Here is a 54,715-nt window from a genome sequence, read left to right as displayed (position 1 = left end):
GGCTCGGTGATCGTCGGCAAGATCCTGGAGAACAAGGCCTACAATTACGGCTTCGACTCCCAGACCGGCGAATATGCCGACCTCGTCAAGAAGGGCATCATCGACCCGACCAAGGTGGTCCGTACCGCGATCCAGAACGCAGCCTCGGTGGCCGCGCTCCTGATCACCACGGAAGCCATGGTCGCCGAGCTGCCCAAGAAGGGCGGCGCCGGCCCCGCGATGCCCCCGGGCGGCGGCATGGGCGGCATGGACTTCTGAGTCTGGCCGTTCAGGCAAAGTCGAGACATGCGAAACCCCGGCAGCGATGCCGGGGTTTTTGTTTGGGGCAAACTCTTCCACTCGTCATTCCGGGGCGCGCCCTCTTGGGCGCGAGCCCGGAATCCATAACCACGAAAGTCAATTGGTTATCCCCGGATAGAGATCATCCCAGTTCGGATTCTGCTCCTCGATGAGTCGCGTCTTCCAGTCGCGTCGCCATTTCTTGAGCTCCTTCTCGCGTGCGATGGCCGTTGCAGGATCGTCGTAGATCTCGAACAAGACGAGCTTGTCGACGCCGTACTTGCTCGTGAAACCGGGAACGGCTTTCGTTCTGTGCTGATACACACGGCGCACGAGGTCGTTGGTCACGCCGATGTAGAGCGTGCCGTGCTTCTTATTGGCGAGGATGTAGACATAGTAGGCCATTCCCGTCCGCCTGTGGTTATGGATTCCGGGCTCGCGCCCAAGAGGGCGCGCCCCGGAATGACGGCTGGATAGAGAGGGGCGCACCAAGCGCTTCGCGCGCCCCGCAATGACGGCCCCCTCACTCCACCTTGCCCAACCGCTCGAAGCGCGGCTCGCCGTCCTCGTCGAGCGACCAGAAAATCCGCGTCACCTTGCCGATGAGATTGTCCATCGGCACGAAGCCGAATGTCGAGAGCATGCGGCTGTCGGTGGAATTGTCGCGGTTGTCGCCGAGCACGAAGAAGTGGCCCGGCGGCACCGTGAAGACGTTGGTGTTGTCGAGGGTGCCGTCGTCGGCGCAGTCGTAGGTCACATAGGACGCGCCGCTCGGCAGCGTCTCGCGGTAGCGCTTGACGGTCGCGCCGTCGTCCACGCCGCAGGCGGCGCCGGCAGGCGTCGCCTCCAGGGCGACGCGCGTCACCGGGCGGCCGTTGAGGACGAGGTGGCCCTGCCGCATCTGGATGCGGTCTCCGGGCAGGCCGACGACGCGCTTGACGTAGTCGACAGAACTATCCTTAGCAGTCCGGAACACGACGATGTCGCCATATTCGGGATCGGCGGCGAGGATGCGGCCCGAGATCCAGGACGGCGCGAACGGGAGGGAATAGCGGCCATAGCCGTAGGCATATTTCGCGGCAAAGACGTAGTCGCCGACCATCAGCGTCGGTGTCATCGAGCCGGAGGGGATGTTGAACGGCTGATACAGGACGAAGCGAAACAGGATCACCGGCGACCACAGCACCGGGATCATCAGGATCAGGACGACGATCGCCTTCCAGTCGCTGGATCGCGCCGCGGGGCGGATCGATTCCTGAAAAACGGTCATGTGCCTTCCCTGATCACAACGTTGCGGCCCCAAGATGACGCAACCTGCGAGCGCGCTCAATCCCCGGCGAACTCAAATTGGTCGCGCCGCGCGCCGATCGCGTTCATCGCAGACGGCGGCAACGCAGATGTGAAGGGCCGCCCGTGGGCGGCCCTTCGGTTCATGCGCTCTCGGGCGCCTTCAGGCGCACGAGCCGGGTCAAGAGCGCATCGAGGCCCTGGCCGTCACCGGCATGGAGGTCGATGCGGCCGACCTTCTCGACCAGCCGCTCCAGCGACTCCAGCTCCTTGAGCCGCAGCAGCAAGGGGTTCTCCTCCATCAGGCGGGCGGTGTTCAGGAGCGAACGCGTCGCCGCGGTCTCCTCCTGCCGGCGGATCAGGTTCGCCTTTGCGACCCGCTCCGCCTCCACCACCTTGTTCACCAGCTCCCGGATCTCGCCGGGCAGGATCACGTCCTTGACGCCGAGCTCGGTGACCTCCACGCCGGACTGTGCGACGCGTGCGCGCACATAGTCGCGCAGCTCCGCATCAAGCGCCGCCTTCGCCGACAGCACTTCGTCCAGCGTCCGGCTAGCTACCGCCTCGCGGATCGCGAACTGCACCAGGCGGTACAGCCACGCATCCACGTCGGGCACGGTCGCAACCGTGCGCTCGGGATCGACCACCTTACGGAACGCCGTCAGCGTCACCCGCAGCGCGATGCGATCCTTGGTCAGCATCTCCTGCGCGGTGATCTCGACCGCCTGGGGCCGCAGGTCGAGGCGCTTCACCTCGATCTTGCGGCCGACGGTCCAGAAGGCGTGCCGGCCGGGCGCGAGCCGCTCGGTGAGCCGGCCCTCGACGTAGAGCAGGCCCGCCTCGTGGTTCTCGACCACCGTCTCCGACGTCACGGCCGAACGGTTGCGCTCGATCATGGCCAGATGCCGCGCGCTGACCTTGGGATCAGCAGACACATCGATGCGCTCGACATCGATGCGGGTTGCGACCTTCCAGTAGACGCGCACCTGCCAGGGCGTCATCAGATGCACGGGCCGGCCGTCGAGGCTGACGATGGCGATCTCGTCCGCCTTGGTCTCGACCGCCTCGAACAGCTCGGCGGCAAGATCAGGCCGCGCGGCCTTCAGCACCGCGTAGGGCTCCGCAGAAAATTCGCTGCGGACCACGTCGAGCACCTCGGCCTTCAGCTCGTGCAGGGGATCGAACAGGCGATGCTTGCCGGGCGCGAGCACGCGCACGAGCTGCCCGTTGCGCGTCAGCAACGCACGCTCGCCATCCTTCACCGTCACGTTCAGCGTCAGCAAGTGCCAGCCCTTGTTCAAAGTCATGGCACGCCTCCTTCATTTGCGCCCGGCCGAATGCCGGACGACAGGTTTCGTTTGCAAAGGACTTGAGGACGCGGACGACGCTTCCCATGAAATCGGCGGGCCGGGGCTTGAGCTTGCACGATGACGGGCGCACGCGCGCGATCACGCGACTGATGTCGCGTGGCCATGCGGAGCCACCCGGCATCGGCGCAAGCGGTATCTACCCGCGGCGCAAAGCCGGTCTCACAGTGTCTAGGTTCGGACGAAAGCCTTTTGGGCAATGCGGCCGGACGGCGACTGAAGCGCGCGTCCGGTCCCCTTCAGAGGAATCAGCTTTTCAGGCTGAAACGGAGCGCTGGAGCGGGATTCGAACCCGCGACAGGATGAGTCACAATCATCTGCTCTACCAAACTGAGCTATCCTTTGTGCAAGAGACCGGAATCGAACCGATGCCTTCGGGTGTTCAACCCGACGCTCTCCATGAGCCACGTCCTGCGTTTCTCCTTCATTCGGCGGAACACGAAACCGGAAGCCGGCCCGCGCCAGTCGGGATCTCAGAGAGCCCGAACCCATGGCCTAGCGAAGGAGCGCGCTAATAAACGAAGCCTGTTCGGGTTGCAAGGGGCGGGCTCAAGATTTTTCGTCGCACCTTGCGCGCTGTGACGCGATCGTCACACCGAGACATCACCTCACCTGCGCGACATCCCCTGGAAACACGCCCTCACCCAATCGATCGTCACGCGCGTTGCGGCGTCGCGCTTGAGGTGGTTCTGCACCAAGAGCCAGACGTCGCGCCGCTTCGGCAGCAGCGTGGCGCGCAGGCGGCGATCGCCGAGCAGATCCGCGCAAACATATTCCGGCAACACGCCGGCGGCATGATGCGCGCGGATCAAATTGCGGATGACGCGAACGTTGTCGGTGACGCAGCGCGCGCGGGCTTTCTTCGTGCGCAGGAATTGCATCTCGGGAATGGCACCGAGCTCGTCCGGATAGACGCAGAGCATCGGCTCGCCTTCGATCCTTGCAGGCTCGAAATAGTAGAGCTTGATGTCGCCGACCCTGGAGATCGCGAAATCGCCCTTGTCGGGCTTGCGCAGCCGGATGGCGAGATCGGCCTCCCAGCGCGAGAATTTGACGTTGTCGCTCGAGGTGAGGAACTGCAACGTCAGGCCGGGATGAGCGCGCAGGAAGTCGCTCGCGCGCGGCGACAGCACCGCCTCAGCGACGGTGTTGGTGGAGGCGATGCGCAGACGTCCGACCGGACCTTCCAGGCTCTCGCTGAGGCGACCGATCTCGGCGGCATGTGCGGCCATCGCTTCGACATGCGCCAGCACCGCCTCGCAACTCCGCGTCGGCCGGCGGACGCCGTCGGCGGCCTCGAACAGACGCAAACCGAGCGCACGCTCGATGCGCGACAACCTGCGTCCGACCGTCGTCTCGTCGATGCGCAGCCGCGCGCTGGCGCCGGCGTAGGTGCCCTCGTCCCTGACGGCAGCGATGATGCGCAGATCGTCCCAGTTCATGGCGCGAGGCTATACCGGCCCCGAGCGGCCTGCAATATCGCAGCCACCCGCTGCAATATCCCTGCATATCGGCAGGCCTCCGCGGCGCTATGTTTCGTTCAGCTTTGCCCCGGAGATTTCCAAGACCATGACGACCGCGAAGACCCTGCTGCAGCTCGCCGGCGCCGATCTCACCCCGCCGCGCCTTGCCGACGCCGCGCTGGTGCTGATCGATATCCAGAACGAGTATCTCGAAGGTCCTCTCGCTTTGCCCGAGGCGAGACCTGCGATCGCGCGGGCGGCTGCGCTCCTGGCACGGGCTCGCGACAGCGGCGCCGCGATCTTCCATATTGCCCATCGCGGCAAGGCCGGCAGCCTATTCGATCGTGGCGCGGACCGCGGCGCCATCGTCGCCGAACTCAGCCCCCGGGCCGGCGAGCTGGTGATCGAGAAGGAGTTGCCGAATGCGTTCGCCGGCACTGATTTGCGGGCGCGCCTTGCCGAAACCGACAGGAAGAACATCGTGCTGGCCGGCTTCATGACGCATATGTGCGTCAGCTCCACCGCGCGCGCCGCGCTCGACCTCGGTTTTCGCACGACGATCGATGCCGATTCCTGCGCCACGCGCGACCTGCCGGACGGCCGCGGCGGCACGCTGGACGCTCGGACCATCCATGAAGTTGCGCTCGCCGAGCTATCCGACCGCTTCGCCATCATCGCGCGCGGCGATGCACTGAAATAATGGAGCAACGCGATGCTGCAACTCTATTTCTCGCCGATGGCCTGCTCGCTCGCGAGCCGCATCGCGCTGATGGAAGCAGGCCTCGATGCGCACTATCGTCTGGTGCATCTCAGGACCAAGCAGGTCGTGGACGACGACAGCGACTTCCGCGACGTAGCGCCGAAGGGGGCGGTGCCGGTCCTCGTGCTGGAGAACGGCGAACGACTGACGGAGAGCGCGGCGGTGCTGCAATATATCGCCGATCTGAAACCGGAGACGGGTCTTGCGCCGCGGTTCGGCGATCCCGATCGCTATCGCCTGCAGGAATGGCTGAGCTTCGTCGGAACCGAGATCCACAAGGCGTTCCTGTTTCCGACCTTCTGGTACAAGGACGACGGCTCGCTCGCCAAGCCGCGCGCAAGGATCGGACAGACCTTGTCGGTGCCGTCGGCGCATCTGGCGGGCCGCGAATTCCTCGTCGGCAACGGCTTCACCGTGGCAGATGCCCATCTCACCTGGGCTTTGCTGCTGCTCCGTCCGGCAGGGGTAGACATCACGCAATGGCCGCCGCTGGCGGCCTATCTCGAACGCATGCAGGCGCGGCCAGCCATCAAGGAAGCGATCGCGACCGAGATGGCCCTGCGCAAGACGCTTGCGGCGAGCCCGGCGTGACACGTCACTGGCACAGCGGTTGGCGATTGGGCTAGATCTTGCGACCGACGGCACGGCACGGGAACAAGATCATGCTATCGCACGACACGACGAGGATATTGACCGGCAAGGTCGCGCTGGTGACCGGTGCGGGACGCGGGCTCGGCCGCGCCTTCGCAGAGAAGCTTGCAGCGCTCGGCGCGGACGTTGCCGTCCATGGCATGCGCGAGAACGGGCCGGCGGAATATGGCGAGGGCACCACCCTCACGGCGGTGGCCGCAGAAATCGGTCAACAATTCGGCGTCCGCAGCCAGCGCGTGCTGGGCGATCTCACCAAGGGCGAGAATATCGCGCGCGTGATCGCCGAGACGGAAGCCGCGCTCGGGCCGATCGACATTCTCGTGCACAATGCCGGCGGCGACATCGCGGCCGCCGGAGGCAAACCCGATCCGAACGACGCGGTGAACATCAGCGAAGCCGACGTACGCGCGGTGCTGGAGCGCAATCTGCTGTCGACCATCCTGACCTGCCAGGCTGTCGCGAAGGGTATGATGGAGCGGCGGCGCGGGCGCATCGTCACGCTCGGCTCGGTCGCTGCTTTCAAGGGGCGCACCCAGGGCTCGATCTATGCGGTGTCGAAGGCCGGCGTCACCCATTACACGCGATGTCTGGCCGATCAGCTCCGTCCCTACGATATCGCCGTCAATTGCATCGCGCCTGGCGATACCCGCACCGGCCGTTTCCTCGGCACGCGCGCGGTGGACCCAGGCAGGATGGTCGAGACCGGCACGCTCGACCGGATCGCAACTGTCGACGAGGTCGCCCGGGTCGTCGAATTCTTCGCAGGTCCCATGGGCGCGTTCGTCTCCGGCCAAGTACTGAGGATCGATGGCGGTGGACAGTGCTGGCCGGGCTGACAGGTCGCGCAAAAAGAAAGGGCCGCTGCGAGCGGCCCTTTCGATCAACCGGGATCGGCGAAGATCACTCCACCCGCGCCAGCACGGCGAGCTTGCGGATGCCCTTGTTGCGGTAGGCGTCGAGGAACGCGTAATAGTCCTTGAACGACACGCAGCCGTTGGAATCGCCGTTCGGCCCGAGCATGAAGGTGTGAGCGAGCAGGCCGTCGCGGCCGTGGATCGCACTCTCGCCGCCGATCGGGGTCAGGCGCAGCGCCGGCACGCCGTGGAACAGCGCCTCGCGCGGCTTCAGGGTGTAGATGTGCGGCGGCGTCACGCCGCGCATGCGGATTTTCGAGGAGCGCGGATCGTCGAGATTGGAGCCGAGGCCGGAATGCGCCTCGAGCCTGGTGCCGTCGGGCAGATACACCGTCTTGGCGGTGATGTCGTAGACCGCGGTGTCGCGCTCATAAGGCGGCGCGCCGCCGAGCATGGGGTTCTGCTCCTTCGGCGCGATGGATGCCGTCACGCTGGCATCGGCCGAGGCGTAGGCGAGCAGTCCACCGGACGGCTCGCGCTTGCCCCAGAGCTTTTCGACCATCGACTGGCGCGGCGCGGTGATCGACAACACCGCGGCCTTGGCGCGATCGGCAAAGGATTTCGGTTTCGCTTCGGGCGTCGGCACGATCTCGGCCGGGTCGGCCGAAGCCAGCTGCATCTGGCCCTCCACCGCACGCTTGGCCTTGTCGGTGGTCTTGTCAGCGTTCTTGGCCGCCGGCTTCAGCGCGTCCGCGACCTTCGCGATCACGCTCTGCTTCGGGGCGTCCTTCGAAGTCTCCTTGGCGGCGGCAACCTGGGTTGCGGGTGCGCTTGCGGCATTCGACGGCACGCCTTGCGTCGCGGCCGCGGCAAAGCGCTCGTTGAACATCTCGCGGGAGATCGGAGCTGCGACCTGGAGCCGGTCGGGCAGCAGCGCGAAAGTTTCCTTGATGGCTTCGCCCGCCTCACGCAGTGCCACCCTGGGCGCGCGCTTGATCACCGGCTCGTCGTAGCCGATGCTGCCCACCGTCGGGTAGACGCTCGCGCCGAGGATGTTGCTGTGGATGGTCCAGCCGGCGCCCATCACGACGCAGCCGATCGCCGCGGCGCCAAGCCAATTGGTCGTGGTCATTTTCCGGGAAGATTTCCGCGAATTGTTCTTGGAGAAATTCTTGGACTTCCGTGCCGCGTTACTCTGCGCAGCGATACTCGTACTCATTCGCCTTGCGTCCAGGACGGTGTCACTCAGTCCCCCTTCGAAGCGCCGCTGGTCACGATCCGGGAACAGCATCTCGCAGAGGGTCGGAGCGTCATTAAGGCGACTTTTAGTTAAATGCGGATTAAGTTCGGGCGGATCTGGGGCAACTCGTTAACGTTGTCCCGTTTTGAGAAATAAGCCCGCAGAACTACGGACTTAGTCGGGTCTGTTAACCATAATTCTCGGCCGATTCAGCACGCTCTGCGGACGTCTTCGGCCACATCCATGACGCACTCAACAACGTCATTTTCGTGATCCTCAACTGCCCCCAAACCGTAATGCGCAAACGTTGCGTGAGGCTGGTGGAGCACGCGTCCGATAGGCCTCTTCCGCCGGCCATGCGGCACCGGCGCAGGCGCATGACGCGCCGCGCGATCTCAAGCGGCACGGCGCCGTGACTGAAAGTTGATCGCGTCGGTTCTGGACATCGCCACCGCGAGAAAATAGCTGCCACGTCGGCACTTTTCAGCAGCCTCTGCGTGTGATACGGTACCGTATCATCCCGCCCTGACCTGTGCCGAGCACGCAAACGGAGGCTGGCATGAGAGGAATCGCGCGCGCAGGGCTTTTCGCCCTGGCGGGGTCGTTTCTGTTGATTGGATCTGCGATGGCGCAGCCTGCGGCCGATGCGGGCTGCACGGCATCGCCCTCGGCTGCCGGGACGCAGACCTGGCGCTGCGACAACGGCATCACCATCGTTGCAGAAAACGGCGCCAAGTTTGAACTGAAGGACGCCAACCGCGACGGACATATAGACTCGGTCGAATTGAGCAGCAAAGCCTTGCTGCTCGAAGTGCCCAAAACGCCGCGAGGCAATCCCTTCAAAGTGCTGACGCCGCAAGCGATTGCTGCGGTGCGCGGCACCAAATGGGCGGTCGATGTCGCTGACGCCAAGACCTCGGTGTTCGTCGCAGACGGCCGGGTCGGCGTGAGCCGCAGGGCTCGTGGACGCGCCGTCGTGCTCGGCCCCGGTGAAGGCGTCGATGTCGAGGCAACCGGCCCCCTGACCGTCAAGACGTGGGGCCAGCCGCGCGTCAATGCGCTGATGGCAAGACTCGGGCAATGAGACTTGGGCAATAAGACTCGGGCAATGAGCCTCGACAAGGCACGGCCCGTCTAATTTGGACAACAGGATTGCAAGACGACCGCATGCGCAGCCGACGCGTTCAGATTCTGGTGGCACTCGTTCTCGCCGCGCTGTGGGGTGCGGGCATCTATGCCGCGCACGCCCACGGCCATCTGCGCTTTCTCGATCGCCTCGAAGCCACGTTGACGGATTGGCGGACGCAGGCCCGCGGCGTGCAGCGTCCGCCGGATCTCGTCACCATCGTCGCGATCGACGACACCGTGGTGAAGCGTGGCAGCACCTATCCGCTGCCGCGCGCCGATCTCGCCCGCGTCGTCGACACCATCGTGCAATTCAAGCCGAAGGTCGTCGCGATCGACCTGCTGCTGGTCGATCGTAGCGCCGCGATCGGCGATGCGACACTCGCCAACACGCTCGCCACCGGGCCCGTGGTGCTCGCCGCCGCGGCGATCTTCTCCTCCGCCAGCGAAACCGTGTCCCCCAGCAGCGAAGGTCTGCTGGCCGTGCTGCCCGAGGCCGAGCGCTTCCTGCAGCCGTTGCCCGCATTTGCCGATCATGCCGAGGTCGGCGTCGTCAACGTCGCGACGGGGCAATCAGGCTCGCCGCTCGCGGTGCCGATGCTGTTCCGGACGCGCGACCAGGTCGAGCTGTCGTTTCCGTTGCGCGTCGCAGCCCGCGCGCTCGACAAGCCGCTGACAGTCGCGCCGGACCACCTCATGCTCGGCGATCGCCTGGTGCCGACCGACAGCAATCTTTCATTGCCCATCACCTATTACGGCCCGCGCCGCACCATCCGAACCGTCAGCGCACAGAGCATCTTCGACGGCACGCTCGATCGCGCGGCCATCGAGGGCCGGATCGTCGTGATCGGCGCCTCCGTCGCCGGCGGCGGCGACTTCTATCCAACGCCGTTCGATTCCCTGATGCCCGGCGTCGAGGTGGTCTCGACCGCGATCACGCATCTCGTTGCTGGCGATGCCATCATTCGTGACCGCAGGGTGCGCATTGCGGATGCGCTCATTGCGATCCTGCTGCCGATGCTGCTGGTCGGCCTGCTCGCCTGGCGGCGCATCGCGCTCGGCACCATGGCCGCGGCCGCGGTGATGATCGCCTGGGCCGGGCTCAACCTGTTCGCGTTCATGCATGGCGTCTGGCTGAACGCCGCGACCACGCTCGCCGCGGCCGTGCCGCCGGTTGCGGTCTTTGCCGGCGTGCAGCTGTGGGCCGGGGGCCGCCGCACGCAATATTTCGCCGCCCGGAGCAGGTCGCTCGCGCAATTTCAGGCTCCGGCGCTGCAGGATTGGCTGGCGCGAGATCCGAACTTCCTGTCGAAGCCGGTGCGGCAGGACGCAGCCGTGGTGTTCGTCGATCTCTCCGGTTTCACCGGTCTGAGCGAGCGGATCGATCCGGACCAGCTCACGGTTATCCTGAAGGCGTTTCATGCGCTGATCGACCGGACCGCGATCGATTGCGGCGGCATGATCACCGGCTTCCTCGGCGACGGCGCCATGATCCTGTTCGGGCTGCCGCGCGCGATGCCCGACGATTCGGCACGCGCGCTGAAATGCGCGATCGATCTGCATCGCGGCCTGGCAGGCTGGATCGCCTCGCTGCCGCCAGCGATCGCAGGTCAGCTCGGCTTCAAGATCGGCGCGCATTGCGGCCCGATCGTCGCCTCGCGGCTCGGCGAAAGCCATCAGCACATCACGGCGACGGGCGATACCGTCAACGTGGCAAGCCGGCTGATGGAGATCGCTGCCCAGAACGATGCGCGCCTCGCGCTGAGCGACACGCTGCTGGATGCCGCCGACTTCCAGGGCGCGCCCGACGGCGTTCTGTCCGGCCCCCTGCTCGCCCAGGTCCGCGGCCGCTCCGGCGTCGTGACCGTCTGGTTCTGGCGCGATCGCGATGGGCCGGGCCAGGATGCGGCCAAGGCCGAGATGATGGGCTGAAGCGCGATGAAGTGAGGCTCGATCGCTGCAAAGACGGAGGTGCGCTCCCTCTCCCGCTTGCGGGAGTTGGGGAGAGGGTGTTTCCGCAATGGGACAATCCCCTAGAGGAGAATACCCTCACCCGCGCCTTCGGCGCGACCTCTCCCGCAAGCGGGAGAGGTTGCACCGAGCCCGCGGCAATCGATTCGACCTAAAGCCATTCCGCTCTAAGGCGCTACCGCGCTTCCGGCGGCGGCGAGCGGTCCAGCACCTCGCCCTTGGCACCTTCCAGCAGGTCGATGCCGTAGGTCTCGACCACGAGAGGCCCGCGCTTGCGCTGCAATTGCGCCACCTGCGTCACCTTGGCAAAGAGAGCATTGAGGGCGGGATTGGCGTCGGCGCGCAATTCGTCGACATAGAGCAGCTTGCCGGCGAGCAGCTTGGGATCGGGCTCTTTCATGTTGATCCAGCGGATGCGCTGGCTTTGCTGCGCGACGCAGGTGCCGCGCGGCAGATAGAATGCGAGCCAGCTCGTGGTGCCGTAATCCTGCGCGAGCACACAGGTGGCACCACTGCGCGCGCGCACCGCTTCGATTCCCGCCGCGAGCTCGCGCCAGCCGACACCGACACTGCGCACGGTGGCATCGCGGCGATATCCGGACAACCAGCCGGTATTGGCCTGCACAATCAAGGCTGCGAACATGACGATGCCCACAGGCGCGGCCCAGCGCAGGCAAAAGTCGACGAGGCGCCGCTGACGCGGCTTCCACTGCGCGAGGTTGGCTGCGACGGCCGCGGCAATGACAAACGGCGGATAAACCGGCGCAAACCAGTTGGCCTCAACGCGGGCATGCAGCGAATGCCAGACGAAATAGGCGACGATGGTCCAGAACATGGTCGCAATCAGCACGCGCGAGGCCAGCGCCCCGGCGCGCTGCCAGGTCAGCGCGTGCAGGCCCATCGCGCCGAGGATGAAGACCAGCGGCGTTGCGAACGCGATCTGGGTCGGGACGAGTTCGGCGATGAAGACGGGGCGGAAGTCCTCGATCCTGGCGCGGCCGAGCTGCTTTGTAAACGAGACCCATTGATGGTCCGCATTCCAGAGGATCACCGGCGAGAACAGTGCGAGGGCGACGAGGCCGCCGAGATAGGGCCAGGGCGAGAGAAACCAGCGCCGGAGTTTTGGCACGGATGCGAGCCAGATCAGGATCGCCGGCCCGAAGAACATCGCGGTGTATTTCGACAGCAGCGCCGCGCCAACCGCCACGCCGACGGCGAGCCACCAGGCGCCCCGTCCCGTCTCCAGCACCTTGGCGAGGAAGAACAGCACGAAGCTGGAGGCGACCAGCAGCGGCGCATCGGGCGTGACGATCAGTGTGCCGACGGAAGCCAGCAGCGTCACATTGAGCAGGATGGCGCTGGTCGCGGCCACGCGTGCGCCGCCGAACAGGATCGCGGCGGAGCGATAGACCGCGTAGCTCATCGGCAGCGCCAGCAGGATCGAGACGAGGCGGACGCCGAGCTCGGTATCGCCCGCGATCATGGTGCCGGCGCGGATCACATAAGCGACCATCGGCGGGTGGTCGTAATAGCCTCCGGCGAGGCTCTTCGACCACATCCAGTAATAGGCTTCGTCGAACGTGATCGGGGTGAACGCGGCTGCAACGAGCCGCAATCCCACCAGCGCGAGAATCAGCAGCGCGGTATTGCGGACGATCCGCGCGTCAGCTCCGCCCATGTCGCGCTATTTCTTGCGCCAGACGAACAGTCCGGACATCGCGTAGTTCCACACCACGCCCATCAGCGCGCCGGCCATGCCGGCCAGCCACCAGATCGGCTCCTGGTCGTAGACCGAGAAGGCGACGCCGACATTGGCGAGCAGGCCGACGCTACACACGATGTAGAAGGCGATCAGGCCGCGCAGCAGCGCAAAGCCCTTCAGCCGCTGGTCACGATAAGTGAGGAAGTTGTTGAGGATGAAATTGCTGGTCATGGCGACGATGGCGCCGGCGGCCTGCGCCTCCGCGAATGGCGCGTTGAACAGGCGAAGCGCGATGAACAGCGTGGTCAAATGCACCACGAGGCCGAAGCCGCCGACCATCGCGAACAGGATGAAGCGCAGCGAGACGACATCGTTGGTCAGCTTGGCGAAGACGAGACCGAGGAAGTCGAGCGCGACCATGGAATCGAGCTTGCTCTCGCCGTGCTGGCGGGCGCCGAAGGTGTAGGGAATCTCGACCGCCCGCAAGCTGCCATGCGCCGTCGCGACGATGTCGAGCAGGATCTTGAAGCCGTGCACTGAGAGCTTCGGTGCGAGCTGCTCGAAGCGGTCGCGGCGGATCATGAAGAAGCCGCTCATGGGATCGGCAATCTCGACCCGCAGCATCTTCTTGGCGACCTCGGTCGCGAGCGCGCTGGCGCCGGCGCGCTGCTTGTTGAAGCCTTCGCTCTTGTAGCCCTCGATGTAGCGGCTGCCGACGACGAGGTCGGCCTGATCGCTTGCGAGCAGCAACAGCATCTTGGGCAGCTGCGTCTCGTCGTGCTGGAGGTCGGCATCGATCACGGCCACATAGGGCGCGCTGGAAGCGAGGATGCCCTCGATGCAGGCGCCCGACAGGCCGCGGCGGCCGATGCGGCGGACGCAGCGCACGCGGCTGTCGCGCTGCGCCAGTTCGCGCACGACGTCCCAGGTGCCGTCGGGCGAATTGTCGTCGACGAATACGACCTCCCAGGCGACGTTGGCGAGCGTCGCCTCCAGGCGCCGGTACAGCACCGTGACGTTGTCGCGCTCGTTGAAAGTCGGGACGATGACCGACAGTTCCGGCCCCTCTTGAGCCTGGCTGTCGATGCCCGGTCTGATCGCTTCGTTCATGACGGCAGCGTATATCCGCCGCATCCTGCGCTGCCAAGCCGGGGTTCTGGGGAATGGCCGAAAAGGGCCCTAAAATGCCAACGACCCCGGAACGGCGGGCCGCGCGTACATCCGGCGCAGGCTTTAAGCTATTCCAAGGTCGTTCCAGCGACGGAGGTCTTTACGCTCAACGTCGCCGTTAGAAGCTAGATGGGGACGGCAAAGGCGTTCCGCAAGGGGCGGAAACCCGGTTTTCATGCCCTATTGGTTGGGCACTTCCCGGATGATCGGCCCGCGCGGCGCGGGCGCGGCGGGGGCTGCCGGTGCCACCGGGGCGGGCTCGACCTTCGCCGGCTTGGGCGGCTTGCCGTACTGACCGATCGGCCCGAACACGACGGCAACCGCAAGCACGACCGCCGCGACGATCGCCCCCAAAATGCCACCCACCGACTCAGACGACATGCAAGTCCATCCCCGCTCCAGACCGGCCCACTGATACCACGGATGCGCGCGCGGCCGGAAGAGCTCGCAGACAGCACTAGCGACGGGCTACTTCGCCGGCGGCCGGTGCTTGACGAAGGCCATCACGATGTCCTTCTGCGCCGCCTCCACCGCCCTGTTCGCGGTGGCGAGATGGGCGCCGGCATCGATGTCGGGATACTGCGTGGTGAGATAGTCGAGCAGCGCCACCCGGTAATATTGCCGCTCCGACGGACAGGCGCCCGCAACCGAGCGGCCGAAATCCTGCTCCGACAGGCCTTGATTGGAGTCGCGCGAATATTCCCGCGCCAGGCAATGCCAGTAATCGTCGCGGCCCTGCTGGGCGAGCTTCTGCGCGCCCTTCGCGTCGTCGTCATCCGCCACGGCAGAACTTGTCATGGCAGCAGATGTCATCATGACGAGCGCGACTCCCACCGGCAGCATCCGCATCTTGTTCTCCTTCTTCGCGGGCCCAACGCGAGCTTAGACCGCACCGGCCAACTGGCCAATCACATCTGGTTTGATTAGGATGAGATCCCTCCCCGTCGATGCGAGATCCTCCCGTGGCCAAAGCAAAAACCGCGTCCAAAAAATCCGGCAACATCTTCATCGGCATCGGCGGCTGGACCTTCGAGCCCTGGCGCGGCGTGTTCTATCCGGAGAAGCTGACGCAGGCGAAGGAGCTGTCCTATGCCGCCTCCAAGCTGACCTCGATCGAAATCAACGGCACTTACTACGGCTCGCAGAAGCCGGAGAGCTTTCGCAAATGGGCGAGCGAGGTGCCCGAGGGCTTCGTGTTCTCGGTGAAGGGACCGCGCTTCGCGACCAACCGCCGCGTGCTCGCGGAGGCCGGCGATTCCATCAAGCGGTTCTACGATTCCGGCGTGCTGGAACTCGGCGATCATCTTGGGCCGGTGCTGTGGCAGTTCGCGCCGACGAAAAAGTTCGACGGCGCCGATTTCGGCAAGTTCCTGGAGCTGTTGCCGCGCAAGCTGGAGGGGCGCGCGCTGCGCCATGTCGTCGAGGTCCGCCACGACAGCTTTTGCACGCCGGACTTCGTGACGCTGATCCGCGAGTTCGAGACGCCCGTGGTGTTCGCCGAGCACGGCAAATATCCTGCCATCGCTGACGTCGCCGGCGATTTCGTCTATGCGCGGCTGCAGAAGGGCAATGACGAGATCAAGACCTGCTATCCGCCGAAGCAGCTCGATGCCTGGGCCGAGCGCTTTCAGGCCTGGGCTTCGGGCGGTGAACCCGACGACCTCCCGAAGGTTGACAAGGCCAAGCCGAAGAAGGAGCCGCGCGACGTGTTCGCCTATGTCATCCACGAGGGCAAGGTGCGCGCGCCCCACGGCGCCATGGAACTGATCGCGCGGGTGAGCTGAGGTTCACATGGCAAAGGCGAAGAAGCTGTTCACCATCGGCTATGAGCAGACGCCGCCCAAGGCCGTGCTGGACGAGCTGGAACAGGCCGGCGTCAAGCTCGTGGTCGACGTGCGCGCGGTGACGTCGTCGCGCCGGCCGGGCTTTTCCAAGAAGCAGCTTTCGGCAGGCCTCGACGAGCGCGGCATCGGCTATGTCCATCTCGCCGCGCTCGGCACACCGAAGGAAGGCCGCCTCGCCGCGCGCGGCGGTCAATACGACGTGCTCGAGAAGATCTATTCAAAACACCTGAAGACGCCGCAGGCGAAAGAAGAGATGGACGAGCTCTCGGCGCTGGTGAAGAAGGCCGGCCCGGTGTGCCTGCTCTGCTACGAGCGCGACCACACCCATTGCCATCGCCAGATGATCGCGGAGATCATCGAGGAGCGCGATGGGGTTGCGGTGAAGAATTTGGCGGGGCGGCAGGTGTAACTGCCCGCCGTCATTCCGGGGCGCGCCTCTTGGCGCGAGCCCGGAATCCATTTCTCCACCGTCTCTGCTGCCCGATGGATTCCGGGCTCAGCGCTTCGCGCTGCCCCGGAATGACAACCTACCCCTCTCCCGCCAACCGAAACGTTCCCTCCATCATCTGCACGCAAGCGCCGCCGACATGGGCGGAGACGATCTTGCCGTCCTGCTTGCGCACGCGCGTCGAGAGGATGCTCGGGCGGCCCATGTCGAAGCCCTGGCCGATTGTGAGCCTCAGCTCACCGTCGCGCGCGGGATCGAGATCGGCGAACAGTGCGGCGGCGGCAACCGTGGCGCTGCCGGTGGCGGGATCCTCGACGAGACCGCTGGATCCTCGCATGAACATGCGCGCCTGGCGCTCGCAAGGCGCCTCCGCCGCGGGCACGTCACGCGTATAGAACCACACCGAGCGGGCGCCGTCGCGCGGCAAGACCCTGCCGAACGCGGCCGCGTCGGGCCGGGCCCGCTTCAGCGCCTCGCGCGAATGCAGCTCCAACACCAGAAACCCGTTTCCGACGGTGACGATCTGCGGCTCGTGATTGTCGGTCTTGACGTCCTCCGCAGCGAGCGAGATGCAGCTGGCGGCTTCGGCAGCCGACAGCCTCGCAAGCCGCTGCAGCGGCTGCGGTGCGGTGAGCTCGGTTCTGGTCACCCGGCCGTGCTCTCGCACGATGTCGACCGGCACGAGCCCGGCCCTCTCCTCGAACAGCAGACGCGGCTTCGGCTCCTTCGCCATCGACGCCAGCACAAAGGCGGTGCCAACATTGGGATGGCCCGCAAAGTCGAGCTCCTGCACCGGCGTGAAGATGCGCACCTCCGCATCATTGGCCTTGTCGCGCGGCGGCAGCACGAAGGTGGTCTCGGAATAGTTGAACTCGGTCGCGATCGCCTGCATCTGCTGCGTCGTCAGCCCGCCGGCATCGAGCACCACGGCGAGCTGATTGCCGCCGAAGGCGCGGTCGGTGAACACGTCGACGGTGATGTAGCGGCGCTGCATCTGCACTTCCCCCATGCAAGTCGCGGCCGCAACCGGCCGCATCGCGCAGCACTCTACAAGCCGGAAACATCGCTCGTCATGCCCCAAAATTGAGTGCAATCGGAGCAATCGCTTGGATGAAAGAGAACTGCGCGCACCGATGTGTCATGCGCGTTACCCCAGCTGAAACACCGGCACTTTCTGCTCGTAGCCGCGCACCTCGACTTCGCCGAGCGCGACCGCATCGCTGCCGTCGGCACCCAGCGCCTCGCGCACGGATGCGGAGATCAGGAGCTGCGAGCCGAAATCCTTGTTCAGCGCCTCAAGCCGCGAGGCGAAGTTCACGGTGTCGCCGATGACGGTGTATTCCTTGCGCCGGGGCGAGCCGATATTGCCGGCGACGACCTCGCCGAAATGGATGCCGATGCCGATCCGCAGCGGCCAGCTGCTCTCCGCGTTGATGCGATCCATCGCCCGCAGCATCTCGCGGCCGGCGGCGACCGCGCGGTGCGCGGCGTCGGATGCTTCCAGCGGCGCGCCGAACAGAGCGAGAAAGCCGTCGCCCAGGAACTTGTTCACGATGCCGCCCTCGCGGTCGAGAATGTCGACCAGCACGGCGAAGGCGCCGTCGAGCCGGTCGACCACCTCCTGTGGCGTACGCGACTGCGCGCCGGTCGTGAAGCCGCGGAAATCGACGAACATCACTGCGACGCGGCGGACATCGCCGCTGGTGCGCGGCCCTGCCGTCATCAGCCGCTCCACCACCTGCGGCGAGACGTGCTGGCCGAACAGATTGGTGACCCGGTCGCGCGCGGTGGCGGCCGCGATGCTCGCGGCGAACTGCCGCCGCAATTGCGCGCCGACAGCGCCCGCGAGCACGCCGCAGATCAGGATGATGGTGCTGCGGACGGCGTGAAAATAGAGCTGGGGCTCGCCGATGCTGCTCGAGGGATCGTAGACCAGTGCGACCGCGAACAGCTCGGCAGCAGCGACGAAGCCGGTGAAGGTCGAGAGCCAGAAATCGAGCCGCAGCGTCGAGAGGATAACGAAAATGAAATACATCAGCGGCACGGCGAAGCCGAGGGCCTGGGTCGCGCCCATGGTCCGGATCTGCAGGATGAGGATCAAGGTCGGCAGCGACGTCTCGATCAGCGTGCCGATATAGCGCCTGGCCACCGGCACGTCGCGATCGAGGCGAAGGTTCTTCCTGATCTGGGTGTGGACCCAGACCTCGAACAAAATGAAGCCGACGAGCAGGCCGTAGACTTCGGCGAGCCCCTCGGTGCCGCGCCAGACCCGGTTCACCACGGCGGGATCGACCAAATAGACCGCGGTGAGGAACAGCGTCATGACGCAGCCGGTCGCGATCAATGCCCGCACCCGCAACAGCTCGGTGCGCAGCACCTCCCGCGTCAGCTCGCGCTCGAAGTCCTCCGACAAGGCGGCATGCTGCCGCGCTTTCCTGCTCGCAAACTTGGCCATTCCACCCCTCGATTCCGGGGTATTGTGCCTCAATCCAGCGTACGGCGGAAGCGCGTCACGGCGACGGTCATGGCGAGCAGCATCAGGGCCGCCAGCGCCAGCGCGTCGAAATGCAAATTTTGCATGGTCGCGCCCTTCAGCATGATGGCGCGGACGATTCGCAAATAATGGGTCAGCGGCAAGGCCTCGCCGAGATATTGCGCCCAGGCCGGCATGCCTGCGAACGGGAACATGAAGCCGGAGAGCAGAATGCTCGGCAGGAAGAACATCATCGACATCTGCATGGCCTGGAGCTGGTTCTGCACCAACGTCGAAATCGTGTAGCCGATCGACAGATTGGTGGTGATGAACAGCGTCGAGAGCAGCGCCAGCAGAACGAGATTGCCGAGCACGGGCACGCCGAACAGGCCGACGCCGATGCCGATGATCAGGAAGGCCTGGACGAAGCCGACCAGCACGTAAGGGATGATCTTGCCGAACATCACCTCGACCGGCTTGATCGGCATCGATAGCAGGCTCTCCATGGTGCCGCGCTCGACCTCGCGCGTCACCGAGAGCGCGGTGAAGATCAGCATGGTCATGGTCAGGATGGTGCCGACGAGCCCCGGCACGATGTTGAGGCTGGAGCTAGCTGCCGGATTGTAGCGGGCATGGGCGCGGATCTCGAACGGCATCTCCGGGGGATCGCCGATATAGAGATCGTGCTTGAGCGCCGTCTGCACGACCATGCCGAGCGAGCCGATCGCCGCGCTCGCCGCGACCGGATCGGTGGCGTCGGCCGCGACCAGCAGCGCCGGCCTGTCGCCGCGCCGCACCGCCCGCTCGAAGCCGCGCGGGATCTCGACGCCGAACAGCACCTTGCCCGATTTCAGGAGATTGTCGAAATCATCGACGTCGTGCACCTCGTAGAGGAAGCGGAAATAGGCGGTGTTCTCCAGCGCCTTCAGGATCGAGCGGGCGAGATCGGAATCCTCCTGGAGCAGCACCGCGCTCGGCAGATGGTGCGGCGTGGTGTTGATGGCATAGCCGAACAGCATCAGCTGCATCACCGGCAGCATCACGATCATCGCGAACGAGACGCGGTCGCGCCTCAGCTGGATGAACTCCTTGATCAGCATCGCGTAGGAGCGCCGCAAAAAGCCGAAGCGCTCGCGGATTTCGCGCCGTGGTGCAGGATGGTCGACTGCGCTCATTGGAAATTGTCCTTGGAGCGGCCCATCAGCTCGATGAACACGTCTTCGAGCGAGGGCTGCGACTTCTGCCAGTGCAGCCCGCTTTTCTCGCGCCAGGGCGCAATGCTGGCTTCGAGCGCCGGGACGTCGCGGCCGGACACATGCAGCGAGGTGCCGAACGGAGCCACCATGTCGATGCCGGGCCTGCCCGTGAGCGCGGCGCCAAGCTCGTTGAGGTCGTCGCCCGTGACGGTGTAGGTCGTCAGCGCCGATTTCGCGATCACCTCCTCCACCGTGCCGTGCGCCAGCAGGTAGCCGTAGGCGATGTAAGCGATCTCGTGGCAGCGCTCGGCCTCGTCCATGTAATGGGTCGAGACCAGCACGGTGAGGCCCTCGGCGGCGAGCGCGTGGATCTCGTTCCAGAAATCGCGCCGCGCCTTGGGATCGACGCCGGCGGTCGGTTCGTCCAGCAGCAGCAATTGTGGATTGGGCAGCGTGCAGGCGCCGAGCGCCAGCCGCTGCTTCCAGCCGCCGGAGAGCTCGCCGGCGAGCTGCTCTTCGCGCCCGGAGAGCCCGAGCCGCTGGATCATGTCGCGCGCCGCGCCGCGCGCGTCGGTGAGGCCATAGAGCCGCGCGACGAATTCGAGGTTCTCGCGCACCGAGAGGTCCTGGTACAGGCTGAAGCGTTGCGTCATGTAGCCGACCTGGCGCTTGATCTTCTCGGCATCGCGGCGGATGTCGTAGCCGAGGCAGGTGCCCTCGCCGCTATCAGGCGTGAGCAGGCCGCAAAGAATGCGGATGGTCGTGGTCTTGCCCGAGCCGTTGGGACCGAGGAAGCCGTAGATCGAGCCGCGCTTCACCTGCATCGACAGATCGTGCACGACTTCGCGTCCGCCGAATGATTTCGTCAGGCCTTTGACGTCGATGGCGATGCCGTTGCCGTTGCTCATCGCTTGTCCGCCACCGGTGTCTTCGGGTTGAGGTAGACGTCGATCGGCTGTCCGACGCGCAAGGCATCGGGCCGCGAGGGTCGCGCCTGGATCAGATAGACCAGCTTGTTGCGCTCCTCGAGGCTGTAGATGACGGGCGGCGTGTATTCGGCCGAAGTCGCGATGAAGTAGATCTTCGCGGTGAGATCGGCGGCGCAATTGTCGCAGGAGACGCGCACCGTGTCGCCGATCGCGAGCTTCGGCAACTCGGTCTCCGGCACGAAGAAGCGCAGCTTCATGTTGCCGGGCGGCATGATCGAGAGCACCGGCCGCTGCGCCGCCACCATCTCGCCTTCGCGGAAATAGATCTGCTGGATGGTGCCGGCGACGGGCGCGAAGCCCTTGCGCCGCGCCATCCGCGTCTCCGAGGTCGCCACCCGCGCCTCCGCGACGCGCAAGGCGGACACGGCGGAATCGAGATTGGCCTGCGTGCCCGAACCGGTCTTGTTCAGCGAGGCCGCACGGTCATAGGTCTGCTGCGCGTTCGCGAGCGTCGCCTTCTGCTGGTTGAGGTCGGCAAGCTGAAGATCGTCATCGACGGAATAGAGGTGATCGCCGACCTTGACCTCGTCGCCCTCGCGGACGTTGAGCTTGGTGACCCGCCCGGCTTCGTCCGGGCTGACGAAGATCATGTCGGCCTCGACCCAGCCCTGGAAGCCGGGATCGCGCTTCTCCTTGCACCCGGCAAGCCCGGTTGCGAGCACAGCGAGCAATGCCAGAACAGAAATTGTTTGCGACGACCTCATGTCGTCCTCCGTTCGCCAAAAATCAAATCGAGATGCACGCGCAGCATCTCCTGCGCGTCGAGCGGCGCATGCCGCGCAAACAAGCTCTGCCAGATCACGGCGATCATCGCGGGCGCGACCAGGATCTGCGGATAGCGCGCGAGATCCTTCTGCCGGATCTCGCCGCGGGCGATGCCGAGCTCGATCAGCGCGCGCATCGCGGCGACCCCGCGCGAGACCACCTCGCGGTAGTAGAAGTCGGCGACCGACGGAAAGCGCGGCCCCTCCGCCACGATCAGGCGCACCAGATCGCCGCGCCTGGTGCCGATCACCTCCTTCAGGAAGTTGCCGGCGAAGGTCTCGACGAGGTCGCGCACCGAGCCCGCCGGCGGCGGCAGCGTGGTCAGCCGTGCGACCACGGGAACGATGACGATGCGCACCAGCTCCTCGAACATCGACTCCTTGTCCTTGAAGTGCAGGTAGATCGTGCCCTTGGCGACGCCGGCGCGCTTGGCGATGTCGTCGAGCCTGGTCGCGGCAAAGCCGCGCGCGATGAACTCCTCCATCGCCGCCTCGACGATCGCCGCACGCCGCTCCGCCGCACGCGTGGCGCGGTTCGAGGCAGGTGCCGCGTCGGGGCCTGCAGACGCAGGGCCGGTCGCGTGGGGGGCCGCAGAGGGCAAGGCGGCTTTGGTCGGTTTCTTCGTCATTTGAAATTTATGACTGACTAGTCAGTCATAGTCAAGACCACAAAGCAGGCCACCCGACGAATTAGTATTGACTAATGCATTAGCATTCACTAATTTAACGACATGATCGAAGCCGCCCGAAACAGCGTCACCACCGTGATGCGCGCCCTTGCCGATCCGACCCGCCGCGCCGTGTTCGAGCGCGTGTTCGACAGCAAGGAGATCAGCGTCGCCGATCTGACGCGCGGCAGCGGCGTGACCCAGGGCGCGATCTCGCAGCACCTGAAGTCGCTGAAGCAGGCTGGCCTCGTCGCCGAGCGCGCCGAGGGCCGCAACGTCTACTACCGCGCCGCGCCGCAAGGACTCGAGCCGCTGGTCACCTGGATGGACCATTACGGCGTCTTCTGGCGCGAGCGTTTCCAGAACCTGCGTGACCTCTTGAAGGAGATCGACCCGTGAGTGCTGCCGCGTTGAAAGCCGACACAAGAGACATCGTCGTCGACGAGGTCTTCCCTCACACAGCCGAGACGATCTGGAAGGCGCTGACCAGCGCGCAGCTGATCGGGCGCTGGCTGATGCAGCCGACCGGCTTTGAAGCCGTCGAAGGCAAGGCCTTCACCTTCCAGACCACCCCGGGCGGCAAATGGGACGGCGTGATCCATTGCCGGGTTCTGGAGGTCGTGGCTTTCAGGCGCCTCGTCTACGCCTGGAAGGGCGGCGACGACCGCAACACCGGCTATGGCGCACCGCTCGACACCGTCGTGACCTGGTCCCTCACCCCGGTCGAAGCCGGCACGCGGATCCGCCTCGTCCATGCGGGCTTCGTCCTGCCCAGGAACGAGTCGGCCTACACGGTGATGAGCGGCGGCTGGAAGAAGGTCGTTCGCAAGCTCGATGAGATCAGCGGCGAAGGTTGAGTGGGAGATATCGCGATGGAAAAGCCCTATACCGGCGGCTGCGCCTGCGGCGCCATCCGCTATTCGATCGAAGGGGAGCCCCTCTTCAGCAATCACTGCCAGTGCCGGGACTGCCAGCGGGAAAGCGGCAGCGGCCATGGCTCGTACGCGACCTTCGCGCGCGCAGGTGTCACGCTGACGGGCGATGCGAGGCGCTGGGACATGGTCGCCGACAGCGGCAAGGTGAAGACGCGCGGCTTCTGCACACAATGCGGCGTGGCCGTCTACATGACCTTCGCCGCGCAGCCGGACGTCTTCACGATCCGCGCGGCAAGCCTCGACGAGCCCGCCCGCTATAAGCCGCAGGCGGTGACCTTCGCCGCTCGCGGCCACGAGTGGGACCCTCTCGACGCTGGCCTGATGAAATTCGAGGGCATGCCGCCGGGGTGAGCACGCACTCCGTCATTGCGAGGAGCGAAGCGACGAAGCAATCCAGAAAACCTGCGCCAAACGATTCTGGATTGCTTTGCTTCGCTCGCAATGACGATGTGGGAGCTTTTGAGCGGTGCGACTAACTATGGAACTTCAACCCGTCGACGATCTTGTCGATCACCTTGCGCTCGGCGCGCATGGCGATGCCGACGAGATTGAGATCCGTGCGTGCAACCGCCCTCACCGCCTCGCGATTGGCGGCATCATGCGTCGTCTTGAACATGTCCTCGGTGTAGACAGCCGCCTCGACGTTGCGGGTGAGCGCGCGGTCCAGCGCGCGCGACAATGCAGGACCATCGGCGCCGTAGATCAGAATCGGCTGGCCGATCAGCGCATGATACTTGGTGCCCGAGGCGTCCTCATAGGCTTCGCCGATGCATTCCGGAAAGGCCGCGGCGATGCCGCTGGTGAGGAAGGACGCGACGTTGAGCTTTTGCCAGGCTTGAAGATCGGTACGGATCACGACCGCGATCTTGGTGTCGAACTGCATGTGTTCCCTCGATTGTCATTCCGGGGCGCGCCACTTGGCGCGAGCCCGGAATCCATCCATCCACCTGCTCTGTAGCACGATGGATTCTGGGCTCGATGCTACGCATCGCCCCGGAATGACGGCAAGAAAAAATCAACACTCGACGAAATCAACGCTCGAGGAAATCACCCCACCAAGAGAAATCAGCCCTTCGCGTCGCAGGCCCAGGCGCGGATCACGCACTCCTTGCCGCCGTATTTGTAGCATTCGCGCGTAGCGGCATTGAGCGAGGCCGAGATCTTCGGCTTGACGGCGTAGCCATAGGCGCCGCACGGATTCGTCATATCGACCGACATCGCGGCGCAGGCGCGCTTCATCGTCACGGTGGTGCAATCGCCCTTGCATTGCTTCTGGGCCGCCGCACGCGCCTCGTGCTCGTGGCCATAGTCAAAGGCCTGGCCGTAGGCGCCGCACTTGCCGACTGCAAACGCGCCGGCCGCGTGCGCATCCGTGATGTGGCGAGCCCCGGCGACGCAAACGGAGAGCGCAAAGAAAAACATCGCGCAACGGCGCGCGACGACGTTCGAAGCCATGGAAAAACCCCTCCCCCCAAGGCAGGTCGGGGCAACTCTAAGCGGCGGTCGTTTCCAGATGGTGAATGAGGCGTTGAAATCGGGAGGCTTGGGAGGCGCCGTAGGGTGGGCAAAGCGCAGCGTGCCCACGAATTGTCGATCGCAATGACGAGACGGTGGGCACGGCGCGGCGCGCCTTTGCCCACCCTACGGCACCCTCATCCGCGTCTTGCCGCTTCCAATGCCTGCGGGGTGTCGATGTCGAGGAAGGCGCTCTCGCCGTCCACCGGCACCTCGGCGACGGCCTCGGTGTGCTTGGCGATCAAATGCCGCGCGCCGATGTCGCCGTCGAGCGTCATCAGCTCCTTGAAGAAGCGCCGCGACCACAGCACGGGGTTGCCGCGACGGCCCTCGCTGACGGGCACGACGATGAGGTTGCCGCGGTCTGGTGCGAAACTGTCGATGAGCCGGTCGATCAGGCCGGCGTCGATCAGCGGCATGTCGCCGAGACACACCACGGCGCCGTCGCAGGTCTCGGGCACGGCCGCGATCCCGGCCTTCACAGAACTTGCGATGCCGCCGGCGAAGTCAGGATTGCGGACGAACTTCACCTTCAGGCCTTGCAGCGCCTGCTCGACCAGCTCGGCCTGATGGCCGGTGACGACGATCACTTCGGATGCCTTGGAGGCCAGCGCCTGCTCGGTCGCGAGGCGCACCAGCTTCTTGCCGTCGAGCTCGGCGAGCAGCTTGTTCGGCCCGCCCATCCGGGTCGAGCGGCCCGCCGCGAGCACGATCGCCGCGACCTCGCTGTTGCCCTCGGTCTCCGGCTTGGCGCGCGGCTGCGGCCGCGTCACGATCTCCATCAGGAGGCCGCCGACGCCCATGCCCATCAGCTCGGACCGCGTCACCTCGATGCCGGCGAGAAGCCGCATCAAGACCCAGTCAAAACCGTTCTCGACCGGTGAGCGCGCGCAGCCCGGCGCGCCCAGCACCGGCACGTCGCCGGCGCGGGCGATCAGCAAGAGATTGCCGGGGTCGACCGGCATGCCGAAATGCTCGATCTCGCCGCCGATCCCGGTGACGGCTGCCGGAATGACGTCGCGGCGATCGGCAATCGCGGATGCGCCGAACACAATCACGAGCTCGGCGCCGAGCCCAAGCAATTCCTTGATCGCGGCCGACAGCGCCTGCTCCTCGTGCGGGACCCGGCGCTCGGCGATGATGCCAGCGCCGGCCGGGGCCAGCCGTTCGGCGGTGACGCGCAGCGTCTTGTCGATCACCTTGGAGGACAGGCCCGGCAGCAGCGTCGAGACCACGCCGACGCGCTTGATCACGTAAGGCGCGACCTTCAACACGTCCTTGCCCGCCGCCTTCACCGCGGCATCGCGCAAACTCGCTTCGACGCCGAACGGGATGATCTTGACGGTGCCGACCATCTCGCCCTCGACCACCGGCTTGTAGGCGGCGAGCGTCGCAAAGGTGATGGCTTCGTCGATGTTGTTGATACGGTCGACCGCGGCGCGGTCGATCACCAGCACGCCCGCTCGCGCGGCGAACAGATTGGCGCGGCCGGTGAAAGCGCGCTCGACATGGATGCCCTCGCCGCCGATGGCGAGCGCGATGCTGGCGGCCGCAACGTCTTCGGAGACGTCGCCCGCCTCCATGCGCACCACGACGATGTCCTTGATGCCGGCGCGCTCCAGCGCCTCGACTTCGGCAGGCCCGATCGTCGTGCCCTTCTTCAGCACCAGCGATCCCTGGCGCAGGGTGTGGACGGTCACCCCACCGATCGCATCCCTCGGGCTCGCCGGGCCGAACTTCATGCCGCTTCTTCTTTTTCCTTGGAAGGCAGCCGAAGCACCGCCGTGATCTCGGCCATGATCGCCACCGCGATCTCGGATGGCGAGACCGCACCGATCGCTAGCCCAATGGGCGCGTGGATGCGCGCAATGTCGCTTTCCTTGGCGCCCTGCGCCCGCAGCCGGTCACCACGCTTGGCATGCGTCTTCCGCGAGCCGAGCGCGCCGATATAGAAGCAGTTGCGCTCGAAGGCGTGCAGCAGCGCGGGGTCGTCGATCTTGGGATCGTGAGTCACCGCGACGAACGCCGTGTAGGCATCGACGTTGAGCGGCGGCAGCGCCGCGTCAGGCCATTCGGCGATCAGCGGAATGTCCGGAAAGCGCTCCGGGCTCGCGAAGGCCGTGCGTGGATCGACCACGGTGACGTCATAACCGAGCGAGCGCGCCAGCGGCGCCAGCGCCTGGCTGATATGGACCGCGCCGACGATGACGAGCTTTGCCGTCGGGGCGTAGACGTTGAGGAACAGCTTCTTGCCGCCAGCCTCGACACTGGCGCTCTTGCCCATGCGAAGCTGCTTGTCCAGCTCGGCGCGCAGCGGATCCCTGGCGAAATCCTGCGCCTTCACCAGGCGCTGCTCGCCGCTCTCGGTGTCCGTCACCAGGATGACTGGCCGGCGCGCCGCGCGCTCGGCATTGAGTTCGTGCAGGATATCGAGCTTCACGGCTAGCCGACCTTCTCGACGAAGACGCGGATGGTGCCGCCGCAGGACAGCCCGACATTCCAGGCGGTCTCGTCGGCGACGCCGAACTCCAGCATCTTCGGTTTGCCGCTCTGGATCACATCCATGGCTTCGGTGACCACGGCGCCCTCGACGCAGCCGCCGGACACGGAGCCCAGAAAGGTGCCCTCGTCGTTGATGACGAGGCTGGAGCCCGCCGGGCGCGGCGCCGAGCCCCAGGTCTCCACAACCGTCGCCAGCGCGACGCCACGGCCGGCCTTCTGCCAGTCCTCCGCCGCCTTCAGGATGTCCTCGTCGCGATCGAGCATGGCTGGCCTCTCAAGCTGCGGAGCGGATCAGGCTGCGGTGATGCGGGGGCAGCGGCTGGGAGAGCGTGGTGATCAGCTCCTGGATCGAACTCAAATTATGTACCGGGCGGAATTCGTCAACGTGGGGGAGCATCATTTTGATGCCCTGCGCCTTGGCCTCGAAGCCGCCGAACCGCAACAGCGGGTTCAGCCAGATCAGCCGCCGGCAGGACCTGTGCAGCCGGTCCATCTCGAAGGCGAGCCTGGAATCGGCCTCCCGTTCCAGCCCGTCGGAGATCAGGAGCACGATGGCGCCCTGGCTCAGCACCCGCCGCGCCCACAATTTGTTGAAGTTATGCAGCGAGGCCGAGATGCGGGTACCGCCAGCCCAGTCCTCTACCGACGCCGAGCAGCTCGCCAGCGCCTCGTCCGGATCGCGTTGGCGCAGCGCGCGGCTGACATTGGTGAGGCGCGTGCCGAACAGGAACACCGAGACCCGCTTGCGGGCATCCGTGATGGCGTGCAGGAAGTGCAGGAACAGGCGGGTGTATTCGCTCATCGAGCCCGAGATGTCGAGCAGCGCCACGATCGGCGCCGGCTTCTCGATCCGCCCGAGGCGACGGATGTCGATGATGTCGCCGCCGGTGCGCAAAGATGCGCGCAGCGTGCGCCGCAGGTCGAGGCGCAGGCCGCGGGGATCGGGCCGTTGCCGGCGCGTCAAGAGCTCGGCCTGCGGCAGATGCATCCGCTCGACGGCACGGAGCGCCTCGGCGATCTCCGCCGCGCTCATCTGCGCAAAATCCTTCTTCTGCAGGATCTCCTTGTCGGAAACCGACAGGCGCAAATCCTGCTCCTGGTGCTGCGGCGTCTCGGTCATGCGCGGCTGTGACATCGCCTCCTGGACGCGGCGGGCGCCGGCTTTCGGCTTCTTCTTGGCCTCCTCCGGCAGCGGCACCGAGTCCAGCATGTGCTTCCACTCTTCCGAGGCACGGAAGAACAGGTTGAAGGCCTGCTTGAAGATCAGCGCATGCTCGTGACGCTTGACGAAGATCGCCTCCAGCGTGGTGAAGACGTCGGATCGGTTGCCGATGTCGATCACCTGCAGCGCGCTCATGGCATCGATGACTGCGCCCGGCCCGACCGGCATGCCGGCGGCACGCAGCGCGCGGGCGAAGCCGACGATGTTGTCGGCGAATTGCTCGGTCTGTTCGGGGGCAAGGTGGTTGATGGCCATGGTCTATCCTCGCTCCGTCATTCCGGGGCGCGCCACTTGGCGCGAGCCCGGAATCCATCCACCGACTCTGCGGCCCAATGGATTCCGGGCTCGCGCTACGCGCGCCGGAATGACGAACTCAATCTGACGCGAGATCAATTCTCGCTCGTCGCGTCCTTCAGCACCTTCTGCAGCGTCTCGCCCTGCATGCGGGTGATGTCGTCCTGGTACTTGAGCAGCGCGCCCAGCGTGTCGCCGACCACTTGCGGGGTCAGCGAGCGGGCATCGAGCTCGGACAGGGCGGTGGCCCAATCGATGGTCTCGGCGACGCCCGGCGACTTGTAGAAGTCCTGGTTGCGCAGCGCCTGCACGAAGCGCACGACCTGCTGCGACAGCTTGGCCGAGATGCCGGGCACGCGCGTCTTGACGATCGCGAGCTCACGCTCGGCGGCGGGATAGTCGACCCAGTGATAGAGGCAGCGCCGCTTCAGCGCGTCGTGAATCTCGCGGGTGCGGTTGGAGGTGATGATGACGATCGGCGGGTGCGGTGCCTTCACCGTGCCGAATTCGGGGATGGTCACCTGGAAGTCACTGAGGATCTCGAGCAGGTACGCCTCGAACGCCTCGTCGGCGCGGTCGAGCTCGTCGATCAGCAGCACCGGCGGGCCGGCGACATCGGGCTCCAGCGCCTGGAGCAGCGGCCGCTTGATCATGTAGCGATCGGCGAAGATGTCGCTCGACAGCTGATCGCGATCGGTGTCGCCGGCGGCTTCCGCCATCCGGATCGCGATCATCTGCGCGGCGCTGTTCCACTCGTAGACCGCCGAGGAGACGTCGAGGCCTTCATAGCACTGCAGGCGGATCAGCTTCCGCCCCAGCGCCGCCGAGAGCACTTTGGCGATCTCGGTCTTGCCGACGCCGGCCTCGCCTTCCAGGAACAGCGGCCGGCCCATGCGCAGCGACAGATACGTCACCGTCGCCAGCGAGCGCTCGGCCAGATAGCCGCGCGACGTCAGGAGTTCGAGCATCGCATCGACCGATGCCGGCAAAGCACCGGAAGAAGTGGCCGCTGAAGTCATGAAAAAGCCAGTCTCGCTACGCCCTCACCGGGACAGGTCTGGATCGAGGAATGAGGCCAGCTCATTCCTTGGCATTGGCGGCGTCGACGGCGCGGCGCGTCAGCACGCCGATGAGATGCGCGCGGTATTCGGCGCTGCCGTGGATGTCGCTGTTGAGGCCTTCCGCCGGTACCGCGATGCCCTCCAGCGCCTTCGAGGCGAAGCGCTTCTTCAGGGCCTCCTCGAATGCGGTGACGCGGAACACGCCTTCGGAGCCCGCACCGGTGACGGCAACGCGCACATCCGACGGACGCCGCGCCACGAACACGCCGACCAGCGCATAGCGCGAGGCCTGGTTGCGGAACTTGACGTAGGCGGCCTTCTTCGGCAGCGGAAACATCACCTTGGTGATGATCTCGTCCGCTTCGAGCGCGGTCGTGAACAGGCCCTGGAAGAACTCTTCCGCCTTGAGGCGACGCTTGTTGGTGACGATGGTGGCGCCGAGCGCGAGCACCGCGGCGGGATAGTCGGCCGTCGGATCGTTGTTGGCGAGCGAGCCGCCGATCGTGCCCCTGTGGCGCACGGCGGGATCGCCGATTCCGCCGGCGAGATTCGCCAGCGCCGGGATCGCCTCACCGACGATGGCGGAGGTCGCGACCTCGGCGTGCTTGGCGGTGGCGCCGATCACCAGCGAGCGGCCCTTCATCTCGATCGTGTTGAGCCCCTCGATGTGGGAGAGGTCGACCAGATGCGGGGGGCTCGCGAGGCGCTGCTTCATGACGGGAAGCAGCGTGTGACCGCCGGCGATCACCTTGGCGTCCTCGTTCTTCACCAGGAGGTTGGCCGCCTGGCGCACGGTGCCGGGGCGATGATACTTGAATTCGTACATTTGAATGTCCTGATCGCGGGGTGCGCGTTACGCGAGATCGGATTTCGCCATCGCCTTGGCGCCGGCGGAGATCGACGCCACGATGTTCTGGTAGCCCGTGCAGCGGCAGAGATTGCCTTCGAGCTCCTCGCGAATGGTGTGGTCGTCGAGCTCGTGACCCTTGCGGTGCACGATGTCGATCGCGGTCATGATCATGCCGGGCGTGCAGAAGCCGCACTGCAGGCCGTGGTGCTCGCGGAAGGCCTCCTGCATCGGATGCAGCGGCGCGCCATCGGCAGCGAGCCCCTCGATCGTCTTGACCTCGTGACCGTCCGCCATCACCGCAAGCGTGGTGCAGGACTTCACGGCCTTGCCGTCGAGATGCACGACACAGGCGCCGCACTGCGAGGTGTCGCAGCCGACATGGGTGCCCGTCAGCCGCAGATTCTCGCGCAGGAATTGCACCAGAAGCGTGCGGGGATCGACGTTGGCCGTCACAGGATTGCCGTTCACGATGAGGGAGATTTTTGCCATAAGCACTCTCTATCAGCGCCCCAACGGGTCCCGTCGAAGCGGTTCTTATAATTATTCCAACCCATCATATGGGCCATTATGCCCCGGGGCAACATCGCCCAGGGCGCAAGGCGCCATGCCGAAGGCGCTATGCTAAAGGTATTGGACCTTCAGCCCTGCACCGCCTTGGCGAAGTTCGCGAAAAACTCGTCGGCCAGCTTCTTGGCGGCGCCGTTGATAAGGCGTTGGCCGAGCTGCGCCAACTTGCCGCCGATCTGCGCCTCGACATCGTAAGAGAGCAGCGTGCCGCCGTCCTTCTCGGCGAGCCTGACCGCCGCGCCGCCTTTGGCGAATCCGGCCACCCCGCCCTCGCCCTCGCCGGAAATCTTGTAGCCGTTCGGCGGGTCGAGATCGGACAGCGTGACCTTGCCCTTGAAGCGCGCCGACACCGGCCCGACCTTCATTTTCGCCGTCGCGCGGAAGCCGCCGTCGTCGGTCTTCTCCAGCTCCTCGCAGCCGGGGATGCACGCCTTCAGCACCTCGGGATCGTTGAGCTTGGCCCACACGGCCTCGCGCGGCGCCGCAAGCTGGACTTCGCCGTTCATCGTCATGGCCATGAGGGTGCCTCCCGGATCGCGCAACTATAGTGCTGATCAAGTAACGCAGCGACGCGGCAAAGAAAAGGCCGGCGCCCGGTCACGTGCAATGCATATTCGCAACTGCAAAATGACGTGTGCGGGCGGTGGGGGATTGGCAGGGCCGGGCCATGATGATTAGGTCGCGCGCAACATGAGCACATCCATCTCCCCCCTGCTCGCACCGATGCTGTCGAGCGCCGCCATGCGCGCGATCTGCGACGACCGGTCGACCCTGCAGAACATGCTCGATTTCGAGGCAGCCCTGGCACGCGCCGAGGCCGCCACGGCGGTGATTCCGGCATCCGCCGTCGGACCGATCGAGGCGGCGTGCAAGGCCGATGGCTTCGACCTCGCCGCACTGGCCGAGGCCGCGACGCGATCGGGCAATCTCGCGATTCCCCTGGTCAAGATGCTGACCGCCAATGTCGGCAAGAATGACGCGGAGGCCGCGCGCTACGTGCATTGGGGCGCGACCAGCCAGGACGTCATCGACACCGCGACCATGCTGACCCTGCGCGCCGGCATCGCGGCATTGGACGCCGACCTCAGCCGCGCCATCAAGGGCTTTGCCGCGCTGGCGCGCAGCCATCGCAACACCGCGATGGTGGCGCGGACCTGGCTCCAGCACGCGCTGCCGATGCCATTCGGGCTGAAGGCCGCCGAATACGCCTCGAGCCTTGCCCGCGCCCGCTGCCGCCTGCGGCGGCTCTCCCGCGAGGGCCTCGCCCTGCAATTCGGCGGCGCCGCCGGCACGCTCGCTGCGCTCGGCGACAAGGGGCTCGCGGTGGCCGAACGGCTGGCACAGGAGCTGAACCTGCCGCTGCCCGAGGCGCCCTGGCATACCCATCGCGACCGCATCGCCGAGGCTGCATCCTGCTTTGCCATTCTCGCCGGCAGCTGCGGCAAGATCGCGCGCGACGTCTCGCTGCTGATGCAGACCGACGTCGCCGAAGCGTTCGAGCCGGCCGGCGAAGGCCGCGGCGGCTCCTCGACCATGCCGCACAAGCGCAACCCGGTCGCCGCCGCAAGCGCGCTGGGCGCCGCCACCATGGCCCCGCAGCTCGCCGCGACGATCTTCGCCGCCCAGGTGCAGGACCACGAACGCAGCGCCGGCCCCTGGCACGCGGAATGGCCGACGCTGCCGCAATTGATGCTGGTCACCTCCGGCGCGTTGGCTGCCGTCGTCGACATCGCCGAGGGTCTCGAGGTCGATGCGGCCCGCATGCGCAGCAATCTCGATGCGACGCACGGGCTGATCATGGCGGAGGCCGTGACCTTCGCGCTCGCCGAAGCCATCGGCAAGAGCGACGCACATCATCTCGTCGAGGCCGCGAGCAAGCGCGCCGTCGCCGAGAAGAAGCATCTGCGCGAGGTGCTGTCGGCCGATTCGCAAGTCACCGCGCACCTGACGCCGGAAAAAATTGCGGCATTGTTCGAGCCGATGGCCTATCAAGGGGCGTCACAGGCGCTGATCGACCGCCTGCTCGATAACCTCGATCAAGACTAATTGTTTGAGCATGATCTTGTCGGAAGACCGCTCCACACTTTTCCGGATCATGCTCCAGAACGGAGACGCCGCATGCCCATGATCGATGCCGACGGATGCCTCCTCAACGTCTCCGTCGAAGGCCGCGACGGCGGGCCGACCTTGATGCTGTCGAACTCGCTCGGCTGCACGCTGCAGATGTGGGAGCCGCAGATGAAGGCGCTGACGCAGGTGTTCCGCGTCATCCGCTACGACCGCCGCGGCCACGGCAAGTCGAACGTTCCGCCCGGCCCCTACACGATGGAGCGCTTCGGCCGCGACGTGCTCGCGATCCTCGACGATCTCAACATCGAGAAGGTGCACTGGTGCGGCCTGTCGATGGGCGGCATGGTCGGGCAATGGCTCGGCGCCAACGCGCCCGAAAGGTTCGGCAAGCTCATCCTCGCCAACACCTCCTGCTATTATGCCGAGCCGACCCGATGGCTGGAACGGATCGAGGCGGTGAAAAAAGGCGGCATCGCCGCGGTCGCGGACGCCGTGATCGCGGGCTGGCTCACCCAGGATTTCCGCGAGCGCGAGCCTGCGATCACCGCAAAGATGAAAGCGATGCTGCTGGCGTCACCCGTTGAAGGCTATCTCGCCTGCTGCGAGGCGCTGTCGACGCTGGACCAGCGCGCGCTGCTGCCGAAGATCAAGAGCCCGACGCTGGTGATCGCCGGCCGCCACGACGCGGCGACGCCGATCTCGGCGGCCGAATTGATCCGCTCCAACATTCCCGGCGCCAGCATGACCATCATCGACGCCGCGCACATTTCGAACGTCGAGCAGCCGCATGCGTTCACGGATGCGGTGGTGGGGTTCCTGACGCAGCGCTGATCTCACAACTCGTCATTGCGAGCGCAGCGAAGCAATCCAGACTGCGGCCGCGGAAAGATCCTGGATTGCTTCGCTGCGCTCGCAATGACGAAGGAGGAAACAATGGACGACCAGAAGCGCCGCGATGCCGGCATGAACGTGCGCCGCAAGGTGCTGGGCAATGCCTGGGTCGACAAGTCGATCGCGAACCGCAATGCGTTCAACACCGACTTCCAGGACCTGATCACCCGCTACGCCTGGGGCGAGATCTGGACGCGGCCGCATTTCGACGAGCGCACGCGGCGCGTGCTTGTGATCGGCACCATGGTCGCGCTCGGGCAATGGGACGAATTCCGCCTGCACGTGCGTGCGGCGCTCGCCGAGGGCGGCTTCACGCCCGACGACATCAAGGAGATCCTGCTGCAGCAGGCGATCTATTGCGGCGTGCCAGCGGCGAACCACGCCGTCAAGGAAGCCTCAGCGATTGTGCAGGAGCTCGGCCTGCTCAAGACCTAAAGGCTGAAGATTCGGCGGCGCGGCGGCCTCGGCCGTTTTCGGCGCAGCCGCCGGCTTCTCGATCACGACCACGATGGCCGCACCGAGCAAGAGCAGAAGCTCGGTGGCGTGCAGCCGAAGCGCGGCCAACTCGCCGACCTTGGAGGCCATCACCATGCTGGCAAAGGAGATCAGGCTGCCGATCGCCAGCGCAATCCCGAGCGCCTCGTCACTGCCGCCGCCCTTGCGGGTTCGGGGAATGCAGAGCAGCACGAGATAGATCGCGAAGAACGCCACCACGGTCAGCCGTCCGAGCGCCAGCAGCCAGGCGGCACGCACCGTGTCCATGCCCGCCATCTGCAGGTGGTCGCTCAGATACAGCGCCACCGCGACGCTCGGCCGCTCGTAAAGGCCGTGCACGGGCGCAACAATGATGTTGAAGGCGACGAGGCTCCAGACGGGAATGAAATAGGCCGCCAGCAGGGCGCCGTTGACCGAGCCGATCCGCCAATTCCTGAACATGCCGCTTCCCGCTTGGTTTGCCGCGCCTTCGATGGAAGGCGGCGGCCATGCCGGAGCTAACTCGCATCAGACTGTGGCGGCAATTTAAACCCTTTGTTTACCTTAACTGCCTGCTCCCGTGGCGTCATTCGGGTGCGCAGCCCCAGACCCGGAATCTCGAGATTCCCGGTTCGGCTCTTCGAGCCGCCCCGGATGACTCGTCAATAAGGAAAAGGCCCCGCCTCTCGGCAGGGCCTCACCCTCTTTAGTTCTGGGCTCCCAAACTACTTGTCCTGCTGACCCTGCTGGCCCGGGCGATCACCCTGGCGCATCGGATCGTTCTGCTGCTGCTGTCCGGGTTTCTGACCGCCGCCCTGCTGCTGCCCGGGGCGCTGCTGGCCGGGGTTCTGGTTCTGCTGACCCGGATTCTGGTTCTGCTGCTTCGTCATTCGGGGAAACTCCCTTGTTGGACGTCAGAGGGAAGACAACGGCCGTCATCCACTTTAGTTGCCCCGGGAACCCGGTTCCTCGCAGCTGCGAGGAACCCAGCGGCAAAATGATCTCTGTACAAGCCTTAAGGCGGAGACCGGGCCAGTTGCAGCCGCCAGTTCCCTCCTGTTACAAAACCATGTGAACGCTCAAGGGCTGCCGGGGCCCAAGAACTCTCTGCAAGAGCTCCCTTTGAGCCGCGTCAAGTTTGGGTACGGCAGCTTATGGATTATTTCGCCCAGCAGCTCATCAACGGCCTCGTGCTCGGCTCCATCTACGGCCTGATTGCGATCGGCTACACGATGGTCTACGGCATCGTCGGCATGATCAACTTCGCCCATGGCGACGTCTTCATGATCGGCGGCTTCATCGCCCTCATCACCTTCCTGATCCTGATCTCGCTCGGCCTCACGGCCATCCCCGTGATCCTGCTCGTGGTGCTGCTGGTGTCGATGGCAATCACCGCGCTCTATGGCTGGACCATCGAGCGCATCGCCTACCGGCCGCTGCGCCATTCCTTCCGCCTCGCCCCGATGCTGTCGGCCATCGGCATGTCGTTCGTGCTGACGAATTATTCGCAAGTGGCGCAAGGCGCCCGCGTCAAGCCGATCCCGCCCTTCATCACCGGCGGCTATACGCTGCACGAGAGCCAGGACGGCTTCGTGATCCAGCTCTCCAACATCCAGATCATGGTGGTCCTCACCACCATCGTGCTGCTGGCGATCTTCACCTGGCTGGTGTCGCGCACCCGGCTCGGGCGCGACATGCGCGCCTGCGAGCAGGATCAGACCATGGCGGCGCTGCTCGGCGTCGACGTCGACCGCACCATCTCCATGACCTTCGTGATCGGCGCCGCCCTCGCCGCCGTCGCGGGCCTGATGTACCTCCTGTATTACGGCCTGGTCGACTTCTTCATGGGCTTCGTCGCCGGCATCAAGGCCTTCACTGCCGCCGTGCTCGGCGGCATCGGCTCGCTGCCCGGCGCCATGCTCGGCGGGCTCGCGATCGGCCTGATCGAGACGTTCTGGTCGGCCTATTTCTCGGTCGAGTACAAGGACGTCGCGGCGTTCTCGATCCTGATCGTCGTGCTGATCTTCATGCCGACCGGCCTGCTCGGCCGTCCCGAAGTCGAAAAAGTCTGACGCGCGTGACAGCTCCCTCGACCCACACGACCAAACCTGCAACGGGCCTCCCCGCCCTCCTCAAGACCGCCTTCATCAACGCAGTGATCGCGCTGGTGCTGTTCTCGCTGATGGTCGGCATCCGCACCGAGGCGGGCTCCGACGGCCAGCTCACTTACTGGACGCGATTCGGCGAGCTAGCCTCCCTCGTTGCCGCCGTGTTTGGCGGCTCGATTGTGATCGATCTGCTCAGGCAATGGATCGGCCCGGCCGGCACCGAGAAGCTGGTGCCGCCAGCGGTGCAGAAGGGCATGTCGCTGGTCGGCCGCTACCTTGCACCCGCGCTGCTGATCTTCACGCTGCTGGTGCCCGTCATCTTCTATAACCAGCGCTACATCCTCGACCTCGCCATTCTCGTGCTCACCTATGTGATGCTGGGCTGGGGCCTCAATGTCGTGGTCGGGCTCGCCGGCCTGCTCGATCTCGGCTACGTCGCGTTCTATGCGGTCGGCGCCTATTCCTACGCGCTGCTCGCCACCAATTTCGGCTGGTCGTTCTGGATCTGCCTGCCGCTCGCCGGCATCCTCGCCGCATTCTGGGGCGTGCTGCTCGGCTTTCCCGTGCTGCGCCTGCGCGGCGACTATCTCGCCATCGTCACGCTCGCCTTCGGCGAGATCATCCGCCTCGTCCTGATCAACTGGCAGAGTCTGACCGGCGGACCGAACGGCGTATCCGGTATTCCACGTCCGACCCTGTTCGGCATTCCGCTGAGCAACACCGACGATGGGCTGGCCGCCATGCTCCGCATCGAGTATTCGCCGACCCACCGTATCGTCTTCCTGTTCTATCTGATCCTGGCACTGGCGCTGCTCACCAACTGGGCGACGATCCGCCTGCGCCGGCTGCCGATCGGGCGCGCCTGGGAAGCCCTGCGCGAGGACGAGGTCGCCTGCCGCGCGCTCGGCATCAATACCACGACGACCAAGCTCACGGCGTTCGCGACCGGCGCCATGTTCGGCGGCTTTGCCGGCGCCTTCTTCGCCACCCGCCAGGGCTTCATCAGCCCGGAATCCTTCACCTTCCAGGAATCGGCGCTGGTGCTCGCCATCGTCGTGCTTGGCGGCATGGGCTCGCAGCTCGGCGTCGCGCTCGCGGCGCTGGCGATGATCGGCGGGTTCGAGCTGTTCCGCGGCCTCGAGACCTATCGCATGCTGGTGTTCGGCTGGGCGATGGTGCTGATCATGATCTGGCGACCACGCGGCCTGGTCGGCCATCGCGCGCCGACCGTCTATCTGAAGAAGTCGCAGGCCATCTCCTCCGACCTCGTCAAGGAGGGCCACGGATGAGCGGCGAGCGTATCCTCCACGTCGATCAGCTCACCATGCGCTTCGGCGGCATCGTCGCCGTGCAGGATCTGTCGTTCGCGGCGGAGCGGCGCAAGATTACGGCGCTGATCGGACCGAACGGTGCCGGCAAGACCACCGTGTTCAACTGCATCACCGGCTTCTACAAGCCGACCGGCGGCGCCATCCGCCTCACCCACGATGACGGCCGGGAAATCGCGCTCGAGCGGCTCAACGACTTCCGTATCGCCAAGCAGGCCAAGGTCGCGCGCACCTTCCAGAATATCCGCCTGTTTCCCGGGATGACCGTGCTCGAAAACCTGATGGTGGCGCAGCACAACATGCTGATGCGCGCCTCGGGCTTCACCTTGCTCGGCCTCGTCGGCGTGCCCGCTTATCGCGACGCCGAAAAGCGCGCGATCGATCTCGCCACCGACTGGCTGAGGCGAGTCAGCCTGCTCGACCGCGCCGACGATGCGGCCGGCAATCTCGCCTATGGCGATCAGCGCCGCCTCGAGATCGCGCGCGCGATGTGCACCGAACCTGCACTCCTGTGCCTTGACGAGCCGGCTGCAGGCCTCAACGCGCGAGAGAGCGCCGCGTTGAACGAGCTCCTGCTTTCGATCCGCAACGACCTTGGAACGTCGATCCTCCTGATCGAGCATGACATGTCGGTCGTGATGGAGATCTCCGACCACATCGTGGTGATGGATCACGGCGTGAAGATCGCACAAGGCACGCCGCGCGAGGTGCGCGACGATCCCAAGGTGATCGCCGCCTATCTCGGCGCCGACGAGGAAGAGGCCATGGCCGTCATGGAGAGCGGATCGTGACGGCGGCATCCCCCCTGCTCGCGATCCGGGGCCTGCGCGCGGCCTACGGCAAGATCGAGGCCTTGAAGGGCGTCGACGTCGAGATCAATTCCGGCGAGATCGTCGCGCTGATCGGCGCCAACGGCGCCGGCAAGTCGACGCTGATGATGACGATCTTCGGCAAGCCGCGCGCCCGCGCCGGGCAGATCCTGTACGAGGGCAAGGACATCACGGCCGTCCCGACCCACGAGATCGCCCATTTGCGCATCGCGCAGTCGCCCGAAGGCCGCCGCATCTTCCCGCGCATGAGCGTCGCCGAGAACCTCCAGATGGGGGCCGACGTCACCGAGAGTACGCCGGCGGAACGGGAGAGCACGCTCGAGCGCGTGTTCGCCTTGTTTCCCCGCCTGAAGGAGCGTTTCGCCCAGCGCGGCGGAACCCTGTCCGGCGGCGAGCAGCAGATGCTGGCGATCGGCCGCGCGTTGATGAGCCGCCCTCGCCTGCTCCTGCTCGATGAACCCTCGCTCGGGCTCGCCCCGCTCATCGCGCGGCAGATTTTCGACGCCATCCGCACACTGAACCGGCAGGACGGCCTGACCGTGCTGATCGTCGAGCAGAACGCCAACCATGCCCTCAAGCTCGCCCACCGCGGCTATGTCATGGTCAATGGCCTGATCACGCTGGCCGGCAGCGGCGCCGAATTGCTGCAGCGCCCCGAGATCCGCGCCGCATATCTGGAAGGCGGCCGGCACTGACCGGCGCCGCCCTGCGCGAGAATGCGGCTAGATATCTTGACCTATGCCCGTATTTTGCCGGTGACTTCTCCTCGAATTCATTCAAGAATGGCGCCGGTTTGAACCGGGCATGCCCGGCAACTTCCACAGGCGACCACCCGCGAGGTATCTCATGAAATCACTGAAGCTCATCGGTCTAGCATTCGGCGCATCGCTCGCGCTGTCGAGCGCGGCATTCGCGCAGGATGTCACCGTCGCAGTCGCAGGCCCGATGACCGGCGGCGAGTCCGCCTTCGGCCGCCAGATGAAGAACGGCGCCGAGATGGCCATCGCCGACATCAACGCCGCCGGTGGCGTCAACGGCAAGAAGCTCGCGCTCAACGCCGAGGACGACGCCTGCGATCCGAAACAGGCCCGCTCGGTGGCGGAAAAGATCGCCGGCGCCAAGATCCCGTTCGTCGCCGGCCATTTCTGCTCGTCGTCTTCGATCCCGGCCTCCGAAGCCTATGCGGACGGCAACGTCCTGCAAATCACTCCGGCTTCGACCAACCCGCTCTTCACCGAGCGCAAGCTGTGGAACGTGGCGCGGGTGTGCGGCCGCGACGACCAGCAGGGCCTGATCGCCGCGCAATACATCGCCAAGAACTACAAGGGCAAGAACATCGCCATCCTCAACGACAAGACCACCTACGGCAAGGGGCTTGCGGACGAGACCAAGAAGGCGCTCAACAAGGCCGGCATCACCGAGAAGCTCTACGAGAGCTACAACAAGGGCGACAAGGACTTCAACGCGATCGTCTCGCGCCTGAAGAAGGAGAATGTCGAGCTCGTCTATGTCGGCGGTTACCATCAGGAAGCCGGCCTCATCCTGCGCCAGATGCGCGATCAGGGCCTGAAGACGGTGCTGATGTCGGGCGACGCGCTCGCCGACAAGGAGTACGCCTCCATCACCGGTCCCGCCGGCGAAGGCACGCTGTTCACCTTCGGTCCCGATCCGCGCAACAAGCCGACCGCGAAGAAGATCGTCGAGGCGTTCAAGGCCAAGGGCATCGATCCGGAAGGCTATACGCTCTATACCTACGCTGCGCTGCAGGTCTGGACGCAGGCGGTCAAGAAGGCCGGCACCACCGACGCCAAGAAGGTCATGGAGACCATCAAGGCCGGCAAGTGGGACACGGTGCTCGGCCCGATCGAAATTGACGCCAAGGGCGACCTCAAGCAGATCGACTATGTCGTCTACAAGTGGGACGCCAAGGGCAATTACGCCGAGCTCGGCGCCAAGGGTTCTTGATCAAGGGTTCCTGATCAAGGATGCTCTTCGGGGATCCCGATCAGCGATCCCCCGAAGGCTCTGCCATCGCGACCGCGCCCCGGCTTGCCGGGGCGTTCTTTTGCCCGGTCAGACCGCGGCCGAGATCTCGCCGCCCGCCGCGGCCCGGGCCTTGCGTAGCGCTTGCAGCAGATCGTTCGGCCGAAACGGCTTTTGCAGGCAGGCGACGTTGGCGAGGTGAGGCGATTGGTCCATGAAATCGAGCGCCGTCATCCCGGATACCGCAATCACGGGCAGCGCCGGCGCGCGCTCGCGCAGGGCCGTGATGACATCGACACCATTGGTGTCGCCGAGGAAGATGTCGACGATCGCCGCGTCAAAGGGGCTTTCCGCAAAGGCCTTGAGCCCAGCCGCGCCGCTTTCGGCCTCCACGACCTCGAAACGATTGACCCGAAGCACGATCGCGATCATCGCACGGACGTCCTTCTGGTCGTCGATGATGAGCACGCGTGGCATCGGAGCAACTCCCGATCTCGAAACCAAAATCGCCTGTTTCAAACCTGGAACCCGCCGCAGCGGATGGGCATTATGACCCCGCCCCGTAAAGCGCACCTTACTGATCCCTGTTCCGCGCATCCACCGAAATTAGGTAAGCTGTAACCCTCGGTTGAGTCGCAAACCGGTTCCGTCATGACCCGCGCCCAAAACCCGCTACGATGAACGGATTGCCGGCGAATGAGACTAGCGGAGATGCTCAAACCCGACCTGCTCACCACCGAGGCGCGCGAACTGGACGTGCCTGCGACGATCGACCGAACCACCTTTCTGTCGACCCTGCCGGCCACCTCGACCGACCGCACTGCAGCATTGACGATTGTCGGTGTGTCCTCCCTGCTGTTCGCCGCGGCCGTGCCCTTCGCCGGTACCCCGCTCCTGCCGGTCCCCGCCTTCGTCGCCAGCTATCAATCCGCGCTGGCCGTGAGCGACATCGTCACGGCCGTGCTGCTGCTGTCGCAATTTGCGATTCTGCGAACCCGCGCGCTGCTGTGGCTCGCGAGCGGCTATCTCTTCACCGCCGCGGCGGCGCTGGTACATGCCCTCACCTTCCCCGGCCTGTTCACGCCGACCGGCCTCCTGGGCGCGGGCCGGCAGACCACGGTCTGGCTCTACATGATCTGGCACGCCGGCTTTCCGCTCTGCGTGATGGCATATGCCTGGCTGAAGGAAAAAGACGGTGGGCCCCGGGTCCGCGGCGCAGCAAGCAACGCGATTTATGGCAGCGTGCTCTGCGTCATCGCCGCGATGGCCGTCTTCGCCTGGATCGTCACCGCGCAGCACGATCTGTTGCCGGTCCTGCTGAGCGAGGGCCGCTACACGGCGACCATGATCGGAGTCGTGTCCTTCGTGTGGTCGCTGAGCTTTGCCGCGCTGGTCTCGCTCTGGTTCCGCAGGCCGCATACGGTGATCGATATCTGGCTCATGGTGGTCATGTGCGCCTGGCTGTTCGACATCGCACTGTCGGCGATCGTCAACGTCGCGCGCTTCGATCTCGGCTTCTATGCCGGCCGGCTCTACGGCCTCGCCGCGGCGACCTTCGTGCTCGCGGTGCTTCTGATCGAAAATGTCCGCCTGCAGGCGCGTACGGTGGGCCTCGTCGGAAGGCTGCGCCAGCAATCGGCCTCGGAACGCGACTATTTCGGCAAGCGCCTCGCGCTGTACGGCGCAGTGGTCGAATCGTCCAATGACGCGATCATCACCAAGTCGCTCGACGGCATCATCACCGGCTGGAACAAGGCCGCCGAACATCTGTTCGGCTACTCCGCCGCCGAGGCCGTCGGCAAGCCGATCGACATCATCGTGCCGCCGGACCGCAAGAGCGAAGTCAGAAGCATCCTCAACCGGATCGCCAGCAACGAGTCGATCGCCCAGCACGAGACAGTCCGAACTCGGAAAGACGGCCGCCCGCTCGACGTCGTCCTGAACATCTCACCGCTGCGGACCGACGATGGAGAAATCATCGGCGCTTCCAAGATCGCCCATGACATCACCGAAGAAAAGCAGGCCAGAGAGAAGCTGCGCCGCGAGACCGAGGAACGCCAGCGCATCTTCGAGACATCGCAGGACCTGATCCTGGTCACCGACGGCTACGGCAATTTCGTCCAGGTCAGCCCGAGCGTGCAGAACATTCTCGGCTACAGCCCCGAGGACATGGTCGGGCACAGCGCGATCGAGTTCATCCATCCCGACGATCTCGAGAAGACGCGGAGCGAGATGCGCGCAGCCCGTCGCGGCGCGGTCAAGCGCAGCTTCGAGGCGCGCTATTACCATTACGACGGTCACGAGGTCTCGCTGAACTGGATGGGCACGTGGTCCGAGCCGGTAAAGCGCCACTTCTTCATCGGCCGCGACCTCACCGACAAGCAGGCCGCGGAAGCCCAGCTCCGGCAGGTTCAGAAAATGGACTCGATCGGCCAGCTGACTGGCGGTGTCGCCCACGACTTCAACAACGTGCTGACCGTGATCACGGGTACGATCGGCATTCTCAGCGACGCGGTCGCCGACCGGCCCGAGCTTGCCGCCATCACCAAGCTGATCGACGACGCCGCCGAGCGCGGCGCGCAGCTGACCAAGCATCTGCTCGCCTTTGCCCGCAAGCAGCCGCTCCAGCCGCGCGAGATCGACGTCAACGCACTGGTGCTCGAAGCCGCCAAGCTGCTGCATCCGACGCTCGGCGAGCAGATCAGCATCATGCCGCAGCTCACCGAGGATGCCTGGCCGACGCTGGTCGACCCGGGCCAGCTCTCCACCGCGATCCTCAATCTCGCGCTGAACGCGCGCGACGCCATGCCCGAGGGCGGCACCCTCGTGCTGGAGACCCGCAACATCTTCCTCGACGACGGCTATGCCAGCATGAATCCCGACGTCGTCGCCGGCAATTACGTGATGATCGCCGTCAGCGACACCGGCAGCGGAATTCCTGCCGAGCTGATCGACCGGGTGTTCGATCCCTTCTTCACCACCAAGGAGGTCGGCAAGGGTACCGGCCTCGGCCTCAGCATGGTGTTCGGCTTCGTCAAGCAATCGGGCGGCCACATCAAGATCTACAGCGAGGAAGGCCACGGCACGAGCGTGAAGATCTACCTGCCGCGCTCCACCGGGGTGCAGGAGACCGAGTTCGAGGCGCTCCAGAATGCGCCCATCACCGGCGGCAACGAGAAGATCCTGATCGTCGAGGACGATGCGCTGGTGCGGCAGTATGTGGTGACGCAGGTCAAAAGCCTCGGCTATACCGCGCTCGAGGCCGCCAACGGCGCCGAGGCGCTCAATATCATCGACAGCGACGAGACCATCGACCTGCTGTTCACCGACATCATCATGCCCGGCAACATGAACGGCCGCCAGCTGGCCGACGAAGCGCACAAGCGCCGCCCAGATTTGAAGACGCTGTTCACCTCGGGCTACACCGAAAACGCCATCGTCCATCACGGCCGGCTCGATTCCGGCGTGTTGCTGCTGGCCAAGCCCTACCGCAAGTCCGAACTCGCCAAGATGCTGAGGACCGCGCTCGCCTGTTGAGCCTGCGGCATTGCTGCGCTATCGCAGATCGTGAATTGCTCTCGACGACGAGGCCGCCGTGAAGAACCTTCTCACCGACATCGCCGGCGTCCGGGTCGGCCATGCCGAGGACCCGAAAGTCGGCTCCGGCGCGACCGCGATCATCTTCGATTCTCCCGCGATCGCCGCGATCGACGTTCGCGGCGGCGGCCCCGGCACGCGCGAGGATGCACTGCTCGATCTTGCCAACACGGTCGAGCGCGTCGACGCCATCGCGCTGTCGGGCGGCTCGGCCTTCGGCCTCGACACCGGCGGCGGCGTGCAGGCCTGGCTCGCCGAGCAGGGCCGCGGCCACCGGGTTCGCGAAGCGCTGATCCCGATCGTTCCGGGGGCGATCCTGTTCGACCTGCTCAATGGCGGCGACAAGGCCTGGGGACGCTTCTCGCCCTATCGCGACCTCGGCTATGCCGCGGCGACCGCCGCCGCCAGCGCGGATTTCGCCCTTGGCAGCGTCGGCGCCGGCTTCGGCGCCACCACCGCGACGTTCAAGGGCGGGCTCGGCTCGGCATCGGCCGTGACGCCGAGCGGAATCAAGGTCGCGGCGGTCGTCGCCGTCAACGCCGTGGGCAGCGTCACCGTCGGCAATGGCCCGTGGTTCTGGGCGGCACCGTTCGAGGTGGACGGCGAATTCGGCGGACGCGGCCTGCCGGACAAGTTCACCGAGGACATGCTCCGCATGCGCATCAAGGGCGGGCCTGCCGCAAGCGCGCGCGAAAACACCACCATCGGCGCCGTCGTCACCAACGCGGTCCTGACCAAGCCCCAGGCCAAACGGCTGGCGATGATCGCGCATACCGGCTTCGCCCGCGCGATCTATCCGGTGCACGCGCCGACCGACGGCGACGTGCTGTTTGCCGCCGCCACGTGCGAGAAGCCGATCGAGCCGCTGGTCGGCCTCACCGAGCTCGGCACGATCGCCGCCAACGTCGTCGCCCGCGCGATCGCCCGCGGCGTCTACAGCGCAACGGCCTTGCCCTTTCCGGGCGCGCAGGCGGCCTGGAAGGACCGGTTCGGCTAGGCGAGAAACGAAACGGCCCCCAAAGCGTTACCCGGCGGACCAGGTGCGCGGCCATGCCCTCTTCCGTGATCCGCTTCTTTCGCTATGCGCCCGATACACGCGAGCTGAAGGTGACGTTCGTCAGCGGACGCCTCTATGTCTATGAGGATGTTCCGCCCGAGGTCGCTGCCGCGTTCAGGGATGCGCGCGCAAAAGGAACGTTCTTCAATCGCGAGATCCGCGACCGCTATGCCTATCGTGACATCACGCACGAATATGCGGGCTAAAGCGCGATGCGATGAGGATGAATCGTCATCGCGCTTTAGGTTATTGTTTGAGCATGATCTTTTCGGAAAACCGCTACGCACTTTTCCGGATCATGCTCTAGCTTCGGGATGAGCTCACACGCTGATCGACATCGATGAAGCCGCTGCTCCCGCGGTGGCCTGCGCCTGGCGCTGCATCATTTGTCCGAACCAGTCGTAAGGCGAATTGCCGCCACCTTTCGCATTCGACGCGCTGGCGGCGCCCGGCACCGTCGTCGACATCTTGAAGCCGTCGGCATAGGTGACGGTGGTGGTGGTCGAGCCGTCGGCATTGGTCGTCGTGGTCGACGTCGAGCCGCGGCTGGATTGCGACGAGGAATCCGAGCCATCTCCCGCGCCTTGCGCGTGATCACGGCCGTGACCGCCCCTCAGCGCCTTCGTCATCTCGCCGAGATTGATGCTGCCATCCGCATTCGCGTCCATCTTCGAGAACACGTCGTCGGCCTGGGCCAGGTTGGTGCCGCCCGCACCGAGCGCGTCCTCGAATTCGGACTTGGTGATCTTGCCGTCGCCGTCCGCGTCGATCTGCGAGAACAGATCCTTCAGCGCAGCCTCCCGGCTCTTCGACGTCGAAGAGGTCGAGCTCGACGAGGCCGCGCCGTCGGCCGATTGGCTCTGCGCCGCGAACAGCGCGTTCATCGTCTCCGACGAGATCTGCGGATATTTGCCTGCATTGACCGACGAGGTCGCGCCGGCCGTGCTGCTGCTGCCACTGTCGATTGCGAACGGATTGACCGGCGCGCTCTGCGAGGCGCCCGTCTTGTGCGCCGCCGAGGACGATTTCGAGTTCGTCAGCGACTGGATCGCGTCGAGGGCGCTCGATACCGCACCTAGGGCTAACAACATTGCACAACTCCAACAGGACGCGGCATGCCGCGATCAATGTTCTGCGGCTGAAGTCAGCAAGCACCGTGCCATCGCGAAAAGCTCAATGAAATCCGCACCCATCAGGTCGTGCAGGGCGCGGGAACATCGGCAATTCATGCCGCCAGCGGCAGAAATTTCCGCCCACAGGAAGTGCCTCCCTCCTGCATTGCCCCCCACAAGGGCCCATGTTAGGCGAGGCCATTCGTCGTCCGTCCGCCACGGGAAAACGCGCCATGACCCAAGCTTTCGCCCCCCGCCCACTGGCCATCGCCCCCTCGATCCTGGCCTCGGACTTCTCCAAGCTCGGCGAGGAGGTGCGCAGTGTGGACGCCGCCGGTGCCGACTGGATCCATCTCGACGTGATGGACGGGCATTTCGTTCCGAACATCTCCTACGGCCCTGATGTCATCAAGGCGATGCGCCCGCACACCAAGAAGATCTTCGACGCGCATCTGATGATCTCGCCCTGCGATCCCTATCTCGAGGCCTTCGCCAAAGCCGGCTGCGACCACATCACCGTGCACGCGGAGGCGGGTCCCCACCTGCACCGCTCGCTCCAGGCGATCCGCGCGCTCGGCAAGAAGGCCGGCGTCTCGCTCAATCCGGCGACGCCGATCAGCGCGCTCGAATATGTCCTCGACCTCGTCGACCTCGTGCTGGTGATGTCGGTCAATCCGGGCTTCGGCGGCCAGGCCTTCATTCCCTCCGCGATCAACAAGATCCGCGACATCCGGGCAATGATGGCGGGCCGTCCGATCGACATCGAGGTCGACGGCGGCGTCGGCCCCGATGTTGCGGGCGCGCTCGCCGCGGCCGGCGCCAACGCCTTCGTCGCCGGCACCTCGGTGTTCAAGGGCGGCACGCTGGACGCCTACAAGACCAACATCGCCGCGATCCGCAACGCGGCACTCGGGGCACGCGGCGAGGCGATCTGAGACCATCGCTAACCGAACCGGAGCTGCGGCCGCTGCGACCAACGGGGATGGATGAACTCCGCACCACTCTGTTTTGCGCAGGCCTGCGGCGCCTGCTCGCCGAGACCCTTCAGGAGGGGGAGCAGGTGGTCTGGCAGGGTCAGCCCGACGGCGTTGCCCGCATGATGATGTGGCGGTTTCTCTGGTGGATCGGATTCCCTTGGCTGTTGCTGACAGTCATCGCCGTCAGAAACGATTGGATCGACCAAGCGGCCCAACCTCTCGCGATGCTTGGAGTTGGGATGGTTGCAGCTCCGTTCGTGATGCTGCTGCAAGACCTGCAGACGCTTTATGTGATCACCGACCGCCGCGCGCTGATCGTGCGCACGGCCTGGAGCAGACGCAGCGTGACTGCTACTTCGTTCGATGCCATGGATGCAGTGTTCGAAATCCTCGACATCGGCGGCGGCGTCGGCCACCTCAACTTTGCGTCAGGGTGCTCGACCCGTTCGCCCGATACCGACTACACCGGGCGATATGGGTTTCGCGGTGTTCGAGACGCACGGCGCATCCGGGATATCCTCGATCATGCGCGCACCGGCAAAGAACGTCGGTCGCACCCGGGAAGAACTGCGGCTTCTACGGGTTCTGCAACGCGCAAAGCTTAAAATTGTAGCGTTGGTCCGTACTCATCCGGACTTCACTGATTCGCGCAAATCACTGCAAGTGATTCCTGCCTGTTTTCGCGGGAGCACATCATGACGACGACCCTGGTTTGGACTGGCGTGGCGTTGTGGATTGGTTTCAGTGCGTTTGTCGTGTTTGGTCCATCGGCCGGCCCGGTCGAGGCCCCGGCCCGTTCGGCCCGCAACATCCGCCGCGCCCGCGACAGGGGCGGACGTCCATGCAGATCGCACTCGTGAAGCGTCGGCCGAAGCGCAGGTGCCGGATTCCACGGCGCCCGCATCCGAGCCTCGATGATTTCTTCGGCCGCCTTGAGCGCACCGATGGCACGCTGGACGCTAATACCGGGCCCGACAATTCGGACCTCGAGCGTTCGCTTGGCCCGCCGCGCCGCCACTGAGACTTCTTTTCCGGACCGCCCCATGAAGCCCCATTGCCCGAACTGCCTGAAGGAAATGACCAAGGCCTCCGCGTCGCGTAACCTGTTCAATTGCGAGCCCTGCCGCGAGATCATCCAGTATTTTGGCGGCAGCGCGGATCACGGCGAGCCGGGGCCGCAATTCTCCTGGCCGATCCGCCGCAAGCGCGCCATGGCCGTCCACGCGGCCTGATCCAGCCCCGCAAATCGCCCCGGCCGGCCTAAGCTTCGCCGGCCTCCGGCCCGCCGGCGTCCCCAGCCATCCGCGGCGGCCGCACCACGGTGACGGTGCAGCTCGCCTCCGAGGCCACCTTGGCCGACACGCTGCCGAGCAGCGTGCGCCGGAACGAGCTCTGCCGGGCGCCGATGATGACGTGGTCGACCTGGTTGGCCTCGGCAAACTCCAGGATCGCGGCGGCGGGGTCGACCGCCTCCAGCACGTGAGCCGATAGCCGGCTCTCGTCCAGCTTGAGCGGCGTTGCCCAATGCCTGAGCGCGACCAGGCGCTCGATATGCTTGTTGGAGCCCTGCTCGTCCAATGTCCGATCGATCGCGATCCGGTTCAGCTTGAGCACGTTGACGCAGGCAAGCCGCGCCGAGGGCAAGGTGGCGAGGATGCGCTCGGTGGTCACGCGCAGCGCCTCGTTCAGCTCCGGAGCGCCCTCCGCGGTGTCGAGCGCAACGGCGAGGATCGGGCTCGATGCGATCTGGGCTGCGACGTCCGATTTCGCGCGCGGCGCCATGGCGCCCTGGTTGAAGCGCCGCCGCCAGGCGACACCGAGGGAATCGCGTTTCACCCGCTCCGAGCGTGCGGTGAGCTTGACCTTGTCGGGATGGGCGAGATCGAAGGCGAGCTGGGACGCCGTCGGATAGCGCCACACCGGCTCGATCTCCAGACACCGCAACACCACCTCCTGAAGCCAGGGCGGATAATCCGCGCGAAGCTTCCGCGGCGGATGCGGATCGCGCCACAGCCGGCGCCGCATCGCCCGTAGCGTCTCGCCCTCGCCAAACGGCCGCTCACCGGTGGTGAAGAAATAGAGCAGCACACCGAGCGAAAACAGATCGCTGCGCGGATCGTCGCGCACCCCGAGCAGCCGCTCGGGTGCCATATAGGGCGCGGTGCCGTAAGGCAGGCGGAATTCCTCCTGGAGGAGGTCCGGCAGGTGGTTGTGATGCGACAGGCCGTAGTCGATCAGCACCGCCTCGCCGCTCTCGCGAAACATGATGCTGCTCGGCTTGATGTCGTGATGGATCACGTTCTGCCGATGCAGATCGGCGAGCGCTGTCGCGATCCTGGCGACGAGCTGCCGCGCCTCGTCATAAGGCAGCGGCAGGTCGGGGAGCCGCTTGTACAGCGTGGCACCTGGAATGCGCTCGATCACGACATAGGCTTGGCGGGCGAAATCGCCGGTGCCGAAGCAGGCCGGCACGTGCGGCCCCGCAAGCCGCGGCAGGATCATCATCTCCATCTCGAAGGAGACGATCGCGGCGGGGTCCTCGCCCTCCGACACCCGCGGGATCTTCATCAGCATGGGCACGTCGATGCCGGGATGGGTGACGGTCCACAGCGTCGCCATGCCGCCGGCATGCACGCATTCGCCGATGGTGTAACCGTCGATCTCCGCACCTGATCTGACTAGGGGCTTCGGCATCGGCCTCTAGCGCCCCTGCGACAGGCGGTCGGCGAGCCAATGCGGCAGGCCGTTCTCGCGGATCCGGCTCGCGGCCGTCTCGATATCGTAGGGCGCACGGCAATAGGTGATCTGGCTCGAGACCGTGTCGAACAGTACGAAAGACGCCGACGGATCACCATCGCGGGGCTGGCCGACCGAGCCGAGCACCGCGAGCCATTGCCGTCCGCGCAGGAGCTGCACGGGGACGTCGGTCTTCGGCACGAAGCTCGTCATCTTCGCCGTCACCGACATCGAATAGAGCGCCGGCCTGTGGATGTGGCCGCAGAAGGTGACGTGGGCCTGCGTCGCAATCAGGCTCTTGGCGGCGTCCACGGTCGAGCGGACATAGTGCCAGCGCTGCGGATGCGAGGCTTCCGCGTGCACGAACAGGCGGCCGTCGTCCTCCACCTGCATCGGCAATTCGGCCAGGAACCGCCGCTGTGCGGTGTCGAGGCGGCCGCGGGTCCATTCGATCGCGATCTGCGCCTCGGTGTTCATGGTCTCGGCCGTGGAATTGATCGCCTGGTCGTGATTGCCGCGCACCGCGACGGCGCCCTGCGCGACCAGCTCCATCGCGGTGTCCACCGCCCATTCCGGATCGGCGCCATAGCCGACGAAATCGCCGAGCAGGACGAACTGCTCCGCGCCCCTGGCGCGGGCAACCTTCAGGCAGGCCTCGAACGCCTGCCGGTTGCCATGGATATCCGAGAAGACAGCGAGAAGCACGCACCCTCCACCCTCAAATTCTTATTCGAGGCCGATGAGGCCAAATTGAGGGACGTCAACAAGATGCGCCAGCACCGGGCCGTTTGCCAGCACTGCCCTGCCGTGATGGTGAAAGGCCTATTGCTCGTCCTTCGGCGGCATCCGAGGCGGCGGAATCGGGGTGAACACGGCGCCTTGGGCACCGGCCGGCGGGGCATTGAACTCGCCGGTCGAGGAATCGCCGCCGCTGGTCTCCAGGATGGTCTTGGGCGTCACATACTCCCGGACCATGTCGATCAGGCTGCCGTCGCCGCCGCCGAAATCCGCGGCGCGCCCGCCTTGCGGATGACCGGCCGCGATCTCGTTCTCCGCGGCGTGGGTCTTGTCGGCCAGCCGGTCATTATAGGGCACACGAAAGGCGCGCGGGATGCCGCTCGGACGATTGTCCTCATCCAGCGCCTCGACCCAGAGATAGATCGAGCCGGGATCGCCCTGAAGCGAATGCGGCTCGACGATACGGGCCTTCAGCAGCTTGAAGGTCGCCGGCAGCCGGTCGGAGCTGGCCCAGCCGAGCAGCCCGCGCATTTCGGTGAAGCTGACGACGTAGAAGGTGCTGGTCACGACCACGGCGACCGCCTTCAGCGACCAGTGCAGCCGCGCATAGACCAGAACGACCAGCAGCAGCGCGCCGATGACGGCATAAGCGACCGACAGCGTCAGGATGACCGTCTGCGGATTACTCACGGCGCACCCTCACAGCGTTCCTGCTCACACCGGTCTTGGGATCGACGTCGGCGCCGTTGCGCCAGCTGCTGCGGAACGTCTCCAGCAGCGATTTCGGCCGCTGATCGACATTGACGACCTTACCTTCCGCATCGATGCGGAATCGGACCGCGGTCTTCTCGTCGCCGGTGTGGTCGAGCGTGAACTTGTTGTCGAAGATCACCTGCGCGATCGGATTGAGCTTCTGCACCTTCACATTGGCTGTCACAGGCGCGCCGGTGGTGGCGACGAAATGCGAGACGTTGACGGTGTATTCGCCGGCGAGGATGCCACGCACCGTGACGATCTCCTCGCGGATCGGCGAGGCGATCTTCTTGCCGTTGACGATGATGAAATCGTTGGCCCCGCCGCGATCGTCGCGATCGAGCGTCAGGAAGCCGGCTTCGCGATGGCGATACCAGGCGATGTTGCCGGCGGGATCCTGCACGAACAGGTCGAGATCGTCCGGGTGGTTGTCCGGCCAGTCCAGCGTGATCATGAACTCCGCCTTGGAGTCGATCTTGCCGTCCTTGGCATCCGGAGAGACCGCGAGCAACGCCAGGAAGAACAGGAACGCGATCACCTGCAGCGCCTTGAATAGCATCACGCCGAGGGGATCGAACGGCTCCTCGCGCGGATAGAGACCGAAATCATCCATCATGACGGCGTTCCAACGCCTTTCATTCCAGCGCCTTGGCGCTCGAGCACCGGCGTCACATAGGTCTCGGTCAGCACGACCGCATCCGAGAACACGCGCTGGGTCGCGGCATCCAGCATGTAGTACTGGATGCGGACCAGGATCGAGCCGACGAGGCCGGCGAGCGTCGTGTACATCGCGACCGCCATGCCGTCGCTCATCAAGCCCATGGAGGAGCGCATCGCGACCTTGTCTGCGGCATCGAGCCCCGCAATCGGCGCCAGCATGATGATGAAGCCGATGATGGTGCCGAGCAGGCCGAGCTTCATCAGCGTGTCCGAGACGAAGGCCCCGAATCCGTTGGAGCCGCGCAGGCGGTCGGCGAGCGTCCGCAGCAGCAGCGTCTGATCGACCGGGCGATAATCCTGCGCGGCGGCCTTGGTCACCAGGCTCTCGATGTGGTCGCGCACCAGTCCGCGCGGCAGCGCCACGGAGCTCGCATCGAGCGCCTGGCTGCCGCCAGCCGCCGACAGCACCGCGCGGCAGCGCCGCGCCGCCGCCCCTTCCCGCGCGATCGCCCGCGTCCGCAGGAAGCAATGGCCGCAGGTGAAAATGTAAAGCGCCGCGATGACGCTGGAAATGTAAGTGCGGTCCGAGGTCAGCATCAGATGGATCAGGCCGAAGCGCCACAACAGCACGACGGCAAAGATCGAGAGCCCGGTGAAGATCATCCAGAACAGCAACGCGCTGCGCTCGGATGGATCGGCAGCCTGGCTCGCAATTGGTCCAATCGTCATCGAACTCATGCTGCACCGCTCCTGGCTTGCAAGCACCGGCCTGCAACGTGTCCTCGCCGATTAGATCAAAGCCGCCGTTTCAGGTCCAAAGACCCATGCCTAATCCGGCTTGGGAAATTTGCCCGAGCTGCAATCCCGGCGTTCGCTGCGATTGGCAAGGCACGGCGGCGTTGTTAGGCTGACCTTACCAAACGTCGGGGGTGATCGCATGCGCCTCGTGCTTCAGCTTGTCGCCCGCCTGCTTCTGATCGTAGCGCTGTGCCTGGCAGCCGCGACCGTATGGGCTACGTTCGACGCCTATCGCAGCGTCGATCGGGCGACGGCGGCCTCGGCGCAGCGGGTCGCGCAGGCGCTTCAGGCGCTGTACTGGCGCGAACTGTTGTTGCGCAGCAGCAGGGCGCGCGAGCATCTCCTGCCGGTTCCGGACTGGCGTACCCTGGAGACCGTGAAGCTGATCTCACCCGGCGTCTGCGTCGAGTTCCAGCCCGCCGCGGCATTCGAGAAGCCGCTCTGCGGCCAGAGCGAGGGGCTAGGCAAGACGCCGCCGCGCTGGTTCGCGGCCATCGTGCCGACCTTCCTCGGCAGCCACGCCGAGGTGGTGCGGCCCGTCAGTCCGCGCGCCGCGGCCGCCGGCACCGTCGTTGCGACGCCGGATGCTACCGCCGCGATCTCGCTCGCCTGGGACTACATCCTCAACGTCATCGACGTCGCGCTGCTGATGGCGGCGGCGATCGCCCTGCTCGCCTCGCTCGCCATCGCGCACGCACTTGCGCCGGCGCGCGCGATCGTCACCGCGCTTCAGCGCATGGCGCGCGGTCAGTATCGCACCAGGCTGCCGCGCTTCCGCTCCATGGAGCTGGCGATGATCGGCAGCGCCGTCGGCGAGCTCGGCGGCCGGCTGGAGGAAGCGACCGAGCAGCGCGCCGCGCTGACGCGGCGCCTGATCGAGATCCGCGCCGACGAGCGCCGCGCGCTCGCCCGCGAGCTGCACGACGAGTTCGGGCAGAACCTGTCCGCCATCCTCGCCTTCGCCAACACGATCGAGACGGCGAGCGCGAAGCAGAACGGAGACGATGGGATCGCGCAGGATGCGCGCATGATCTCGCAGGCGACGCACCATCTGATGGCCTCGCTGCGCGATGCGCTGAAGCGGCTGCGCAATCCGCTGCCGGAAGAGCTCGGGCTCGAGGCGAGCCTCGTTAATCTGGTCGACAGCTGGCGCTCGCACAGCGCGGCGCGGCCGGCGATCCAGCTCGATCTCAGGGGCGACCTCACCGACGTCAGCGGTCCGGCCGCCACAACGGCCTATCGCGTGGCACAGGAATGCCTGACCAACGCGCTGCGCCACGGTGCAGCGCGCGAGATCTCGCTCCGCGTCGAGCGGCGCGCGGGCGAGGAGGATGCGCTGCTGATCCGCGTCGAGGACGACGGCGGCGGCGATGCGGAGCGCGTCGCGCAATCGGCCGGCTTCGGCC

61 protein-coding genes and 2 tRNA genes (2 of these 63 only partly in view) are annotated in these 54,715 nt (G+C 65.6%); 27 read left to right on the top strand and 36 right to left on the bottom strand.

The genetic code is table 11. The annotated features are described in order from the left end of the window. Positions 1-258 carry the 3' end of a chaperonin GroEL gene (gene groL, locus XI05_RS27570; protein WP_271507651.1) on the top strand. 1,383 nt of this gene lie to the left of the window's left edge, so the window shows 258 of its 1,641 coding nt (coding positions 1,384-1,641); the start codon falls outside the window, past its left edge; the stop codon is at positions 256-258. A gap of 138 nt (positions 259-396) precedes the next feature. Here the strand turns inward: groL and XI05_RS27565 are convergent, their stop codons facing one another. From XI05_RS27565 to XI05_RS27540, 6 genes are all read right to left on the bottom strand, one after another. Continuing rightward, the gene (locus tag XI05_RS27565) at positions 397-684 is read right to left on the bottom strand and encodes a GIY-YIG nuclease family protein (protein WP_271507648.1); all 288 of its coding nucleotides are present in this window, start codon (positions 682-684) and stop codon (positions 397-399) included. A 118-nt stretch (positions 685-802) separates the two neighbouring features. Further along, a complete protein-coding gene (lepB, locus tag XI05_RS27560) occupies positions 803-1,549 on the bottom strand; it encodes a signal peptidase I (RefSeq protein ID WP_271507647.1) in 747 nt (248 codons plus the stop codon). A 160-nt stretch (positions 1,550-1,709) separates the two neighbouring features. Then, complete coding sequence (locus XI05_RS27555) at positions 1,710-2,873, bottom strand: slipin family protein (protein WP_271507645.1); 1,164 nt, start codon at positions 2,871-2,873, stop codon at positions 1,710-1,712. Between the two features lie 335 nt (positions 2,874-3,208). After that, a tRNA-His gene (locus XI05_RS27550) sits at positions 3,209-3,274 on the bottom strand. Between the two features lie 4 nt (positions 3,275-3,278). Continuing rightward, positions 3,279-3,348, bottom strand: a tRNA-Phe gene (locus XI05_RS27545). A 193-nt stretch (positions 3,349-3,541) separates the two neighbouring features. Next, positions 3,542-4,375, bottom strand: coding sequence for a LysR family transcriptional regulator (locus XI05_RS27540; protein ID WP_271507644.1), 834 nt, complete (start codon positions 4,373-4,375; stop codon positions 3,542-3,544). Positions 4,376-4,502: 127 nt separating this feature from the next. On the opposite strand from XI05_RS27540, the gene XI05_RS27535 reads away from it, so the two are divergent. From XI05_RS27535 to XI05_RS27525, 3 genes are all read left to right on the top strand, one after another. Continuing rightward, positions 4,503-5,096, top strand: coding sequence for a cysteine hydrolase family protein (locus tag XI05_RS27535; RefSeq protein ID WP_271507643.1), 594 nt, complete (start codon positions 4,503-4,505; stop codon positions 5,094-5,096). 12 nt (positions 5,097-5,108) lie between these two features. Continuing rightward, a complete protein-coding gene (locus XI05_RS27530) occupies positions 5,109-5,747 on the top strand; it encodes a glutathione S-transferase N-terminal domain-containing protein (RefSeq protein WP_271507641.1) in 639 nt (212 codons plus the stop codon). Positions 5,748-5,818: 71 nt separating this feature from the next. Continuing rightward, positions 5,819-6,643, top strand: coding sequence for an SDR family NAD(P)-dependent oxidoreductase (locus XI05_RS27525; RefSeq protein ID WP_271507638.1), 825 nt, complete (start codon positions 5,819-5,821; stop codon positions 6,641-6,643). 64 nt (positions 6,644-6,707) lie between these two features. Here XI05_RS27525 and XI05_RS27520 read toward each other — a convergent pair whose 3' ends face one another. Continuing rightward, positions 6,708-7,793, bottom strand: coding sequence for a tlde1 domain-containing protein (locus XI05_RS27520; protein WP_271507635.1), 1,086 nt, complete (start codon positions 7,791-7,793; stop codon positions 6,708-6,710). Positions 7,794-8,460: 667 nt separating this feature from the next. Here XI05_RS27520 and XI05_RS27515 point away from each other — a divergent pair. Further along, the gene (locus XI05_RS27515) at positions 8,461-8,985 is read left to right on the top strand and encodes a FecR domain-containing protein (RefSeq protein WP_271507632.1); all 525 of its coding nucleotides are present in this window, start codon (positions 8,461-8,463) and stop codon (positions 8,983-8,985) included. Between the two features lie 83 nt (positions 8,986-9,068). Then, positions 9,069-10,958 carry a CHASE2 domain-containing protein gene (locus XI05_RS27510; RefSeq protein WP_271507629.1) on the top strand — a complete coding sequence of 630 codons (1,890 nt, stop codon included), beginning with the start codon at positions 9,069-9,071 and terminating at the stop codon, positions 10,956-10,958. Between the two features lie 214 nt (positions 10,959-11,172). Here XI05_RS27510 and XI05_RS27505 read toward each other — a convergent pair whose 3' ends face one another. The 4 genes from XI05_RS27505 to XI05_RS27490 all read right to left on the bottom strand — a co-directional run bounded on the left by XI05_RS27505 (position 11,173) and on the right by XI05_RS27490 (position 14,718). Then, positions 11,173-12,675, bottom strand: a complete 1,503-nt coding sequence (locus XI05_RS27505) for a glycosyltransferase family 39 protein (protein ID WP_271507626.1) — start codon at positions 12,673-12,675, stop codon at positions 11,173-11,175. A gap of 6 nt (positions 12,676-12,681) precedes the next feature. Beyond that, the gene (locus tag XI05_RS27500; RefSeq protein ID WP_271507623.1) at positions 12,682-13,809 is read right to left on the bottom strand and encodes a glycosyltransferase family 2 protein; all 1,128 of its coding nucleotides are present in this window, start codon (positions 13,807-13,809) and stop codon (positions 12,682-12,684) included. 240 nt (positions 13,810-14,049) lie between these two features. Then, on the bottom strand, positions 14,050-14,250 hold the full coding sequence (locus XI05_RS27495; RefSeq protein ID WP_271507622.1) for a hypothetical protein: 201 nt from the start codon (positions 14,248-14,250) through the stop codon (positions 14,050-14,052). Positions 14,251-14,337: 87 nt separating this feature from the next. Next, the gene (locus tag XI05_RS27490) at positions 14,338-14,718 is read right to left on the bottom strand and encodes a hypothetical protein (RefSeq protein WP_271507620.1); all 381 of its coding nucleotides are present in this window, start codon (positions 14,716-14,718) and stop codon (positions 14,338-14,340) included. Positions 14,719-14,816: 98 nt separating this feature from the next. Here XI05_RS27490 and XI05_RS27485 point away from each other — a divergent pair, with 98 nt between their 5' ends. After that, positions 14,817-15,653 (top strand): DUF72 domain-containing protein, encoded by an 837-nt coding sequence (locus XI05_RS27485; RefSeq protein WP_271507618.1) that lies wholly within the window; start codon positions 14,817-14,819, stop codon positions 15,651-15,653. A 7-nt stretch (positions 15,654-15,660) separates the two neighbouring features. Next, on the top strand, positions 15,661-16,122 hold the full coding sequence (locus tag XI05_RS27480; protein ID WP_260379831.1) for a DUF488 domain-containing protein: 462 nt from the start codon (positions 15,661-15,663) through the stop codon (positions 16,120-16,122). 118 nt (positions 16,123-16,240) lie between these two features. On the opposite strand, the gene XI05_RS27475 is transcribed toward XI05_RS27480, so the two are convergent. The 6 genes from XI05_RS27475 to XI05_RS27450 all read right to left on the bottom strand — a co-directional run bounded on the left by XI05_RS27475 (position 16,241) and on the right by XI05_RS27450 (position 22,212). After that, positions 16,241-17,155, bottom strand: a complete 915-nt coding sequence (locus XI05_RS27475; protein WP_271507616.1) for a PhzF family phenazine biosynthesis protein — start codon at positions 17,153-17,155, stop codon at positions 16,241-16,243. Between the two features lie 153 nt (positions 17,156-17,308). Further along, positions 17,309-18,616 (bottom strand): adenylate/guanylate cyclase domain-containing protein, encoded by a 1,308-nt coding sequence (locus tag XI05_RS27470; protein ID WP_271507614.1) that lies wholly within the window; start codon positions 18,614-18,616, stop codon positions 17,309-17,311. 29 nt (positions 18,617-18,645) lie between these two features. Continuing rightward, positions 18,646-19,809, bottom strand: a complete 1,164-nt coding sequence (locus tag XI05_RS27465; protein WP_271507611.1) for an ABC transporter permease — start codon at positions 19,807-19,809, stop codon at positions 18,646-18,648. Next, on the bottom strand, positions 19,806-20,738 hold the full coding sequence (locus tag XI05_RS27460; protein WP_271507609.1) for an ABC transporter ATP-binding protein: 933 nt from the start codon (positions 20,736-20,738) through the stop codon (positions 19,806-19,808). Before XI05_RS27460 ends, XI05_RS27465 begins: the two co-directional genes overlap by 4 nt. After that, entirely contained in the window at positions 20,735-21,523 is a 789-nt protein-coding gene (locus XI05_RS27455) for an HlyD family secretion protein (RefSeq protein WP_271507606.1), read from the bottom strand. The genes XI05_RS27460 and XI05_RS27455 overlap by 4 nt, the downstream gene beginning before the upstream one ends. Continuing rightward, complete coding sequence (locus XI05_RS27450; RefSeq protein WP_271507603.1) at positions 21,520-22,212, bottom strand: TetR/AcrR family transcriptional regulator; 693 nt, start codon at positions 22,210-22,212, stop codon at positions 21,520-21,522. Before XI05_RS27450 ends, XI05_RS27455 begins: the two co-directional genes overlap by 4 nt. A gap of 102 nt (positions 22,213-22,314) precedes the next feature. On the opposite strand from XI05_RS27450, the gene XI05_RS27445 reads away from it, so the two are divergent. The 3 genes from XI05_RS27445 to XI05_RS27435 are packed head-to-tail and all read left to right on the top strand — an operon-like array spanning position 22,315 to position 23,537. Beyond that, entirely contained in the window at positions 22,315-22,650 is a 336-nt protein-coding gene (locus XI05_RS27445; RefSeq protein WP_271507601.1) for an ArsR/SmtB family transcription factor, read from the top strand. Continuing rightward, on the top strand, positions 22,647-23,108 hold the full coding sequence (locus tag XI05_RS27440) for an SRPBCC family protein (RefSeq protein WP_271507597.1): 462 nt from the start codon (positions 22,647-22,649) through the stop codon (positions 23,106-23,108). The genes XI05_RS27445 and XI05_RS27440 overlap by 4 nt, the downstream gene beginning before the upstream one ends. A gap of 15 nt (positions 23,109-23,123) precedes the next feature. Next, the gene (locus XI05_RS27435; RefSeq protein WP_271507595.1) at positions 23,124-23,537 is read left to right on the top strand and encodes a GFA family protein; all 414 of its coding nucleotides are present in this window, start codon (positions 23,124-23,126) and stop codon (positions 23,535-23,537) included. A 121-nt stretch (positions 23,538-23,658) separates the two neighbouring features. On the opposite strand, the gene XI05_RS27430 is transcribed toward XI05_RS27435, so the two are convergent. From XI05_RS27430 to XI05_RS27385, 10 genes are all read right to left on the bottom strand, one after another. After that, positions 23,659-24,069 carry a DUF2000 family protein gene (locus XI05_RS27430; RefSeq protein WP_271507593.1) on the bottom strand — a complete coding sequence of 137 codons (411 nt, stop codon included), beginning with the start codon at positions 24,067-24,069 and terminating at the stop codon, positions 23,659-23,661. A gap of 182 nt (positions 24,070-24,251) precedes the next feature. After that, complete coding sequence (locus XI05_RS27425; protein ID WP_260371338.1) at positions 24,252-24,641, bottom strand: DUF4189 domain-containing protein; 390 nt, start codon at positions 24,639-24,641, stop codon at positions 24,252-24,254. Positions 24,642-24,838: 197 nt separating this feature from the next. Further along, positions 24,839-26,443: a molybdopterin-binding/glycosyltransferase family 2 protein gene (locus tag XI05_RS27420; RefSeq protein ID WP_271507591.1), complete on the bottom strand. Its 1,605-nt coding sequence runs from the start codon at positions 26,441-26,443 to the stop codon at positions 24,839-24,841. Beyond that, positions 26,440-27,141: an XdhC family protein gene (locus tag XI05_RS27415; protein ID WP_271507590.1), complete on the bottom strand. Its 702-nt coding sequence runs from the start codon at positions 27,139-27,141 to the stop codon at positions 26,440-26,442. Before XI05_RS27415 ends, XI05_RS27420 begins: the two co-directional genes overlap by 4 nt. A 2-nt stretch (positions 27,142-27,143) precedes the next feature. Next, complete coding sequence (locus XI05_RS27410) at positions 27,144-27,467, bottom strand: XdhC family protein (RefSeq protein ID WP_025037240.1); 324 nt, start codon at positions 27,465-27,467, stop codon at positions 27,144-27,146. A gap of 10 nt (positions 27,468-27,477) precedes the next feature. Then, positions 27,478-28,680, bottom strand: coding sequence for a vWA domain-containing protein (locus XI05_RS27405; RefSeq protein WP_271507588.1), 1,203 nt, complete (start codon positions 28,678-28,680; stop codon positions 27,478-27,480). Positions 28,681-28,814: 134 nt separating this feature from the next. Then, the gene (locus tag XI05_RS27400; protein WP_260379842.1) at positions 28,815-29,738 is read right to left on the bottom strand and encodes an AAA family ATPase; all 924 of its coding nucleotides are present in this window, start codon (positions 29,736-29,738) and stop codon (positions 28,815-28,817) included. 61 nt (positions 29,739-29,799) lie between these two features. Continuing rightward, positions 29,800-30,606 carry an FAD binding domain-containing protein gene (locus XI05_RS27395; RefSeq protein ID WP_172783006.1) on the bottom strand — a complete coding sequence of 269 codons (807 nt, stop codon included), beginning with the start codon at positions 30,604-30,606 and terminating at the stop codon, positions 29,800-29,802. Positions 30,607-30,633: 27 nt separating this feature from the next. After that, a complete protein-coding gene (locus XI05_RS27390) occupies positions 30,634-31,119 on the bottom strand; it encodes a (2Fe-2S)-binding protein (RefSeq protein ID WP_014494194.1) in 486 nt (161 codons plus the stop codon). Between the two features lie 149 nt (positions 31,120-31,268). Further along, positions 31,269-31,715, bottom strand: coding sequence for an SRPBCC family protein (locus XI05_RS27385; RefSeq protein ID WP_271507586.1), 447 nt, complete (start codon positions 31,713-31,715; stop codon positions 31,269-31,271). A gap of 172 nt (positions 31,716-31,887) precedes the next feature. Here XI05_RS27385 and XI05_RS27380 point away from each other — a divergent pair, with 172 nt between their 5' ends. The 3 genes from XI05_RS27380 to XI05_RS27370 all read left to right on the top strand — a co-directional run bounded on the left by XI05_RS27380 (position 31,888) and on the right by XI05_RS27370 (position 34,593). Further along, positions 31,888-33,243, top strand: a complete 1,356-nt coding sequence (locus XI05_RS27380; protein ID WP_271507584.1) for a 3-carboxy-cis,cis-muconate cycloisomerase — start codon at positions 31,888-31,890, stop codon at positions 33,241-33,243. Between the two features lie 72 nt (positions 33,244-33,315). After that, entirely contained in the window at positions 33,316-34,098 is a 783-nt protein-coding gene (pcaD, locus tag XI05_RS27375; RefSeq protein WP_271507582.1) for a 3-oxoadipate enol-lactonase, read from the top strand. A gap of 102 nt (positions 34,099-34,200) precedes the next feature. Beyond that, positions 34,201-34,593: a carboxymuconolactone decarboxylase family protein gene (locus XI05_RS27370; RefSeq protein WP_024340834.1), complete on the top strand. Its 393-nt coding sequence runs from the start codon at positions 34,201-34,203 to the stop codon at positions 34,591-34,593. Here the strand turns inward: XI05_RS27370 and XI05_RS27365 are convergent. After that, positions 34,555-35,094, bottom strand: coding sequence for a hypothetical protein (locus XI05_RS27365; RefSeq protein ID WP_172783003.1), 540 nt, complete (start codon positions 35,092-35,094; stop codon positions 34,555-34,557). The genes XI05_RS27370 and XI05_RS27365 overlap by 39 nt on opposite strands. 263 nt (positions 35,095-35,357) lie before the next feature. Further along, on the bottom strand, positions 35,358-35,522 hold the full coding sequence (locus XI05_RS27360) for a hypothetical protein (RefSeq protein WP_172783002.1): 165 nt from the start codon (positions 35,520-35,522) through the stop codon (positions 35,358-35,360). A 264-nt stretch (positions 35,523-35,786) separates the two neighbouring features. Between XI05_RS27360 and XI05_RS27355 the strand changes: the two genes are divergently transcribed. The 5 genes from XI05_RS27355 (at position 35,787) to XI05_RS27335 (ending at position 40,863) form a co-directional block, all read left to right on the top strand. Beyond that, positions 35,787-36,704: an ABC transporter permease subunit gene (locus tag XI05_RS27355; protein WP_271507579.1), complete on the top strand. Its 918-nt coding sequence runs from the start codon at positions 35,787-35,789 to the stop codon at positions 36,702-36,704. A 5-nt stretch (positions 36,705-36,709) separates the two neighbouring features. After that, entirely contained in the window at positions 36,710-38,029 is a 1,320-nt protein-coding gene (gene livM / locus XI05_RS27350; protein WP_271507576.1) for a high-affinity branched-chain amino acid ABC transporter permease LivM, read from the top strand. Continuing rightward, positions 38,026-38,859 (top strand): ABC transporter ATP-binding protein, encoded by an 834-nt coding sequence (locus tag XI05_RS27345; protein WP_271507575.1) that lies wholly within the window; start codon positions 38,026-38,028, stop codon positions 38,857-38,859. The genes livM and XI05_RS27345 overlap by 4 nt, the downstream gene beginning before the upstream one ends. Continuing rightward, positions 38,856-39,593, top strand: coding sequence for an ABC transporter ATP-binding protein (locus XI05_RS27340; protein ID WP_271507572.1), 738 nt, complete (start codon positions 38,856-38,858; stop codon positions 39,591-39,593). Before XI05_RS27345 ends, XI05_RS27340 begins: the two co-directional genes overlap by 4 nt. A gap of 151 nt (positions 39,594-39,744) precedes the next feature. Beyond that, positions 39,745-40,863 (top strand): branched-chain amino acid ABC transporter substrate-binding protein, encoded by a 1,119-nt coding sequence (locus tag XI05_RS27335; protein WP_172782997.1) that lies wholly within the window; start codon positions 39,745-39,747, stop codon positions 40,861-40,863. A gap of 108 nt (positions 40,864-40,971) precedes the next feature. On the opposite strand, the gene XI05_RS27330 is transcribed toward XI05_RS27335, so the two are convergent. Further along, positions 40,972-41,358 (bottom strand): response regulator, encoded by a 387-nt coding sequence (locus XI05_RS27330; RefSeq protein ID WP_271507569.1) that lies wholly within the window; start codon positions 41,356-41,358, stop codon positions 40,972-40,974. A 234-nt stretch (positions 41,359-41,592) separates the two neighbouring features. Between XI05_RS27330 and XI05_RS27325 the strand changes: the two genes are divergently transcribed. From XI05_RS27325 to XI05_RS27315, 3 genes are read left to right on the top strand one after another with little or no spacing between them, the layout of a single operon-like run. After that, entirely contained in the window at positions 41,593-44,418 is a 2,826-nt protein-coding gene (locus tag XI05_RS27325; RefSeq protein ID WP_271507566.1) for a PAS domain S-box protein, read from the top strand. Between the two features lie 58 nt (positions 44,419-44,476). After that, positions 44,477-45,475 (top strand): P1 family peptidase, encoded by a 999-nt coding sequence (locus XI05_RS27320; RefSeq protein ID WP_172782995.1) that lies wholly within the window; start codon positions 44,477-44,479, stop codon positions 45,473-45,475. A gap of 53 nt (positions 45,476-45,528) precedes the next feature. Then, complete coding sequence (locus XI05_RS27315) at positions 45,529-45,741, top strand: KTSC domain-containing protein (protein ID WP_271507563.1); 213 nt, start codon at positions 45,529-45,531, stop codon at positions 45,739-45,741. Between the two features lie 114 nt (positions 45,742-45,855). Here the strand turns inward: XI05_RS27315 and XI05_RS27310 are convergent, their stop codons facing one another. Next, positions 45,856-46,626 carry an EF-hand domain-containing protein gene (locus XI05_RS27310; protein WP_271507559.1) on the bottom strand — a complete coding sequence of 257 codons (771 nt, stop codon included), beginning with the start codon at positions 46,624-46,626 and terminating at the stop codon, positions 45,856-45,858. Positions 46,627-46,880: 254 nt separating this feature from the next. On the opposite strand from XI05_RS27310, the gene rpe reads away from it, so the two are divergent. From rpe to XI05_RS27290, 4 genes are all read left to right on the top strand, one after another. Further along, complete coding sequence (gene rpe, locus XI05_RS27305) at positions 46,881-47,582, top strand: ribulose-phosphate 3-epimerase (RefSeq protein ID WP_271507556.1); 702 nt, start codon at positions 46,881-46,883, stop codon at positions 47,580-47,582. 47 nt (positions 47,583-47,629) lie between these two features. Beyond that, positions 47,630-48,229 (top strand): hypothetical protein, encoded by a 600-nt coding sequence (locus tag XI05_RS27300; protein WP_271507554.1) that lies wholly within the window; start codon positions 47,630-47,632, stop codon positions 48,227-48,229. Between the two features lie 236 nt (positions 48,230-48,465). Further along, positions 48,466-48,645, top strand: coding sequence for a hypothetical protein (locus XI05_RS27295; protein WP_271507552.1), 180 nt, complete (start codon positions 48,466-48,468; stop codon positions 48,643-48,645). A gap of 22 nt (positions 48,646-48,667) precedes the next feature. Further along, a complete protein-coding gene (locus XI05_RS27290; protein ID WP_025037262.1) occupies positions 48,668-48,856 on the top strand; it encodes a hypothetical protein in 189 nt (62 codons plus the stop codon). A 28-nt stretch (positions 48,857-48,884) separates the two neighbouring features. Here the strand turns inward: XI05_RS27290 and XI05_RS27285 are convergent, their stop codons facing one another. From XI05_RS27285 to XI05_RS27265, 5 genes are all read right to left on the bottom strand, one after another. Further along, the gene (locus XI05_RS27285; protein ID WP_271507550.1) at positions 48,885-50,318 is read right to left on the bottom strand and encodes a serine/threonine protein kinase; all 1,434 of its coding nucleotides are present in this window, start codon (positions 50,316-50,318) and stop codon (positions 48,885-48,887) included. Positions 50,319-50,324: 6 nt separating this feature from the next. Next, positions 50,325-51,065, bottom strand: a complete 741-nt coding sequence (locus tag XI05_RS27280; RefSeq protein WP_271507548.1) for a metallophosphoesterase family protein — start codon at positions 51,063-51,065, stop codon at positions 50,325-50,327. 117 nt (positions 51,066-51,182) lie between these two features. Further along, entirely contained in the window at positions 51,183-51,788 is a 606-nt protein-coding gene (locus XI05_RS27275; RefSeq protein WP_271507546.1) for a hypothetical protein, read from the bottom strand. Then, positions 51,781-52,467 carry a hypothetical protein gene (locus XI05_RS27270; protein WP_260379859.1) on the bottom strand — a complete coding sequence of 229 codons (687 nt, stop codon included), beginning with the start codon at positions 52,465-52,467 and terminating at the stop codon, positions 51,781-51,783. Before XI05_RS27270 ends, XI05_RS27275 begins: the two co-directional genes overlap by 8 nt. Continuing rightward, positions 52,464-53,249: a MotA/TolQ/ExbB proton channel family protein gene (locus XI05_RS27265; RefSeq protein ID WP_271507541.1), complete on the bottom strand. Its 786-nt coding sequence runs from the start codon at positions 53,247-53,249 to the stop codon at positions 52,464-52,466. Before XI05_RS27265 ends, XI05_RS27270 begins: the two co-directional genes overlap by 4 nt. 199 nt (positions 53,250-53,448) lie before the next feature. Here XI05_RS27265 and XI05_RS27260 point away from each other — a divergent pair, with 199 nt between their 5' ends. Then, positions 53,449-54,715 carry the 5' portion of a sensor histidine kinase gene (locus tag XI05_RS27260; RefSeq protein WP_271507539.1) on the top strand. 104 nt of this gene lie beyond the right edge of the window, so only the first 1,267 of its 1,371 coding nucleotides appear in the window; the start codon lies at positions 53,449-53,451; its stop codon lies off the right edge, out of view.

Origin of the sequence: Bradyrhizobium sp. CCBAU 11357 (assembly GCF_028128865.1) — a bacterium.
GTDB lineage: Bacteria > Pseudomonadota > Alphaproteobacteria > Rhizobiales > Xanthobacteraceae > Bradyrhizobium.
This window is presented reverse-complemented; position numbering and strand designations above follow the sequence as displayed.

Coding starts and splice junctions, on each gene's coding strand:
- XI05_RS27400 (WP_260379842.1), bottom strand. CDS start 29,738: ATGACTTCAGCGGCCACTTCTTCCGGTGCTTTGCCGGCATCGGTCGAT.
- XI05_RS27315 (WP_271507563.1), top strand. CDS start 45,529: ATGCCCTCTTCCGTGATCCGCTTCTTTCGCTATGCGCCCGATACACGC.
- XI05_RS27310 (WP_271507559.1), bottom strand. CDS start 46,626: ATGTTGTTAGCCCTAGGTGCGGTATCGAGCGCCCTCGACGCGATCCAG.
- XI05_RS27430 (WP_271507593.1), bottom strand. CDS start 24,069: ATGCAGTTCGACACCAAGATCGCGGTCGTGATCCGTACCGATCTTCAA.
- XI05_RS27510 (WP_271507629.1), top strand. CDS start 9,069: ATGCGCAGCCGACGCGTTCAGATTCTGGTGGCACTCGTTCTCGCCGCG.
- XI05_RS27450 (WP_271507603.1), bottom strand. CDS start 22,212: ATGACGAAGAAACCGACCAAAGCCGCCTTGCCCTCTGCGGCCCCCCAC.
- XI05_RS27455 (WP_271507606.1), bottom strand. CDS start 21,523: ATGAGGTCGTCGCAAACAATTTCTGTTCTGGCATTGCTCGCTGTGCTC.
- XI05_RS27480 (WP_260379831.1), top strand. CDS start 15,661: ATGGCAAAGGCGAAGAAGCTGTTCACCATCGGCTATGAGCAGACGCCG.
- XI05_RS27390 (WP_014494194.1), bottom strand. CDS start 31,119: ATGGCAAAAATCTCCCTCATCGTGAACGGCAATCCTGTGACGGCCAAC.
- lepB (WP_271507647.1), bottom strand. CDS start 1,549: ATGACCGTTTTTCAGGAATCGATCCGCCCCGCGGCGCGATCCAGCGAC.
- XI05_RS27295 (WP_271507552.1), top strand. CDS start 48,466: ATGCAGATCGCACTCGTGAAGCGTCGGCCGAAGCGCAGGTGCCGGATT.
- XI05_RS27420 (WP_271507591.1), bottom strand. CDS start 26,443: ATGAAGTTCGGCCCGGCGAGCCCGAGGGATGCGATCGGTGGGGTGACC.
- XI05_RS27370 (WP_024340834.1), top strand. CDS start 34,201: ATGGACGACCAGAAGCGCCGCGATGCCGGCATGAACGTGCGCCGCAAG.
- XI05_RS27335 (WP_172782997.1), top strand. CDS start 39,745: ATGAAATCACTGAAGCTCATCGGTCTAGCATTCGGCGCATCGCTCGCG.
- XI05_RS27500 (WP_271507623.1), bottom strand. CDS start 13,809: ATGAACGAAGCGATCAGACCGGGCATCGACAGCCAGGCTCAAGAGGGG.
- XI05_RS27445 (WP_271507601.1), top strand. CDS start 22,315: ATGATCGAAGCCGCCCGAAACAGCGTCACCACCGTGATGCGCGCCCTT.
- XI05_RS27265 (WP_271507541.1), bottom strand. CDS start 53,249: ATGAGTTCGATGACGATTGGACCAATTGCGAGCCAGGCTGCCGATCCA.
- XI05_RS27525 (WP_271507638.1), top strand. CDS start 5,819: ATGCTATCGCACGACACGACGAGGATATTGACCGGCAAGGTCGCGCTG.
- XI05_RS27405 (WP_271507588.1), bottom strand. CDS start 28,680: ATGGCCATCAACCACCTTGCCCCCGAACAGACCGAGCAATTCGCCGAC.
- XI05_RS27535 (WP_271507643.1), top strand. CDS start 4,503: ATGACGACCGCGAAGACCCTGCTGCAGCTCGCCGGCGCCGATCTCACC.
- XI05_RS27300 (WP_271507554.1), top strand. CDS start 47,630: ATGGATGAACTCCGCACCACTCTGTTTTGCGCAGGCCTGCGGCGCCTG.
- XI05_RS27495 (WP_271507622.1), bottom strand. CDS start 14,250: ATGTCGTCTGAGTCGGTGGGTGGCATTTTGGGGGCGATCGTCGCGGCG.
- XI05_RS27490 (WP_271507620.1), bottom strand. CDS start 14,718: ATGCGGATGCTGCCGGTGGGAGTCGCGCTCGTCATGATGACATCTGCT.
- XI05_RS27505 (WP_271507626.1), bottom strand. CDS start 12,675: ATGGGCGGAGCTGACGCGCGGATCGTCCGCAATACCGCGCTGCTGATT.
- XI05_RS27460 (WP_271507609.1), bottom strand. CDS start 20,738: ATGAGCAACGGCAACGGCATCGCCATCGACGTCAAAGGCCTGACGAAA.
- XI05_RS27425 (WP_260371338.1), bottom strand. CDS start 24,641: ATGGCTTCGAACGTCGTCGCGCGCCGTTGCGCGATGTTTTTCTTTGCG.
- XI05_RS27355 (WP_271507579.1), top strand. CDS start 35,787: ATGGATTATTTCGCCCAGCAGCTCATCAACGGCCTCGTGCTCGGCTCC.
- XI05_RS27515 (WP_271507632.1), top strand. CDS start 8,461: ATGAGAGGAATCGCGCGCGCAGGGCTTTTCGCCCTGGCGGGGTCGTTT.
- XI05_RS27485 (WP_271507618.1), top strand. CDS start 14,817: ATGCGAGATCCTCCCGTGGCCAAAGCAAAAACCGCGTCCAAAAAATCC.
- XI05_RS27565 (WP_271507648.1), bottom strand. CDS start 684: ATGGCCTACTATGTCTACATCCTCGCCAATAAGAAGCACGGCACGCTC.
- XI05_RS27520 (WP_271507635.1), bottom strand. CDS start 7,793: ATGACCACGACCAATTGGCTTGGCGCCGCGGCGATCGGCTGCGTCGTG.
- XI05_RS27360 (WP_172783002.1), bottom strand. CDS start 35,522: ATGACGAAGCAGCAGAACCAGAATCCGGGTCAGCAGAACCAGAACCCC.
- pcaD (WP_271507582.1), top strand. CDS start 33,316: ATGCCCATGATCGATGCCGACGGATGCCTCCTCAACGTCTCCGTCGAA.
- XI05_RS27365 (WP_172783003.1), bottom strand. CDS start 35,094: ATGTTCAGGAATTGGCGGATCGGCTCGGTCAACGGCGCCCTGCTGGCG.
- XI05_RS27435 (WP_271507595.1), top strand. CDS start 23,124: ATGGAAAAGCCCTATACCGGCGGCTGCGCCTGCGGCGCCATCCGCTAT.
- XI05_RS27330 (WP_271507569.1), bottom strand. CDS start 41,358: ATGCCACGCGTGCTCATCATCGACGACCAGAAGGACGTCCGTGCGATG.
- XI05_RS27465 (WP_271507611.1), bottom strand. CDS start 19,809: ATGAGCGCAGTCGACCATCCTGCACCACGGCGCGAAATCCGCGAGCGC.
- XI05_RS27395 (WP_172783006.1), bottom strand. CDS start 30,606: ATGTACGAATTCAAGTATCATCGCCCCGGCACCGTGCGCCAGGCGGCC.
- XI05_RS27380 (WP_271507584.1), top strand. CDS start 31,888: ATGAGCACATCCATCTCCCCCCTGCTCGCACCGATGCTGTCGAGCGCC.
- XI05_RS27410 (WP_025037240.1), bottom strand. CDS start 27,467: ATGCTCGATCGCGACGAGGACATCCTGAAGGCGGCGGAGGACTGGCAG.
- XI05_RS27530 (WP_271507641.1), top strand. CDS start 5,109: ATGCTGCAACTCTATTTCTCGCCGATGGCCTGCTCGCTCGCGAGCCGC.
- XI05_RS27290 (WP_025037262.1), top strand. CDS start 48,668: ATGAAGCCCCATTGCCCGAACTGCCTGAAGGAAATGACCAAGGCCTCC.
- XI05_RS27470 (WP_271507614.1), bottom strand. CDS start 18,616: ATGGCCAAGTTTGCGAGCAGGAAAGCGCGGCAGCATGCCGCCTTGTCG.
- XI05_RS27270 (WP_260379859.1), bottom strand. CDS start 52,467: ATGATGGATGATTTCGGTCTCTATCCGCGCGAGGAGCCGTTCGATCCC.
- XI05_RS27285 (WP_271507550.1), bottom strand. CDS start 50,318: ATGCCGAAGCCCCTAGTCAGATCAGGTGCGGAGATCGACGGTTACACC.
- XI05_RS27540 (WP_271507644.1), bottom strand. CDS start 4,375: ATGAACTGGGACGATCTGCGCATCATCGCTGCCGTCAGGGACGAGGGC.
- XI05_RS27475 (WP_271507616.1), bottom strand. CDS start 17,155: ATGCAGCGCCGCTACATCACCGTCGACGTGTTCACCGACCGCGCCTTC.
- XI05_RS27325 (WP_271507566.1), top strand. CDS start 41,593: ATGCTCAAACCCGACCTGCTCACCACCGAGGCGCGCGAACTGGACGTG.
- XI05_RS27345 (WP_271507575.1), top strand. CDS start 38,026: ATGAGCGGCGAGCGTATCCTCCACGTCGATCAGCTCACCATGCGCTTC.
- rpe (WP_271507556.1), top strand. CDS start 46,881: ATGACCCAAGCTTTCGCCCCCCGCCCACTGGCCATCGCCCCCTCGATC.
- XI05_RS27555 (WP_271507645.1), bottom strand. CDS start 2,873: ATGACTTTGAACAAGGGCTGGCACTTGCTGACGCTGAACGTGACGGTG.
- XI05_RS27385 (WP_271507586.1), bottom strand. CDS start 31,715: ATGGCCATGACGATGAACGGCGAAGTCCAGCTTGCGGCGCCGCGCGAG.